Source organism: Streptomyces sp. NPDC050535 (assembly GCF_044457665.1).
Lineage (GTDB): Bacteria > Actinomycetota > Actinomycetes > Streptomycetales > Streptomycetaceae > Streptomyces.
In genome coordinates, this window is record NZ_JBITHE010000009.1 from 172207 (window position 1) to 229008 (window position 56802).

52 protein-coding genes and 1 tRNA gene (2 of these 53 cut by a window edge) are annotated in these 56802 nt (G+C 70.3%); 30 read left to right on the forward strand and 23 right to left on the reverse strand.

Annotated features, from left to right (window positions below; translation table 11 throughout):
* The 4 genes in view from ACIBLC_RS21620 to ACIBLC_RS21635 are tightly spaced (each overlapping or abutting the next) and all read right to left on the reverse strand, a layout consistent with a single transcriptional unit that may run on beyond the window.
* Positions 1-154 carry the 5' end (the start) of an NAD(P)H-dependent flavin oxidoreductase gene (locus ACIBLC_RS21620; RefSeq protein ID WP_399212692.1) on the reverse strand. It extends 905 nt beyond the left edge of the window, so 154 of the gene's 1059 nt are visible here — the first part of the coding sequence; it begins with the start codon at positions 152-154; the stop codon falls past the left edge of the window.
* The gene (locus ACIBLC_RS21625) at positions 154-906 is read right to left on the reverse strand and encodes a CoA-transferase subunit beta (RefSeq protein ID WP_399212694.1); all 753 of its coding nucleotides are present in this window, start codon (positions 904-906) and stop codon (positions 154-156) included. Before ACIBLC_RS21625 ends, ACIBLC_RS21620 begins: the two co-directional genes overlap by 1 nt.
* Positions 903-1769 carry a CoA transferase subunit A gene (locus ACIBLC_RS21630; RefSeq protein ID WP_399212695.1) on the reverse strand — a complete coding sequence of 289 codons (867 nt, stop codon included), beginning with the start codon at positions 1767-1769 and terminating at the stop codon, positions 903-905. Before ACIBLC_RS21630 ends, ACIBLC_RS21625 begins: the two co-directional genes overlap by 4 nt.
* Positions 1766-2518, reverse strand: coding sequence for an enoyl-CoA hydratase family protein (locus ACIBLC_RS21635; protein WP_399212696.1), 753 nt, complete (start codon positions 2516-2518; stop codon positions 1766-1768). The genes ACIBLC_RS21630 and ACIBLC_RS21635 overlap by 4 nt, the downstream gene beginning before the upstream one ends.
* Positions 2519-2620: 102 nt before the next feature.
* On the opposite strand from ACIBLC_RS21635, the gene ACIBLC_RS21640 reads away from it, so the two are divergent.
* On the forward strand, positions 2621-3361 hold the full coding sequence (locus tag ACIBLC_RS21640) for an SDR family oxidoreductase (protein WP_399212848.1): 741 nt from the start codon (positions 2621-2623) through the stop codon (positions 3359-3361).
* 1 nt (position 3362) lies between these two features.
* Positions 3363-4283: an SDR family oxidoreductase gene (locus tag ACIBLC_RS21645; RefSeq protein WP_399212697.1), complete on the forward strand. Its 921-nt coding sequence runs from the start codon at positions 3363-3365 to the stop codon at positions 4281-4283.
* Positions 4284-4387: 104 nt separating this feature from the next.
* On the opposite strand, the gene ACIBLC_RS21650 is transcribed toward ACIBLC_RS21645, so the two are convergent.
* Together ACIBLC_RS21650 and ACIBLC_RS21655 are read right to left on the reverse strand one after the other, a co-directional pair.
* Positions 4388-5134, reverse strand: a complete 747-nt coding sequence (locus tag ACIBLC_RS21650; RefSeq protein WP_399212698.1) for an ankyrin repeat domain-containing protein — start codon at positions 5132-5134, stop codon at positions 4388-4390.
* A 72-nt stretch (positions 5135-5206) separates the two neighbouring features.
* A complete protein-coding gene (locus tag ACIBLC_RS21655) occupies positions 5207-6103 on the reverse strand; it encodes a hypothetical protein (protein ID WP_399212699.1) in 897 nt (298 codons plus the stop codon).
* Between the two features lie 276 nt (positions 6104-6379).
* Between ACIBLC_RS21655 and ACIBLC_RS21660 the strand changes: the two genes are divergently transcribed.
* The 7 genes from ACIBLC_RS21660 to ACIBLC_RS21690 all read left to right on the forward strand — a co-directional run bounded on the left by ACIBLC_RS21660 (position 6380) and on the right by ACIBLC_RS21690 (position 14717).
* A complete protein-coding gene (locus ACIBLC_RS21660; protein ID WP_399212849.1) occupies positions 6380-7162 on the forward strand; it encodes a S1 family peptidase in 783 nt (260 codons plus the stop codon).
* A gap of 277 nt (positions 7163-7439) precedes the next feature.
* Entirely contained in the window at positions 7440-7892 is a 453-nt protein-coding gene (locus tag ACIBLC_RS21665) for a GNAT family N-acetyltransferase (protein WP_399212700.1), read from the forward strand.
* 100 nt (positions 7893-7992) lie between these two features.
* Positions 7993-8361 carry a chorismate mutase gene (locus ACIBLC_RS21670; protein WP_399212701.1) on the forward strand — a complete coding sequence of 123 codons (369 nt, stop codon included), beginning with the start codon at positions 7993-7995 and terminating at the stop codon, positions 8359-8361.
* 139 nt (positions 8362-8500) lie between these two features.
* Complete coding sequence (locus tag ACIBLC_RS21675; protein ID WP_399212702.1) at positions 8501-9031, forward strand: two-component system response regulator; 531 nt, start codon at positions 8501-8503, stop codon at positions 9029-9031.
* 93 nt (positions 9032-9124) lie between these two features.
* Positions 9125-11626, forward strand: coding sequence for an aminopeptidase N (gene pepN, locus ACIBLC_RS21680; RefSeq protein WP_399212703.1), 2502 nt, complete (start codon positions 9125-9127; stop codon positions 11624-11626).
* 305 nt (positions 11627-11931) lie between these two features.
* A complete protein-coding gene (locus ACIBLC_RS21685; RefSeq protein WP_399212704.1) occupies positions 11932-13287 on the forward strand; it encodes a pyridoxal phosphate-dependent decarboxylase family protein in 1356 nt (451 codons plus the stop codon).
* Positions 13284-14717 (forward strand): lysine N(6)-hydroxylase/L-ornithine N(5)-oxygenase family protein, encoded by a 1434-nt coding sequence (locus ACIBLC_RS21690; RefSeq protein WP_399212705.1) that lies wholly within the window; start codon positions 13284-13286, stop codon positions 14715-14717. The genes ACIBLC_RS21685 and ACIBLC_RS21690 overlap by 4 nt, the downstream gene beginning before the upstream one ends.
* 4 nt (positions 14718-14721) lie before the next feature.
* On the opposite strand, the gene ACIBLC_RS21695 is transcribed toward ACIBLC_RS21690, so the two are convergent.
* Positions 14722-16530: a bifunctional metallophosphatase/5'-nucleotidase gene (locus ACIBLC_RS21695; RefSeq protein ID WP_399212706.1), complete on the reverse strand. Its 1809-nt coding sequence runs from the start codon at positions 16528-16530 to the stop codon at positions 14722-14724.
* 137 nt (positions 16531-16667) lie between these two features.
* Between ACIBLC_RS21695 and ACIBLC_RS21700 the strand changes: the two genes are divergently transcribed.
* Both ACIBLC_RS21700 and pyk read left to right on the forward strand, forming a co-directional pair.
* On the forward strand, positions 16668-17381 hold the full coding sequence (locus ACIBLC_RS21700) for an SIMPL domain-containing protein (protein ID WP_399212707.1): 714 nt from the start codon (positions 16668-16670) through the stop codon (positions 17379-17381).
* 188 nt (positions 17382-17569) lie between these two features.
* Complete coding sequence (gene pyk / locus ACIBLC_RS21705) at positions 17570-19006, forward strand: pyruvate kinase (RefSeq protein ID WP_399212708.1); 1437 nt, start codon at positions 17570-17572, stop codon at positions 19004-19006.
* Positions 19007-19012: 6 nt separating this feature from the next.
* Here pyk and ACIBLC_RS21710 read toward each other — a convergent pair whose 3' ends face one another.
* Positions 19013-19786, reverse strand: coding sequence for a transcriptional regulator (locus ACIBLC_RS21710; protein ID WP_399212709.1), 774 nt, complete (start codon positions 19784-19786; stop codon positions 19013-19015).
* 106 nt (positions 19787-19892) lie between these two features.
* Positions 19893-19965 (reverse strand) — tRNA-Leu (locus tag ACIBLC_RS21715).
* 101 nt (positions 19966-20066) lie between these two features.
* On the opposite strand from ACIBLC_RS21715, the gene ACIBLC_RS21720 reads away from it, so the two are divergent.
* A complete protein-coding gene (locus ACIBLC_RS21720) occupies positions 20067-20723 on the forward strand; it encodes an ANTAR domain-containing response regulator (protein WP_399212711.1) in 657 nt (218 codons plus the stop codon).
* 80 nt (positions 20724-20803) lie between these two features.
* Here the strand turns inward: ACIBLC_RS21720 and ACIBLC_RS21725 are convergent, their stop codons facing one another.
* From ACIBLC_RS21725 to ACIBLC_RS21755, 7 genes are all read right to left on the reverse strand, one after another.
* Entirely contained in the window at positions 20804-21520 is a 717-nt protein-coding gene (locus tag ACIBLC_RS21725) for an ABC transporter ATP-binding protein (RefSeq protein WP_399212712.1), read from the reverse strand.
* The gene (locus ACIBLC_RS21730) at positions 21517-22425 is read right to left on the reverse strand and encodes an ABC transporter ATP-binding protein (RefSeq protein WP_399212713.1); all 909 of its coding nucleotides are present in this window, start codon (positions 22423-22425) and stop codon (positions 21517-21519) included. Before ACIBLC_RS21730 ends, ACIBLC_RS21725 begins: the two co-directional genes overlap by 4 nt.
* 5 nt (positions 22426-22430) lie before the next feature.
* Positions 22431-24257, reverse strand: a complete 1827-nt coding sequence (locus tag ACIBLC_RS21735) for a branched-chain amino acid ABC transporter permease (protein ID WP_399212714.1) — start codon at positions 24255-24257, stop codon at positions 22431-22433.
* A gap of 5 nt (positions 24258-24262) precedes the next feature.
* Positions 24263-25195 carry a branched-chain amino acid ABC transporter permease gene (locus ACIBLC_RS21740; RefSeq protein WP_365427808.1) on the reverse strand — a complete coding sequence of 311 codons (933 nt, stop codon included), beginning with the start codon at positions 25193-25195 and terminating at the stop codon, positions 24263-24265.
* Between the two features lie 118 nt (positions 25196-25313).
* Positions 25314-26546: a branched-chain amino acid ABC transporter substrate-binding protein gene (locus ACIBLC_RS21745; RefSeq protein ID WP_399212715.1), complete on the reverse strand. Its 1233-nt coding sequence runs from the start codon at positions 26544-26546 to the stop codon at positions 25314-25316.
* A gap of 276 nt (positions 26547-26822) precedes the next feature.
* Complete coding sequence (locus ACIBLC_RS21750) at positions 26823-27455, reverse strand: Tat pathway signal sequence domain protein (RefSeq protein ID WP_399212716.1); 633 nt, start codon at positions 27453-27455, stop codon at positions 26823-26825.
* Between the two features lie 231 nt (positions 27456-27686).
* Positions 27687-28103: a hypothetical protein gene (locus tag ACIBLC_RS21755; protein ID WP_399212717.1), complete on the reverse strand. Its 417-nt coding sequence runs from the start codon at positions 28101-28103 to the stop codon at positions 27687-27689.
* Between the two features lie 112 nt (positions 28104-28215).
* Here ACIBLC_RS21755 and ACIBLC_RS21760 point away from each other — a divergent pair, with 112 nt between their 5' ends.
* Positions 28216-28932 carry a ceramidase domain-containing protein gene (locus ACIBLC_RS21760; protein ID WP_399212718.1) on the forward strand — a complete coding sequence of 239 codons (717 nt, stop codon included), beginning with the start codon at positions 28216-28218 and terminating at the stop codon, positions 28930-28932.
* Between the two features lie 159 nt (positions 28933-29091).
* On the opposite strand, the gene ACIBLC_RS21765 is transcribed toward ACIBLC_RS21760, so the two are convergent.
* Both ACIBLC_RS21765 and ACIBLC_RS21770 read right to left on the reverse strand, forming a co-directional pair.
* Positions 29092-29553 (reverse strand): PaaI family thioesterase, encoded by a 462-nt coding sequence (locus ACIBLC_RS21765; RefSeq protein ID WP_399212719.1) that lies wholly within the window; start codon positions 29551-29553, stop codon positions 29092-29094.
* Positions 29554-29639: 86 nt separating this feature from the next.
* Positions 29640-31943: an FdhF/YdeP family oxidoreductase gene (locus tag ACIBLC_RS21770; protein WP_399212720.1), complete on the reverse strand. Its 2304-nt coding sequence runs from the start codon at positions 31941-31943 to the stop codon at positions 29640-29642.
* A 122-nt stretch (positions 31944-32065) separates the two neighbouring features.
* Between ACIBLC_RS21770 and polA the strand changes: the two genes are divergently transcribed.
* Together polA and ACIBLC_RS21780 are read left to right on the forward strand one after the other, a co-directional pair.
* On the forward strand, positions 32066-34792 hold the full coding sequence (polA, locus tag ACIBLC_RS21775) for a DNA polymerase I (RefSeq protein ID WP_399212721.1): 2727 nt from the start codon (positions 32066-32068) through the stop codon (positions 34790-34792).
* Positions 34793-34930: 138 nt separating this feature from the next.
* Positions 34931-35893, forward strand: a complete 963-nt coding sequence (locus tag ACIBLC_RS21780) for a serine hydrolase (RefSeq protein WP_399212722.1) — start codon at positions 34931-34933, stop codon at positions 35891-35893.
* Here the strand turns inward: ACIBLC_RS21780 and ACIBLC_RS21785 are convergent.
* Positions 35814-36668, reverse strand: coding sequence for a DUF4184 family protein (locus ACIBLC_RS21785; protein WP_399212723.1), 855 nt, complete (start codon positions 36666-36668; stop codon positions 35814-35816). The two genes, ACIBLC_RS21780 and ACIBLC_RS21785, sit on opposite strands and share 80 nt — an antisense overlap.
* 371 nt (positions 36669-37039) lie before the next feature.
* Here ACIBLC_RS21785 and ACIBLC_RS21790 point away from each other — a divergent pair, with 371 nt between their 5' ends.
* The 3 genes from ACIBLC_RS21790 (at position 37040) to ACIBLC_RS21800 (ending at position 40104) form a co-directional block, all read left to right on the forward strand.
* Positions 37040-38761, forward strand: a complete 1722-nt coding sequence (locus tag ACIBLC_RS21790) for a lytic transglycosylase domain-containing protein (protein WP_399212724.1) — start codon at positions 37040-37042, stop codon at positions 38759-38761.
* Positions 38762-38906: 145 nt separating this feature from the next.
* On the forward strand, positions 38907-39041 hold the full coding sequence (locus ACIBLC_RS21795; RefSeq protein WP_399212725.1) for an SPW_0924 family protein: 135 nt from the start codon (positions 38907-38909) through the stop codon (positions 39039-39041).
* A gap of 70 nt (positions 39042-39111) precedes the next feature.
* Entirely contained in the window at positions 39112-40104 is a 993-nt protein-coding gene (locus ACIBLC_RS21800; RefSeq protein ID WP_399212726.1) for a DUF3068 domain-containing protein, read from the forward strand.
* On the opposite strand, the gene hrpB is transcribed toward ACIBLC_RS21800, so the two are convergent.
* Together hrpB and ACIBLC_RS21810 are read right to left on the reverse strand one after the other, a co-directional pair.
* Entirely contained in the window at positions 40094-42610 is a 2517-nt protein-coding gene (hrpB, locus tag ACIBLC_RS21805; RefSeq protein ID WP_399212727.1) for an ATP-dependent helicase HrpB, read from the reverse strand. The genes ACIBLC_RS21800 and hrpB overlap by 11 nt on opposite strands.
* A 4-nt stretch (positions 42611-42614) precedes the next feature.
* On the reverse strand, positions 42615-43523 hold the full coding sequence (locus tag ACIBLC_RS21810; RefSeq protein ID WP_399212728.1) for a class I SAM-dependent methyltransferase: 909 nt from the start codon (positions 43521-43523) through the stop codon (positions 42615-42617).
* Positions 43524-43861: 338 nt separating this feature from the next.
* Here ACIBLC_RS21810 and rpsA point away from each other — a divergent pair, with 338 nt between their 5' ends.
* The 6 genes from rpsA (at position 43862) to ACIBLC_RS21840 (ending at position 49928) form a co-directional block, all read left to right on the forward strand.
* Complete coding sequence (rpsA, locus tag ACIBLC_RS21815) at positions 43862-45367, forward strand: 30S ribosomal protein S1 (RefSeq protein WP_399212729.1); 1506 nt, start codon at positions 43862-43864, stop codon at positions 45365-45367.
* A 294-nt stretch (positions 45368-45661) separates the two neighbouring features.
* Complete coding sequence (locus ACIBLC_RS21820; protein WP_399212850.1) at positions 45662-47188, forward strand: flavin monoamine oxidase family protein; 1527 nt, start codon at positions 45662-45664, stop codon at positions 47186-47188.
* A 129-nt stretch (positions 47189-47317) separates the two neighbouring features.
* On the forward strand, positions 47318-48256 hold the full coding sequence (locus ACIBLC_RS21825; protein ID WP_399212730.1) for a PAC2 family protein: 939 nt from the start codon (positions 47318-47320) through the stop codon (positions 48254-48256).
* A 138-nt stretch (positions 48257-48394) separates the two neighbouring features.
* Positions 48395-49000, forward strand: coding sequence for a dephospho-CoA kinase (gene coaE / locus ACIBLC_RS21830; protein WP_399212731.1), 606 nt, complete (start codon positions 48395-48397; stop codon positions 48998-49000).
* Positions 49001-49018: 18 nt separating this feature from the next.
* Positions 49019-49399 (forward strand): DUF3592 domain-containing protein, encoded by a 381-nt coding sequence (locus ACIBLC_RS21835; protein ID WP_399212851.1) that lies wholly within the window; start codon positions 49019-49021, stop codon positions 49397-49399.
* Positions 49400-49547: 148 nt separating this feature from the next.
* Entirely contained in the window at positions 49548-49928 is a 381-nt protein-coding gene (locus tag ACIBLC_RS21840; RefSeq protein WP_399212732.1) for a tetratricopeptide repeat protein, read from the forward strand.
* 50 nt (positions 49929-49978) lie between these two features.
* On the opposite strand, the gene ACIBLC_RS21845 is transcribed toward ACIBLC_RS21840, so the two are convergent.
* The gene (locus tag ACIBLC_RS21845) at positions 49979-50245 is read right to left on the reverse strand and encodes a DUF6343 family protein (protein WP_399212733.1); all 267 of its coding nucleotides are present in this window, start codon (positions 50243-50245) and stop codon (positions 49979-49981) included.
* Positions 50246-50331: 86 nt separating this feature from the next.
* Here ACIBLC_RS21845 and ACIBLC_RS21850 point away from each other — a divergent pair, with 86 nt between their 5' ends.
* The 3 genes from ACIBLC_RS21850 to ACIBLC_RS21860 all read left to right on the forward strand — a co-directional run bounded on the left by ACIBLC_RS21850 (position 50332) and on the right by ACIBLC_RS21860 (position 52870).
* Positions 50332-51318, forward strand: a complete 987-nt coding sequence (locus tag ACIBLC_RS21850) for an acyltransferase domain-containing protein (protein WP_399212735.1) — start codon at positions 50332-50334, stop codon at positions 51316-51318.
* Between the two features lie 202 nt (positions 51319-51520).
* Positions 51521-52210: a class I SAM-dependent methyltransferase gene (locus ACIBLC_RS21855; protein ID WP_399212737.1), complete on the forward strand. Its 690-nt coding sequence runs from the start codon at positions 51521-51523 to the stop codon at positions 52208-52210.
* Between the two features lie 198 nt (positions 52211-52408).
* The gene (locus ACIBLC_RS21860; RefSeq protein WP_399212738.1) at positions 52409-52870 is read left to right on the forward strand and encodes a DoxX family protein; all 462 of its coding nucleotides are present in this window, start codon (positions 52409-52411) and stop codon (positions 52868-52870) included.
* A gap of 202 nt (positions 52871-53072) precedes the next feature.
* Here the strand turns inward: ACIBLC_RS21860 and ACIBLC_RS21865 are convergent, their stop codons facing one another.
* Positions 53073-53585, reverse strand: coding sequence for an RNA-binding S4 domain-containing protein (locus ACIBLC_RS21865; protein ID WP_399212739.1), 513 nt, complete (start codon positions 53583-53585; stop codon positions 53073-53075).
* 163 nt (positions 53586-53748) lie between these two features.
* Between ACIBLC_RS21865 and ACIBLC_RS21870 the strand changes: the two genes are divergently transcribed.
* From ACIBLC_RS21870 to ACIBLC_RS21880, 3 genes are all read left to right on the forward strand, one after another.
* The gene (locus tag ACIBLC_RS21870) at positions 53749-55071 is read left to right on the forward strand and encodes a M20/M25/M40 family metallo-hydrolase (RefSeq protein ID WP_399212852.1); all 1323 of its coding nucleotides are present in this window, start codon (positions 53749-53751) and stop codon (positions 55069-55071) included.
* A complete protein-coding gene (locus tag ACIBLC_RS21875) occupies positions 55068-56597 on the forward strand; it encodes a YfcC family protein (protein ID WP_399212740.1) in 1530 nt (509 codons plus the stop codon). Before ACIBLC_RS21870 ends, ACIBLC_RS21875 begins: the two co-directional genes overlap by 4 nt.
* An 84-nt stretch (positions 56598-56681) precedes the next feature.
* A protein-coding gene (locus ACIBLC_RS21880) for a uracil-DNA glycosylase (RefSeq protein ID WP_399212853.1) crosses the window boundary here: on the forward strand, positions 56682-56802 show its beginning. Its footprint extends 653 nt past the window's final position; 121 of the gene's 774 nt are visible here — the first part of the coding sequence; it begins with the start codon at positions 56682-56684; its stop codon lies beyond the right edge, outside the window.

Here is a 56802-nt window from a genome sequence, read left to right on the forward strand (position 1 = left end):
GCAGTTGGTCGAGGGTCATCGTCGCGGAGGCCAGAATGCCCAGCGCGCCCGCGTTGGCCGTGGCGGACACCAGACGAGGGCCCGCCACCCAGCCCATCCCGGTCTGCACGACCGGGTGACGGACACCGACGAGCCGGGTGAGGGCGGTGTCCATCAGCGCCCCCCGGCCCTGGTTGCGCCGGGGACCTCGCGGTCCCGGGTGCCCTTCGGGTCGATGACCTCGCGGATCAACTCCAGCTCCGCCGGGGTCGGTTCACGGGTGTACGGCACCTCGTCGGGGATGTGCAGCCCGAAGCCCGTCGCCTCCCTGACCCGCTCCACGGTGACACCCGGGTGCAGGGAGGCCAGACGCATGGAGTGGTCGGGGGTGGCGAAGTCGAAGACGCCGAGGTCGGTCACCACACGCGGGATGCGGTGGAAGCGGGTGGCGCTCGGTCCCGCGGCGGCGGCACGGTCGTACCCCACTCCGCACACCATGTCGACCTTCTCGACGAACACCCGCGGGGAGTGCTTCGGGATCCAGTAACTCGTCGGGTTGTTCAGGGTGTTGACGGGGGCGCCGCGCACACCGAGCAGCTGGCGGCTGGGTCTGGCCCAGTCGCCGACGCACGAGATGTTCTGGTTGCCGAAGCGGTCGATCTGGCTCGCGCCCATCATCACGTGACGGCGCCCGCCGGTCACCATCGTCAGGTGCTGCCGGTAGGGCAGCCAGCCCTCCGGTGTCCCGTCGAGACCGACGAGCATCGCCTCCCCGTCGGTCAGCAGCAGATCGGGGGAGAAGGTGCGCCTGGCGAGGCGGGCGCCGATGGAGGGGATCAGGCCCATGGGGCTGGCGAGCACCTCGCCGTTGTCCCGCCAGGCCTCGGCACAGGCGATCACGCAGTACTCCGCCGGGGTCGCGCTCATCGGCGCTGCTCCTTCTGCCAGGCCTGGACGGCGCTCTGATAGGCGTGCTCGTCGCCGTGCAGGAACCGCTCGGCGAACTCGGCGTACGGCGTGGTCGCGTACAGCTTCTGGAAGGCCTCGTCGCGTCCGTGGTCGGGCGCGCAGGACGTGAAGTGCGCGCCGTTCGGCGCCTCCACGACGCCCGTCACGCTCGACCGTTTGAGCAGCAGGGTCTGCGGCGCGGCCTCCTTGGTGAGCTCCGCCGTGTCGACGATCCGCTCGCAGGAGACGTACGCCGCGTCGGCCGCCTCGCAGAACAGGTCGTCGAAGTACGGATCCGGGCCCAGATACTGCCCGTTGCCCAGCCGGTCCGCGCGGTTCATGTGGACCAGGGCCGCGTCCAGCCGCAGGGCGGGCATGGCGACGAACTCCTCCCTGACGCCGGAGACCTCGTCGGCGTACGGCGAAGTGACCGTCCGCAGACCGGGGTTGACCCGCATCACGTCCGAGCCCAGCCCCGCGCGCACCGGCAGGAAGGGCAGCCGGTTCACGGCGGCGCGCAGCCCCCACATGAACATCGCCTCGTCGACCTCCATCAGCTCGAAGGCCCCCCTCTCACGCGCCGCGCGGTAGTGCGGTTCGAGCGGGATCGAGTCGAGGGTCGCGAACGCCGTAACCAGCTTCCGTATCCGCCCGGCGGCGGCCAGCATGCCCACGTCCGGGCCGCCGTACGAGACGACGGTGAGATCGGTGATCTCGGACCGGAGCACCGCTCTCACCAGGGCCATCGGTTTGCGGCGCGACCCCCAGCCGCCGATGCCGAGGGTCATCCCGCTCTCCAGCCGGCCCACGGCTTCCTGGGCCGACATGGTCTTGTCGCTCACTGGGTGGCCTCCTTGCCGAAGGTGTCGCGGACGCGGTCGGCCACCCCGCTGAGGCCGGCCTCGTAGGTGAAGCCCTGCTCGAAGCGGTAGCTGCGGCGTACGTCGACGGGATCGATGCCGTTGATCGCGGCTTTGGCGAGGCGGAGGAGACGGCCGTCCTTCGCGGCGATCTCGCGGGCCAGCTCCAGGGCCGCGGCGGGCAGTTGGGCCCGCGGCACGACCTTCCACACCGAGCCGTGCGCGTGCAGCTCGGCGGCGGTCGCGGTGCGTGAGGTGTAGTAAAGGACGCGCATCAGGTGCTGCGGCACCAGGCGGGCCAGATGGGTGGCCGCGCCGAGCGCCCCGCGGTCCAGCTCGGGCAGCCCGAAGGTCGCGTCGTCGCTCGCCACGATCGCGTCAGCGTTGCCGACGAGGCCTATCCCGCCGCCCAGACAGAAGCCCTGGACCGCGGCGACCACCGGCACCTCGCACTCGTAGACCGCCGCGAAGGCCTCGAAGCAGCCTCTGTTCGCGCCGATGAGCACGTCATGGCCCGTGGTGTCCCGCTGTATCTCCTTGATGTCCACGCCCGCGTTGAAGCCGCGGCCCTCGGACGTCAGCACGACACAGCGGGTCCCGGGGTCGCGGCCCGCCGCGCGGACGGCATCGGCCAGGTCGAACCAGCCCCGCACCGGCAGCGCGTTCACCGGCGGGAAGTCGGCCGTGACGACGGAGATCCCCTTTTCCGGGTTCGAGACGGAGACACCCATGGGCACATCAGCTACCTTCGGCTATCTTTCCACCAAACGTTTGTTAGGTGAGATTTCGAAGCTAGCAGCGAATGCATCCCAGCGGGAGGCCCTGTGGACAACGTGGATCTCGGCGGCAGGACCGTCGTCGTCACGGGCGGTACCCGCGGGGTCGGGGCCGGGATCGCGCGGGCCTTCGCGCGGGCGGGCGCCGAGGTGCTGGTCTGCGCCCGCAGGCCGCCCGAAGTACCTCTGGAAGGGACCGAGTTCACCGCCGTGGACCTGCGGGACCCGGCCGCCGTCCGCGACTTCTTCGCCGCCCTGCCCCGGCTCGACGTGCTGGTCAACAACGTGGGCGGCGCGCCCTACCGGCCACTCGCGGAGGCGGACGCCGAACGCCACGCGCGCGTGATCGAGCTCAACCTCACCGTGCCGCTGACCGTCTCTCTCGCCGCGTACCGCCATCTCCAGCGGGCCAGGGGCTCCGTCGTGATGATCGGCAGTGTGAGCGGGGCGCGGCCGTCGCCCGGCACGGCGGCGTACGGCGCGGCCAAGGCGGGCCTGGAGAGCCTGGCCCGTTCGATGGCCGTCGAGTGGGCCCCCGACGTCCGAGTCAACACCCTCGTCGTCGGCATGGTCCGCACCGAGCGAGCACACCTGCACTACGGCGACGAGGACGCCGTGGCCGCCGTCGCCCGGACCGTGCCGCTGGGCCGCCTCGCCGAGCCGTACGACATCGGCCAGGCCGCCGTCTTCCTCGCCTCGGACTCCGCCGCGTACATCAGCGGGGCGAGTCTGCTGGTCCACGGCGGGGGCGAGCGGCCCGCCTTCCTCGATGCCGCGACCGCGAACAAGGAGAGCTGAGATGAGTGGACCGTTGCTGTGCGAGGGGCGCGTCGTCGTGGTCACGGGCGCGGGGCGCGGGCTCGGCCGGGCACACGCGCTCGCGTACGCCGCGGAAGGCGCCCAGGTCGTCGTCAACGACCTCGGCGTCGGTCTGGACGGCACCCCCGGCCCCGGCTCTCCCGCCGGGCAGGTCGTCGACGAGATCCGTTCGGCGGGCGGGGCGGCGGTGGCCCACGGAGGCGACGTCGCGATGACCGAGGGCGCCGCCTCCCTCGTACGCACCGCCCTGGAGACGTACGGGCGCCTCGACACGCTCGTCAACAACGCGGGGTTCCTGCGGGACCGGATGCTGGTCAACCTCGACGAGGACGACTGGGACGCCGTGATGCGGGTTCATCTGAAGGGGCACTTCCTGCCGCTGAAGCACGCGGCGGCGCACTGGCGGGCGGAGGCCAAAGCGGGGCGGCGGCCCCAGGCGCGGGTGGTGAACACCAGCAGTGGAGCCGGGCTGTTGGGGTCGGTCGGGCAGGGGAACTACAGCGCGGCCAAGGCCGGCATCGTCGGGCTGACGCTGGTCGCCGCCGCGGAACTCGGTCGGTACGGCGTCCAGGTCAACGCGGTCGCTCCCGCCGCGCGGACGCGGATGACCGAACGGGCGTTCGCGGAGGCGATGGCCGCGCCTGACGGGGGCGGGGTCTTCGACGCGATGGCGCCGGAGAACGTGTCGCCGTTGGTGGTGTGGCTGGGGTCCGCGGCCGGCTCCGGTGTCACCGGGCGGGTCTTCGAGGCCGAGGGTGGGCGGATCACCGTGATGGAGGGGTGGCGGGCGGGGCCCGGTGTGGACAAGGGGGCGCGGTGGACTCCGTCGGAAGCCGGGGATGCCGCGTTGAAGTTGTTGGCGGGGGCGGAGGTTCCTGGGGCGGTGTACGGGGTGGAGTGACCTGCGGGTTTCGCCCCCTCCGCCCCTTCCCGTCCCGTTCCTGGGGGCTGCGCCCCAGACCCCCCTTTCGCGCTGACGCGCTCGTCCTCAAACGCCGGACGGGCTCAAGAGCCCGCACCGCTCAGGACCGCTTCGAGCAGGCCGGCTATCTCCGCGTGCCCCGTCTGCTGGTCGTTGCCCGCCAGTGGGTTCCCTTCCGCGTCGACGATCCGGACCTCGACGATGTCGCCGCCGTCCTGCGGATAGCGGTGCGTGACGAAGGTGCGGTCGGGGCCGTACGCCTGCTCCAGGCCCGCGCGGAGTTCGGCCTCCACGTCGAGGGCCAGCCAACGGCGTGCCTCCGCGAGGGACTCGGACCGGGCTCGCGCTCCGTGTGCGAGGAGCGCGCGCACGCAACCGGGGGACCCCCGGCGGGTGGCCGCCACCAGCGGGGGCTCGCCGGTCGGGCCGGCACGGTCCGGGTCCGCGCCGCCCGCCAACAGGGCCTCCGTGACGGCGACATGGCCGCACCGCAACGCCCACGCCAGCGCCGTGAACCCGAATTCCTCCACCGTGTCGGGACCCGCCCCGGCCGCGAGCAGGGCCCGTACGACCTCCGTGTGGCCGCCGCAGGCCGCCCCGCACAGCGGAGCGTCGGAGCCCGAGCTGAGCCGGTCGGGCGCGGCGCCGGCCGCCAACAGCAGTCGTACGATGTCGGGTTGGTCGCTCACCGCCGCCAGGTACAGCGCCGTCTGGCCGTCCTCGTCCACGGACTCCGGATCCGCGCCGGAGCGCAGCAGCCGGACGACCGCGTCCTCGTCACTCTCGTACACAGCGGTGAAGAGAAGCGCCGTGGGGTCGTTCGTGCTCATCCCTCGACCCTCGCTCCCGAGGGCCGCGTAAGCAAAGGCTTTTGGGGTGTTCTGGCTCACCCCTCCCGTCACTCAGGTGTCGCACTCCAGTACCGTCCGGCAGAGCGCGCAGCGGGCCCGGACCCGGCCGCGCACCGGAACCCTGATCCGCTGGTGGCAGGTCGGGCACGGGAACGACACCCGCAGCGGGCCGCGGCCGTCGGGGGTGAAGGTGTAGGGGACGCCGGGCGGCGGGCCGGCGGCGGGGTGGTCCTGGGCGTAGCGGCGGTCCTTGGCGTAGCGGCGGCGGCCCGCCCAGCCGGCGGCGGTCAGCGGGGGCTGCTGCTCTTCGCGGCGGGCCCGCGCCATGCCCTTGGTGTACGCGGTGTACGCCTGCGGGCTGGTGAACCAGATCGAGGGGTCCTCGCCGAAGACCAGGGCGCGCTTCGCCAGGACGTATCCGAACTCCTCCGGCGTCAGATAGCCGAGCTTCTGCGAGGAGGCCGCGTCCTCGCGGTAGGCGTCGAGAAGGAGCCAGCCCGCGCCGAGGTAGGCCGCCGCGGTGTCCGTGAGGATCTCGGTGTCCCGGGTGCCGGGGAAGGCGAGGTCCAGGCGGTGCAGGTACACGTGCATGACCTCGTGGGCGAGGGCGGCACCGATGTCCCGGCGGTGGGTACGAAACCGGTCGTTGAGTTCGATGAAGTACTCGGGGCCCGCGGCGAGTTCGACGTTCGCCGCGTGCTCCATCTCGCGGAATCCGATGATCATCCGGGCGTCCGGCAGCCGGTAGTGCCGCACCATCTCGCGGGCCACGCGCTGGGCGCCCAGATGGAGGTCGTCGATGTCGCTGAAGGCCACGTCGGCGGGGATCACGCTGGTCGCGAAGGTGTGGATGGTGTCGTACGAGAGCCGTTTGTAGAGCGCGGTGATCGAGGCCCGCACCATGTCGAGGTGCGGGTAGCCGTGCTCGACGGGTCCGCCGTTGGCCACGTCCGCACCCCCTGAAGACGCCGGAGCCGACTTCCACTGTAGGCCGGGGTTCCGGCAGGCGGCGGAGTGCGGACGGGGGCGGGGGAGCGGAGGTGGCCGGAATGAGGCCCTTGCCGGGGTCGCGGAGCGCTCCCCATAATCCGCAGCAGCTTGGCAGGAACATGCCAGGCGTGTCGGGTCGGTCGGCGCTACCGGTGTCGCGGCCCAGTGCTGTGCGTGACGCGCGGCTCCCCGCCGCGCGTTCAACCCCCCACGAAGGGAAGCACGTTGAAGTTTCTGAAGAAGTTCACCGGCGTCAAGAGAACGCTCGCCATCGGCGCAGTCCTCCTCGCGGCCGTCTCCCTCCAGCCGCTGTCCAGCGCGCAGGCCGCGCCCGCGCCCGTCGTCGGCGGAACCCGGGCCGCGCAGGGTGAGTTCCCGTTCATGGTCCGGCTCTCCATGGGCTGTGGCGGCGCGCTCTACACCCAGCAGATCGTGCTCACCGCCGCGCACTGCGTGAACGGCACCGGCGCCAACACCAGCATCACCGCCACCGCCGGCGTCGTCGACCTCCAGTCCACCACCGGCCGGGTCCAGGTCAAATCCACCTACGTCTACCGCGCCCCCGGCTACAACGGCAACGGCAAGGACTGGGCGCTCATCAAGCTGGCCTCGCCCATCACCACCCAGTCCACCCTGAAGATCGCCACCACCACGCAGTACAACACCGGCACCTTCACCATCGCGGGCTGGGGCTCGGCCAGCGAGGGCGGCGCCCAGCAGCGCTACCTGCTGAAGGCGACCGTGCCCTTCGTCAGTGACGCCACCTGTCGCTCGTACAGCGGCTACAGCGGTCTGGTCGCCAGTGACGAGATCTGCGCCGGCTACACGGCGGGCGGCGTCGACACCTGCCAGGGCGACTCCGGCGGCCCGATGTTCCGCCGGGACAGCGCGAACGCCTGGATCCAGGTCGGCATCGTCAGCTGGGGCATCGGCTGCGCGCGGGCCAACGCTCCCGGTGTCTACTCCGAGGTCTCGACGTTCGCATCGGCCATAGCGAGCGCCGCGGCGACGCTCTGATCTCCGGCCCGTCTCCGGCGGTCCCCGGCTGATCCAATCCCCGGCCGGTCTCCGGCTCTTTGACGCCGTACGCGGGTTGGTGGGCGTCCGTGACCTGTTCTGGTGTCGCGGGCGCCCTGGCGTGTGCGTGCGTGCCTTCGGCCGGCAAGGGTGTGGCCGGTCGGGTGCGGCCCGCTGTATGTGTCCCGCTGTGCGTGGTTTGCCGTGTGTGGTCCGCCGTGCGCGCCGCGGGAAAAGGGTTCGGTTCCGGTCGGCGGGCGCTGACATACTCCACGCCATGAGCACCGGACAACAACCCCCTGTCTCCGCGTCGTTGCAGGTCGGCGGCAAGGACGACGCGTTGGAGCAGCGCCTCGACGACGAGCTGACCGCGTTCAACGCCCGGGCCACCGGCGCCGGGGATCCGGTCCCGTTCTCCGTCCGGGTGACCGACTCCGGGGACGAACTCGTCGGCGGCCTCACCGCCTGGGTCTGGGGCAGCCTCTGCGCGATCGACATGCTGTGGGTACGTGAGGACCAGCGGCACGCGGGCTGGGGCGGCAAGCTGCTGCGGGCCGCCGAGGAGGAGGGCGCCCGGCGGGGCTGCACCGAGGCGATCGTCTCGTCCTTCACCTTCCAGGCCCCCGGCTTCTACCAGAGGCGGGGGTATCGCGAGTCGGGCCGCACGGAGGGGATTCCGGGCGGTCATCAGGACGTGCACTTCCACAAGGCGCTGACGGCCCCGCGCTGAGGTGGACCGGCGACGCGCGGCCGGCGACCTGCCCGGGCCGTACGGGGAGCGTCGCGGGCCGATGACAGCGGAGTCCGCACGCCCCTTACGCTTGGACCCCATGACCACCAGCAACACCGATGAGACGGCGGGCGGCGCGGGCGGCCGGACCGACCCGGCCGTCCGCGCCGAACTGGCCCGGCTGCGCGACAGCATCGACAACATCGACGCCGCCGTCGTCCACATGCTCGCCGAGCGCTTCAAGTGCACCCAGCAGGTCGGCCACCTCAAGGCCGCCTACCAACTGCCGCCCGCCGACCCGGCCCGCGAGGCCCAGCAGATCGCCCGGCTGCGCCGCCTCGCCGAGAACGCCAAGCTGGATCCGGCCTTCGCCGAAAAATTGCTCAATTTCATCATCGCCGAGGTCATCCGCCACCACGAGCGCATCGCGGACGGCGCCGAGGGCCCCGCGGCCGCCACGGGGGAGTGACACCGGGCGGTCCGACCGTGCATCCTGCGCTGAGCACTCCGCACCGCGTTCGTGTCGAGCACTCCTTGTCAACCACGGATACACGCTGTGTGTCCGGACGGGCATAAGCTGGTATGTCCAAACGAGGGGACGTCGGGCCATGCCTTCGGATGCCAGGATCCTCATCGTCGACGACCACGAGGACACGCTGTACGCCCTGGAGAACGCCCTGGCCCCGCTGGGCTACCTGCTGTCCCGGGCGACCAGCGGCGACAGGGCCCTCAAGGAAGTCCTGCGCGGCCAGGTCGGACTGCTCGTCCTGGACGTACGGATGCCCGGCGTCAGCGGACTCGACGTCGTGCGCTACATGCGGCGCCTGGAACAGACCCAGCACATCCCCGTCCTCCTGGTCACCGGCTTCGGTTCCGACGCCGAACTGACCTCCGCCGCCTTCGGCCTCGGCGTCGCCGACCTCGTCATGAAACCCATCGACCCCTGGACGCTGCGCACCAAGGTCCGCTACCTGTACGACACCCACCAGCGCTACCAAAGCCTGGAACGCGAGGTGCGTGAACTGCGCGCCCTGGTCAGGGAACACCCCCCGGACGTCACGCCCGCGCGCCAGGACACCCGCGTCCCCGTCCAGCGCGACGCCCACCACGGGAAGCTGAAGCGGGACAGAACCCCGTAAGCGCGACCAGGGACGGAAACAGCGACGGAACCCCACAAGGACAAAAGGGGTACGACGGACCGCCTCTGTGCGCTGCCGGGCCGATCAGGCAGCATGTCCCCCATGTCCGTACTGACGCGCGACGAAGCGCAGACCCGTGCCAGGCTCCTCGACGTCCACCACTACGGGATCGCACTCGACCTGACCGGCGGGGACGACACCTTCGACTCCCGAACCGTCATCCGGTTCACCGCCCGTGCCGACGCGGACACCTTCGTCGAGCTGAAGCCCGCCGAGCTGCGCTCCGTCACCCTGGACGGGCAGCCCCTCGCCCCCGAGACCCTCGACGAGAACCGGCTGCCGCTCAAGGGCCTGACCGCCGGCGAGCACGAGCTGCGCGTCGACGCCGCGATGCGCTACTCCCGTACCGGCGAGGGCATGCACCGCTTCACCGACCCCACCGACGGCGAGACCTACCTCTACACCCAGCTCTTCATGGAAGACGTCCAGCGCGTCTTCGCCGCCTTCGACCAGCCCGACCTGAAGGCCGTCTTCGAGCTGTCCGTCACCGCCCCCGAGGGCTGGACCGTCCTCGCCAACGGCGTCACCGAACACCTCGGCGAAGGACGCTGGGAAGCCGCCGCGACCCCGCTGATCTCCACCTACCTGGTCGCCGTCGCCGCGGGCCCCTGGCACTCCGTACGCACCGAGCATCGCGGCCTCCCCTTCGGCATCCACTGCCGCCGCTCGCTGGCCCCCTCCCTGGACGCCGACGCCGACGAGATCCTCGACATCACCCGTGCCTGCTTCGACCGCTACCACGAGAAGTTCGACGAGCCCTACCCCTTCGACTCCTACGACCAGGCGTTCGTCCCCGAGTTCAACGCCGGAGCCATGGAGAACCCCGGACTCGTCACCTTCCGCGACGAGTTCATCTACCGCTCCGCCGTCACCGACACCGAGCGCCAGACCCGCGCCATGGTCATCGCCCACGAGATGGCCCACATGTGGTTCGGCGACCTCGTCACGCTGCGCTGGTGGGACGACATCTGGCTGAACGAGTCCTTCGCCGAGTACATGGGCTACCAGACCCTCACCGAGGCGACCCGGTTCACCGACACCTGGACCGAGTTCGGCGTCACCCGCAAACCCTGGGGCTACGACGCGGACCAGCGCCCCTCCACCCACCCCGTCGCCCCCGACCCGGAGGCCGTCCCCGACACCGCCTCCGCCATGCTCAACTTCGACGGCATCTCCTACGCCAAGGGCGCCTCGGCCCTGCGCCAACTCGTCGCCTGGCTGGGCGAGAAGGACTTCCTCGCCGGCATCAACACCCACTTCGCCCGCCACAAGTTCGGCAACGCCACCCTCGCCGACTTCATCGACTCCCTCGCCGGAGCGACCGAACGGGACGTACACGCCTGGGCCGACGCCTGGCTGCGCACCACCGGCGTCGACACCCTCACCACCACCGTCACGGAGAACAGCCCCGGCTGGACGCTCGCCGTCGACCGCGCCGGCAGCCGCCCGCACCGCGTCGAGGTCGGCCTCTACGACCGTGAACCCACCGACGGCCGCGCCCTCGTCGCGCGGGAACGCGTCCACCTCGAACTGCCCATGGGCGACGCGGCCCAGAGCTTCCCCGGCCACCGACCCGCCCTGATCGTCCCCAACGAGGCGGATCTGACCTACGCCAAGATCCGCCTCGACGAGGCCTCCCTGGAGACCGTCCTGCGCGGCCTCTCCGCGATTCCCGACGGCCTCACCCGCGCGGTCATCTGGAACACCCTGCGCGACATGGCCCGCGACGGTGAACTCGCCCCGGCCGACTACCTGGAGACCGCCGCCGCCCACCTGCCCGAGGAGACCGACCTCGCCCTCGTCCAGGGCGTGCTGTCCTTCGCCTCCGCCCAGCTCGCCGACCGCTGTGTCCGCCCCGAGGACCGGCCCGCCGCGCTCGCCACCCTCGGCTCCCTGTGCCGGGACCTGATCCGCCGCACCGAGGACGGGTCCCACCCCGGTCTGCGCCTCACCGCCGTACGCCACTTCATCGACGTCGCCGCCCATCCCGACACCATCAGCGCCTGGTTCTCCGAGGGCACCGTGCCCGGCGGGCCCGAGCTCGACCCCGAGCTGCGCTGGCGCATCCTGTCCCGGCTGGCCGTTCTCGGCGCGATCGACGACGCCGTCATCGACGCCGAACTCGTGCAGGACCCCAGTGCCACCGGGCAGGAGGGCGCCGCCCGTTGCCGTGCGGCGCTGCCCGATCCGCAGGCCAAGAGGGCGGCGTGGGAGTCGATGTTCGCCACCGACGATCTCTCCAACTACCTCTTCACCGCCACCGCCCAGGGGTTCTGGCAGCCCGAACAGGGCGATCTCGTACGAGAGTACGTCGAGCGGTACTGGCCCGACGCCGTCGCGCTCGCCGCCCGTCGTGGGCCTGCCATCGCCGAGGCCGCCGGGCGCTGGGCCTTCCCCGTGTACGCCGTCACGCCGGACACCCTCGCTCTCGGCGAGGCCTGTCTCCGTGACGCCGACCCGATCCCGGCGCTGCGTCGCAAGCTCGCCGATCAACTGGACGATCTGGCGCGGGCGTTGAGGGTTCGGGAGGGGTAGCCGGATTTCTCGCCCCCTCCGCCCCTTCCCGTCCCGTCTCTGGGGGCTGCGCCCCCAGCCCCCCTGTTGCGCTTCGCGCTCGTCCTCGAACGCCGGACGGGCTGGAATGGGCGGAGCTCAGGAATAAGGGACGGGTCGGGGCGGAGGGGGCGAAATGCCCTCCTAGCACCTCAGCCGCTCCGACACATTTCCTCCGTACGGCAGTACCCCCTTTTGGGTCGGATCGTTGGGCTTCGCGGGCGCTGCGAGCCGAATCGCGTGCAGGCTTGGAGTCCATCCTGCCGCGCCCAACGGAGGACACCCCTATGAGCACGCCGCCCCTCGCCTCAGGTCCAGAAGGCCCCGGTGCGCTGCGGCCGTTGCTCGACACCGTGCTCGGCGCGCTGCGCGAGGGCGCCGAGGCCAGGGGCGGCCCGCTGCCGGCCGGGGGACCGGAGGAGGTGGCGCGGCGGGTGCGGGACGCGGTCGGCGACGTACTGCCGCGGCAGGGAAGCGAAGACGCCCTGCACATCCTTGTGCGGGCACTGGCCGAAGGCGCCGCGGACCCCGCGCATCCCCTGTGCGTCGCCCACCTGCACTGTCCGCCCCTCGCCGTAGCCGTCGCCGCGGACCTCGCCGCCTCGGCTCTCAACCCCTCCCTGGACTCCTGGGACCAGGCCCCGGCCGCCTCCGAGCTGGAGGCGCTGGTGACACGGGCGCTGGCACGGGAAGCCGGCGCGGCGGACGCCCTCGTCACCACCGGCGGCACCGAGTCCAACCAGCTCGCCCTCCTGCTGGCCCGAGAGGCACACGGCGGCGTACGACTCGTCCACGGGGCCAACGCCCACCACTCTCTGCCCCGCGCCGCCTGGCTGCTGGGCCTGCCCGACCCCGTCGTCGTCCCCGCGCCCGCCGGCACCATGGACCCCGTAGCGCTCTGCGAGGCCCTCACCGAGCTGCACGGCCCCCTGCTCGTCGCCGCCACCGCCGGCACCACCGACGCCGGGCTCATCGACCCGCTGCCCGAGATCGCCGACCTGTGCGCCACCCACGGCGCCCGCCTCCACATCGACGCCGCCTACGGCGGAGGCCTCCTCCTCAGCGACCGCCACCGCGGGAAACTCGACGGACTCGACCGCGCCGACACCGTCACCCTCGACCTGCACAAGCTCGGCTGGCAGCCCGTCGCCGCGGGCCTCCTCACCGTCCGCGACGAGCACGACCTCACCGCACTGGCACACCGCGCCGACTACCTCAACGCCGACGACGACACCGAAGCGGGCCTCCCCGACCTCCTCGGCCGCTCCCCGCGCACCACCCGGCGGCCCGACATCCTCAAGATCGCCGTCACCCTCAAGACACTGGGGCGCGACGGGATCGGCGCGCTCGTCGACCAGGTATGCGCCCACGCCGACGAGTTCGCCGAGCTCATAGCCGCCCACCCCCGCTTCGAGCTCTACGACCGGCCGGTCATCAGCACCGTCCTGTTCCGGCCCGCCGAAGCCACCGACGACGCCATCGCCGCCGTACGCCGCACCCTCCTGCACGAAGGGCGTGCCGTCCTCGGACGCGCCACCCTCGACGGCCGGCGCTGGCTCAAAGCCACCCTCCTCAACCCCCACACCCGGCCCGGCGACCTGGCCGAACTCCTGAAACTGGTGGAAGGACACACACCCCGATGAGCGCGACGCCCAACCCCCCACGCCCAGCCGCCGAAGCACCCCGCGACCTGGTGGGCATCGGCATCGGCCCCTTCAACCTCTCCCTCGCCGCCCTCGCCCAGCCCCTCACCGAACTCGACACCGTCTTCTACGAACAGCGCCCCGGCTTCGACTGGCACCCCGGCCTCCTCATCGACGGCACCACCCTCCAAGTCCCCTTCCTCGCCGACCTGGTGACCCTCGCCGATCCCGCGAGCCCCTGGTCGTTCCTCAACTACCTCAAGGCCCGCGACCGCCTCTTCCCGTTCTACTTCGCCGAGCGCTTCCACATCCAGCGCGCCGAATACGACGCCTACTGCCGCTGGGTCGCCGAGGGCCTCCCCGGACTCCACTTCGGCCACCAGGTCGACGCCGTCCGCTGGAACCCCGAACGCGCCCTGTTCGAGGTCGACTTCACCCAGCTCGACACCGACGGAGAAGCCGAATCCCTCGGCCGCGCCTACACCCGCAACATCGTCCTCGGCGTCGGCACCGCCCCCCACATCCCCGAGCCCCTCAAACCCCTCGTCGCGGCCCCCGGCGTGCCCGTCATCCACGCCGCCGACTACCTCGAACACCGCGAGCGGTTCCTCACCGCCGAACACATCACCGTCATCGGCGCCGGACAGTCGGGCGCGGAAGTCTTCCTGGACCTGCTGCGCAACCGGCCCGTCGGACGCGAGAAGATCCACTGGCTCGCCCGCTCCGAAGCCTTCGCACCCATGGAGTACTCCAAGCTCGGCCTGGAGCACTTCACCCCCGACCACACCCGCTACTTCCACGCCCTCACCGAACCCGTGCGCGACCGGCTCGTCGCCGCCCAATGGCGGCTCCACAAAGGCATCGACGCCGGCACCATCGCCGCCATCCACGACGAGCTCTACCGCCGCAGCCTGGACGGCGGCTGGCCCGACGCCGTCCTCACCCCCGGTGTCACCGTCCGCACCGCCGGACGCGTCGCCACCACCAAGGTCGAACTCCACCTGGAACACGTCCAGCAGGGCGCCCGCTCCCGCCTCACCACCGACGCCGTCGTCCTCGCCACCGGCTACCGCGAACGCCCCCTGGGCCGCATCCTCGCCGGCCTCGACCCCTACCTCCGCCGCGACAGCTCCGGACGCCCGCGCGTCGACGACCGGTTCCGCCTGGTCCTCGACCCCTCCGTCACCGGACACGTACACGTCCAGAACGCCGAACTCCACACCCACGGCGTCGGCGCCCCCGACCTCGGCCTCGCCGCCTGGCGCAGCGCCACCATCCTCAACTCCCTGACGGGCAAGGACCCCTACCCGCTCCCCGCGCGAACGGCCTTCACCACCTTCGGACTCGAACAACAGGCCCAGATCCCGTCCGCCCGCCAGGAACGCGTCCTGACCCCCCTGACGGACGGGATCCGCAACAGCCGAGCCTGATCCGTCAGAAGACGGGCGTGCCGTCGCGCGTCAGCTTCCAGTCCACCGACGCGAACTCCGCCGGATCCAGCGCGCCCTTCGCCGTCACCCACTCCGCGATCCGCGTCCGGATCTCCGTCGACTCCGCCCACAGCTCCGTCGCGGACGCCACATGCGGGAACGCGCCACCACCATTGGCCCGGTAGTTGTTCACCGCCAGCACGAACTGCTGCGCGTCATCCAGCGCCGCCCCGTTGTACGTCAGGTTCTTGATCCGCGAACCCTCCGCCTGCGCGATGTCGATGTCGTACCGCAGACCCGACACGTAGTCGTAGTTGTAGTCCGGGCGGTTGTTCGCGTTCGTCAGCTTCTCCGTGTCGATCACCGCGCCCGCCGCCGTCCGCACGAAGTAGTTCGCCGAGTACTCCAGGTACGCCCGCACCTGAGCACCCGTCAGCAGCTTCGCCACCAGCGTGTTGTCGTACACGTACAGGCTCGACAGATCCCGGATCGTCACGTTCCCGGCCGGGATCTCCGATGTGCGCGAGAAGGGCGAAGCCTGCGCGATCACCGGCAGCGACGCGTACGCCGTCCCCACCAGCGCCGCCTTGACCACGTCCTCCTGCACCTTGGTGATCAGGTCGATGATCGGAGCGTCCTTGTACCGCGCCTCGACCGTCGTCAGCGTCTCCGTGGCCGTGCCCACCACCTGGTTGACATACGCCACCACCACATCGTGCTCGTCCTTCAACAGCCGGGTGATCCGCGGATCGTCGGCGACCGAGTTCGAGTTACGGACCGACGCCGCCACCGACTCGACCGTCCACTTCCCCTTCTCGAAAACCAGCTCGAAGTCGAAGAGGGACAGCCGCTCCGCGTAGGCCAGCGGCTCCGAAAGGACCACCGTCCTGCCGGTCGCCGTGTTGGTGACCTTCAACTCCGGGATCTCCACATGCGCGTGCCCGACCAGAATCGCGTCGATACCCGGCACCTGCTGAGCCACCAGCGCCGCCGAGTTCTCCACGTACGGCAACTGGTCACCGTACGACGACGTACCCGACGAACCGGAGTGCGCCGACACCACGACGACGTCCGCGCCCATCGACCGCAGCTTCGGCACCCACTTCGCCGCCTGCTCCTCCAGACCCGGGAACACCAACTTGCCCTGCACATACGCCTTGTCCCAGATCGCGATACCCGGGTTCGTCAGACCGAGCACCGCCACCTTCACCGGCGGCGCACCCCGCACCTGGAACTTCTTGATGAAGTACGGCGGGAAAGCCGGCTTCAGCGTCTTCGCGTCCAGCGCGTTCGCACCCAGCAGCGGGAAACGGCACTGCTCCTCGAACTTCCGCAGCGTCTCGATGCCGTAGTTGAACTCGTGGTTGCCGAGAGCCACCGCGTCGTAGCCGATGGCATTCATCGCCTGCGCCATCGGGTGGACCGGACCGCCCTTCGCGGTGATCGGATCGACCTTCGCGTAGTAGTACGTCAGCGGAGTGCCCTGAATCGTGTCACCCGCGTCCAGAAGCAGCGTGTTCGAGCGGCCCCTCTCCTTGCGGATCGCGTTCACCAGCGTCGAAATCCGCGCCAGGCCCTGCGCGTTGCCCGCCGTGTCCTGGTACTCCGCGTTCTTGAAGTAGTCCCAGTTGAAGACATGACCGTGCAGATCCGTCGTGCCCATCACCGTCAGCGAATACCGCTTCTTCATGGGCCTTCCGCCCTTCTTCGACTCGGCGGCCTCGGCCGCCGGAGCCGCCACCGCCCCGGCGAGCGCGACCCCCGCCCCCGTCACGGCGGACTTCTTCAGGAACTTACGGCGGTTCAGCGACATCTCAGAGACTCCTCAGGAAACAGTCAACAACGCGCGTAGATTCTGGCCCACGAGCCACTGCCGCAACAGGTCCAGGACGTTTCGATCTGGTGACCTGTAGACGCCACAACACGCCTCCTGGTGACAGAGTGGGGCGTATGGCACCCACCGCAGAGGAACCCCAACCCGCCCTCCCCTACGGCACCCCCGACTCGCCCCGCATCGCCGTCCGGGGGGAAGCCCACCTCGAGGTCGACCCCGAGATCGCCCGCATCGGCATCACCGTCAGCGCCCGCGGCACCGACCGCCGCGACGCACTCGCCGACCTCACCCGCCGCAACACCACCGCACTCGACCTCGTAAAGACCTACGGCGACGCCGTCGAACGCGTCGAGACCGGCGCCTTCTCCATCAGCCCCGAACTCACCAAACACGGCCGCGGCGAACGCGTCCGCGCCTACCACGGCCGCGTCCACATCACCGCCGAACTCACCGACTTCACGGCACTCGGCGAACTGACCACCCGCCTCGCGGACCTCGACCTCACCCGCGTCGACGGCCCCTGGTGGGCGCTGCGCCCCACCTCGCCCTCCCACCGCCAGGCCCGCCAGCAAGCCGTCCGCGAAGCCGTCCAACGCGCCCGCGAATACGCCGAAGCCCTCGGCACCACCCTTTCCGCCCTCGTCGAACTTGCCGACATCGGCGCCGAGAACGCCCAGCAGTACTCCCAGGCCCCGGGTCGCGCCATGCGCTCCATGGCCTACGCGGAGGCCGCCGCCGACGAAACCGCCGCCCTCGACCTCGAACCCCAGCGCCAGCACGTCTACGCCCAGGTGAACGCCCGGTTCACCATGGCACCGCCGCGGCTCTAGTTCCCCTCCGGTTCCCCGGGAAAGACTTATTCGGAATTGTGCCCGAGGGAGCACGGAAAGCGACCCCCGCGCTCATCGGAGCACCCCCGCGCACAATTCAACGCTTGGCAATAACCCTTCACGCAAAGGTTGTTGAGTAGTCATGCGGCGCCAATTACCTACCCGCCGGTAAGGCCTACGCTCGAAACATGCGCCGAGTAAAAATCGTCTGTACATTGGGCCCAGCCACCGACTCGTACGACCAGATCAAAGCACTGGTCGACGCCGGAATGGACGTAGCCCGCTTCAACCTCAGCCACGGCACCTACGCCGACCACGAGGAGCGCTACCACCACGTGCGCAAGGCCTCCGACGAGTCCGGCCGCAGCGTTGGCATCCTCGCCGACCTTCAAGGCCCGAAGATCCGGCTCGGCCGCTTCGCCGAAGGCCCCGTACTCCTTGAACGCGGAGACACCTTCACCATCACCGTCGAAGAAGGCGTCCAGGGCGACCGCCAGACCTGCGGAACGACCTACGAGGGACTCGCCGCCGACGTCACCACCGGCGAACGCATCCTCGTCGACGACGGCAAGGTCTGCCTCGAAGTCACCTCCGTCGACGGCCCCCGCGTCCACACCACCGTCATCGAAGGCGGCATGGTCTCCGACAACAAGGGCCTCAACCTCCCCGGCGTCGCCGTCTCCGTCCCCGCGCTCTCCGACAAGGACGAAGCAGACCTGCGCTGGGCCCTGCGCACCGGCTGCGACGTCATCGCGCTGTCCTTCGTACGCAGCGGACGCGACATCGAGGACGTCCACCGCATCATGGACGAGGAGGGCCGCCGCCTCCCCGTCATCGCCAAGGTCGAGAAGCCCCAGGCCGTCGACAACATCGACGACATCGTCGCCGCCTTCGACGGCATCATGGTCGCCCGCGGCGACCTCGGCGTCGAAATGCCCCTGGAGCAGGTGCCGATCGTCCAGAAGCGCGCGGTCAAGCTCGCCAAGCGCAACGCCAAGCCGGTCATCGTCGCCACCCAGATGCTCGACTCGATGATCGAGAACTCCCGGCCCACCCGCGCGGAGGCCTCCGACGTCGCCAACGCGGTCATCGACGGCACGGACGCCGTGATGCTCTCCGGCGAGACGAGCGTCGGCAAGTACCCGATCGAGACGGTCCGCACCATGAGCCGCATCGTGGAAGCCGCCGAGGAGGACATCCTCGAGAAGGGGCTCCCGCCGCTCACCGACCGCAACAAGCCCCGCACCCAGGGCGGCGCCGTGGCCCGTGCCGCCGCCGAGATGGGCGACTTCCTCGGCGCCAAGTTCCTCGTCGCCTTCACCCAGTCCGGCGACACCGTCCGCCGCCTGTCGCGCTACCGGTCGCCGATTCCGCTGCTCGCCTTCACCCCGGCGCCGGAGACCCGCTCCCAGCTCAACCTCACCTGGGGCGTGGAGACCTTCCTCGGGCCGCACGTCGACTCCACCGACGCCATGGTCGACCAGGTCGACGAGCTCCTCCTCAAGTACGGCCGCTGCGAGAAGGGCGACATCGTCGTCATCACCGCCGGCTCCCCGCCCGGAGTCTCCGGCTCGACCAACCTCGTACGCGTCCACCACATCGGCGAGGACGACAGCCCCAAGTAGGGGGCGTCAGTACTTGGGACCTACGTGGGTGTCCATGAGGGTGGTCGAGGCCCTGCGGGCGATGGAGATGTTGAAGGGGTCGCTTCCGCGGGCGAGGGTCGTCCACCCGACGCCCACCTTGTCGAGGGTGTCGCTGAAGAGCTTCCGGATGTCGTCGGACTTGTTGGTGAAGAAGTACCGGGGGTACTCGTAGCGCTTGCGCTCACCGCCGACGAGGCGGGTCGTCCAGTTGGTAACGCGGCAGCCGTCGGAGTGGATGAGCCCCCGGATGAACTCCCAGGGGTGGGCATCGACGATTTCCTGCTGCCAGGGTTCGAGGAAGATTCGGCGGTCGTGCTTCTTGCCGGGGCCGTGCTGGGGGAAGAGGCAGGGCCAGTGCCGGCTGTAGCCAACGACTGAGACGTAGCCCACGGCCTGAACTCGGTTCGACTTCCTGCTGGGGTTGATGGTCTCGATGGCGGCAGCGCAGGCCTCGATGAGGCCCGGCCAGGTGTTGGCGCACGCGATGCGCAGCACGTAGCCCGCTCGCATGCCGCTGATGCAGCCGTCGCCAAGGTAGAGCCCCAGGAGGTAGCTGTAGGCCGCCTTGTCGACGGGCGGCTCAGCCCTTGGACCGCATCTCGCGCACGGCCTACGCCGCATCCGCGGCAACGGGTCGATTCGTGACTGCCAGGAACGGATCGCTGCTCGGGAGACCCCGGTCTCCTTGCTCACCGAGTTCATGCTGCGCCCCTGGGCGACCATGGTCAGCGCCCGCTTACGTGTGCCCATGTCGTACATGCGGCCACCCTGAGCGACTGATCGTCACGGTGTGCAGCGAAAAGCGGATGTTCACGAGAACGGGAACATCCGCTTTCCGGTAGTGACCTTGGAATGTAAGGAAAAGTGCCCCGAGTCGGATTCGAACCGACGCTGTATGGGTTTTGAATCCATCGTCTCTACCGCTGGACTACCGGGGCTTCCTCTAAAACAAAGGCTGGCGGTCACCCGCCGTGTCCTTACTTTACCGCAGCTAGGTAGGCTCTTGTCAGCAGTACCCCGCCCCGAACGAGGAGCCCCCGTGACCGCCCCCGAGTCGCCACAGCCCGTAGACGCGCCCGACGACGACAAGTCGCACGTGCCTCCGCTGACGACCCGCGTCGTCATCGCCGAGGACGAGGCGCTGATTCGTCTCGACCTCAAGGAGATGCTGGAGGAAGAGGGTTACAGCGTCGTGGGTGAGGCCGGTGACGGTGAGCACGCCGTCGAGCTGGCCCGGGAGCACAAGCCGGACCTCGTGATCCTCGACGTGAAGATGCCCAAGCTCGACGGGATCTCCGCCGCCGAGAAGATCGCCGAAGAGGGCATTGCCCCCGTGCTGATGCTGACCGCGTTCTCCCAGCGCGACCTGGTCGAGCGGGCCCGCGACGCCGGCGCGATGGCGTACCTGGTGAAGCCGTTCAGCAAGAGTGACGTGGTGCCGGCCATCGAGATGGCGGTGTCGCGGTTCACCGAGCTGAAGCAGCTGGAGCAGGAGGTCGCGGACCTCAGCCAGCGCCTGGAGACCCGGAAGCTGGTCGACCGCGCGAAGTCGGTTCTGCAGACGCAGTACGGACTGACCGAGCCGGCCGCGTTCCGGTGGATCCAGAAGACGTCGATGGACCGCCGGATGTCGATGCAGCAGGTCGCCGAGGCGGTCATCCAGGACGCCGAGGAGAAGAAGTCCGCGAAGGGCTGAGCCCGCCGGATGTGCGTACGAGAAGGCCCGCGGCCCCTGTCCGACAGGGGCCGCGGGCCTTCTCGTACGCACCGGAGGAGCTAGTCCTCGCCCAGGTACGCCTTCCGGACGGACTCGTCGTGCAGGAGGTCCTGACCGGCGCCGGTCAGAACGATGCTGCCGACCTCCATGACGTGGCCGTGGTCGGCGAGGGAGAGCGCCGCCTGGGCGTTCTGCTCGACGAGGAGGATCGTCGTGCCCTGGGACTTGAGCTCGACGATGGTGGACATGATCTTCTGCATCATGATCGGCGAGAGGCCCATGGAGGGTTCGTCGAGCATGAGCAGTTTGGGCTGGGACATGAGCGCACGGCCCATGGCGAGCATCTGCTGCTCACCGCCGGAGAGGGTTCCCGCGGCCTGCTTCCTGCGTTCCCCGAGGATGGGGAAGAGGTCGTAGGCGCGCTGGATGTCCTTCTCGATGGCCGGCTTGTCGTCGCGGAGGAAGGCACCGAGGCGCAGGTTGTCCTCGATGGTCATGCGGGGAAAGATGTGCCGGCCCTCGGGGGAGTGGGCGAGTCCCAGCGCGACGATCTGGTGTGCGGGGGTCTTCTTCAGGGACTTGCCGTTGAACTTGATCTGGCCGCCGGCGGGCTTGAGGAGGCCGGACAGGGTGCGCAGGGTGGTGGTCTTGCCGGCGCCGTTGGTGCCGATGAGGGTGACCACCTCGCCGGCCTCGACCTTGAAGGAGATGCCCTTGACGGCCTCGATCTTGCCGTAGGCGACCCGGAGGTCCTCGACTTCGAGCAGTGCGGTCATCGGTCGGTCTCCTTGCCGGGCGCGTCCTTCGTGGTGCCGGCGTTCGCCTCGGCGGCTTCGACTTCGGCGACCTCTTCGTCGCCCGGGGCGTCCTCGAAGGGTTCGCCGAGGTAGGCGGCGATGACGCGTTCGTCGCCCTGGACGGTCGCGCTGTCGCCCTCGACGAGCTTCTCGCCCTGCACGAGTACGGCGACGCGGTCGCACAGGTTGAAGATGAACCGCATGTCGTGCTCGATGACGAGTACGGCGATGCCCATGTCGCGGATGGCGAAGACGAGTTCCTCGGTGGCCCGGGTCTCCTGCGGGTTCATGCCGGCGGTGGGCTCGTCGAGGAGCAGCAGGCCGGGCTCGCTGGCCAGGGCTCGCGCGATCTCGAGCTTGCGCTGCTCGCCGTAGGGGAGGTTCCTGGCGAGGTGGTCGCGCTTGGCGGCGAGGCCGATGAACTCGAGGAGTTCCATGGCGCGTTCCTCGGACGCCTTCTCGGCCTTCTTGAAGCCGGGTCCGCGCAGGAGTGCGGACCAGAGGCCTTCCTTGGTGCGGGTGTGCCGGCCGACGAGGACGTTTTCCAGGACCGTCATGTTGGCGAAGAGACGGATGTTCTGGAAGGTGCGGGCGACGCCTGCCGCGGTGACCTTGAAGGACTTGGGCGGCAGGACGGTGCCCTTGTAGCGGACCTCTCCCTCGGTGGGGATGTAGAGGCCGGTGAGGCAGTTGAAGAAGGTCGTCTTGCCGGCGCCGTTGGGGCCGATCAGTCCGACGATCTCGCCGCTGTTGACGGTGAGGTCGACGTTGCGTACGGCGGTGAGGCCGCCGAAGCGCATCGTGACGCCGCGGGCGTCGAGTACGACTTCGCCGGGTGCGTTGGCGCCGGAGGAGGCTGCCGGTGTGGTGGTCTCGGTAGTCATGGTGGTCAGGCCCCTGCCTTGCTGAGGACTGTGGGTGCTTCCGCGTCTTCGTGGAATTCGAGCTGGCGGCGCCGGTTCGGGATGAGGCCTTCCGGGCGGAAGCGCATCAGCAGGACGAGCGCGAGACCGAAGGCGAGGAGCTGGTAGTCGTCGAGGAACTGGAGCTTGGCCGGGATGAGGTAGAGCAGTGCGGCGCCGATGAGCGGTCCGCTGATGGTGCCCATGCCGCCGAGGACGACTGCCGCGAGCAGGAACGCCGAGTTGGGGGGGACGACGTTGGCGAAGGTGTACTGCTCGGGGGTCACGGTGTAGGTGACGTGTGCCTGGACGGTACCGGCGAGGCCGGCGAGCGCGGCGCCGAGGGCGAAGGCGATGAGCTTGACCTTGAAGCCGTTGATGCCCATGGCGAGCGCGGCGGTCTCGTCCTCGCGGATGGCGACCCAGGCGCGGCCGATGCGGGAGTCGCTGCTGCGTCGGAAGACGACGACCACGACCAGGGTGATGAGGAGCATCAGCAGGAAGTAGTTGGCGAATCGCGCGATGGTGAATCCGCCGAAGCTGTGTTCGGCGCCGAAGTCGAAGCCGAGGATGTTGAGGTTCGGGATCGACGCGATGCCGTTGGAGCCGTTGGTGATGTCGGGGCCCGAGGTGCCGTCCATGTTGAGGACGCCGATGCGGAAGATCTCACCGAAGCCGAGGGTCACGATGGCGAGGTAGTCGCCGCGGAGCCGCAGGGTGGGGGCGCCGATCAGGACACCGAAGACCATGGCGACGGCCGCGCCGAGCAGGGCGGAGGCCCAGAACGGGAGCTGGACGTCGAACGGGGAGGACGGGGAGCCGGAGACCATGGCCGCGGTGTAGGCGCCGACGCCGAGGAAGGCGACGTATCCGAGGTCGAGGAGGCCGGCGAGGCCGACGACGATGTTCAGGCCGAGGGCGACGGTGGCGAAGATGAGGATGTAGACGCCGATGGTCGCGTACTGGTCGTCGGACTGGGTGAAGGGGAAGGCCGCGGCGGCGAGGAACGCGCCGAGCATCGTCACGTTGCGGTGCTCCGCGGTGATGGCGGAGAGCCTGCTGACGAGGCCGGCCTTGGCGGCGGCGGCGAAGCCGAAGCCCGTGATGATGAGGAAGCCGACGAAGAGTTCGTCGTACTGGGTGCCGATGCCGTACGTGAAGACGATCAGGCCCAGGGCGAGCGCCGCGACGATGATCAGGATCTCGGCGTACGCGGGCAGCTTGCGGGCCGGCGCGGGGGTGCCGGAGGCGAAGGCGGCCTTGATGACGCTGACGCTGTTGCGTACGTCGAGGGCAAGCCGCTCGCGGGGGGTGTCCTCGGGGTCGGCGATGTCCGGCTCCGGCCGCTGGAACGGCAGGGCGAGGGCGCCGAGGAGGGCGCCGAGGGTGGCGATGGCGGCGATGTAGCCGCCGGGTTCGAGGTTGACGACGCCGCCGAGCTGGACGGTGATCGCGATGACCGTGAACCAGGCGGTGGCGAAGGCGCCGAGCGCGGAGAGCTTGATGGCGCTGTCGGCGCTCGCGGGTACCAGCCAGCCCAGGCCCTTGATGCCGTAGGAGGCGAGGCCGAAGAGGGTGGTGAGGACGCCGCCGATGAGGACGAGGACCTGGAGGCCGCCCGGGTAGCCGTAGACGGTGAGGTCACCGGGGAACTCGGAGGTCCAGGTCCAGGCGAGGAAGGCGGAGACGACGGTGAGGACGCCGCCGCCGGTGGCGAGGGCGCGGCCGATGGCCGGGGGGATGGCGACGAGGCCCGTGGGCTTTCCCTGGGTGGGGGTGCCGGGCGTCTCGGGAGCGGTGGTCTGTGTGGTCATCGGTGTCACGCCCTGTCCGCCACGCGCTCACCGAGCAGGCCCTGTGGCCTGAACAGGAGCACGAGGATGAGAAGTACGAAAGCCCAGACGTTGGCCCAGGACTGGCCGCCGAGCTGCGACATGCCGGGGACGTCGGCGATGTAGGCGGTGGCCATGGTTTCGGCGAGGCCGAGGACGAGTCCGCCGATCATGGCGCCGTAGATGTTGCCGATGCCGCCGAGGACGGCGGCCGTGAAGGCCTTGAGGCCGAGGAGGAAGCCCATACGGAAGTCGATCTGGCCGTACTTGAATCCGTAGGCCACGCCCCCGATGGCGGCGAAGGCGGCGCCGAGGGCGAAGGCGACCACGATGATGCGGTCGGTGTTGATGCCCATGAGCTTGGCGGTGTCAGGGTCCTGGGCGGTGGCCTGCATGCCGCGTCCGGTGCGGGTCTTCATCACGAAGTAGGCGAGGATCGCCATGCTGATGGGGGCGGCGACGAAGAGGAACACGTCGCCAGTCTGGATGGTGACGCTGCCGATCTCGAAGGGTCCGCCGGGGATGCTCGGGAAGGTGATGGCGGACTTGGCGTTCGGGTACCAGGCCCAGACCGCCTGCTGGAGGGCGAGCGAGAGACCGATGGCGGTGATGAGGGGGGCGAGGCGTGGCGCGGTGCGCAGCGGGCGGTAGGCGAACCGTTCCGCTCCTACGGCGACCGTGGTGGAGACCACGATGGCGCCGATGAGCATGAGGGGCAGCGCGAGCCACATGGTGGTGCCGTCGGGCAGGATGTACAGGTAGACCGTGAGGGCGCCGAAGGCCCCGGTCATGAAGATCTCGCCGTGGGCGAAGTTGATGAGCTGGACGATGCCGTAGACCATTGTGTAGCCGATGGCGACGAGCCCGTACATGGATCCCAGTAGCAGGCCGTTGACCAGCTGCTGCGGCAGTTCGTTCACCGCATGTCCTCCGAGACGTTCGGATGTCGGATTGTTCGACGGGTGGGGCCGGATGCGAGTCCGCGCGGGGCGCCTGTGGTGCGGCGCCCCGCGCGGCTCGTCGGTGTGCGGGTGGGGATCAGCCTGTGTAGGTACCGGACTTCACGGGCTTCCAGGCACCGTTCTCGACCGCGTACACGGTGAGCTGCTTGTTGGTCGCGTCACCGAACTCGTCGAAGGAGACCTTGCCGGTCACACCGTCGAAGGAGACGTTCTGCATGGCCGCGGTGACCTTGGCGCGGGCGTCGTCCGGGAGCTTGCCGTCGTTGTCCTCGACGACCTTCTTCACGGCCTCGATGATCGCCCATGCCGAGTCGTAGGAGTAGCCGCCGTAAGCCTCGTAGGCGTCCTTGTAGCCGGCTTCCTTGTAGTTGGCGACGAACTCCTTGGCGGAGGGCAGTTCCTCGACCGGGGCGCCGACGGAGGTGGCGAGGTCGCCGGTCGCGGTGGCGCCGGCCAGCTTGATGAAGTCGGCGCTGTAGATGCCGTCACCGCCGACCACGGGGATCTTGGCGCCGGCGGCCTTGATCTGCTTGCTGAGCGGGCCGGCCTGCGGGTACTCGCCGCCGTAGTAGACGACGTCCGCGCCGGAGCTCTTCACCTGGGTGGCGATCGCGGAGAAGTCCTTGGTGTCCGGGTCGATGTGCTGCGTGCCGGCCACCGTGCCGCCGAGCTTCTTGAACTCCTCCGTGAAGGTGGCGGCCAGACCGGCGCCGTAGGTCTTCTTGTCGTCGATGACGAAGACCTTCTTCTTCTTGGAGTCGTTGTAGACGTACTGCGCGGCGAACGGGCCCTGGATGGCGTCCGTGGTCGCGGTGCGGAAGTACGACTTGTACGGGCGGGCCTTGGTGCCGCCGTTCCACTCCGTGCCCTGGGTGAGCGCCGGGTTGGTGTTGGCGGGGGAGACCTCGACGAGCTTGGCGTCGTCGAAGACCTTCTGCATGGACTCGGCGACGGAGGAGTTCAGCGGGCCGACCACGCCGAGGACCGCCTTGTCGGCGACGAGCTTGGTGGCGTTCTGCTGGCCCGAGGCGGGCTGCGCCTGGTCGTCGAGGGCCTCGATCTTGAAGGTGACGCCGTCGACGAGCTTCTGCTCGTTGGCCTGCTTGGCGGCGAGGTCGACCGAGTTCTTGATGCCGAGACCCAGAGCGGACAGGTCGCCGGTCAGCGGGGCGTCGACGCCGATGGTGACGGTGGTGCCACCGTCACCGGAGCTCGAGTCGCCGTCGTCGTCGCGCGAGCCGCAGGCGGTAAGGGTCAGTGCCCCCGCCGCCAGCGCGGCGGTGATGGCGATGAACGAACGTTGGCGCACGGTCAGTCCTTTCCCTGGCGCGGCCCTCCCCCATGGAAGCGGCCGAGTCGAGCGCTGAGCCGAAATAGTTTCGAATCCTTGGCGCGGTGACTGGGCGTGACTCTAAGCGGGTGATGGGAAAAACGAGGAGGGTCTGGGGAAGGCTGTGACTCTCTTGTTATGACACGAGGTAATGCAGAGCGGTACTGAGTGGGTGGAACAGCGGAATTCAGGCCGATTCGCCCTGTCCGCATGCTGAGAACGCGCAGGACTCGGAGGGGTGTGTTCAGGAGTGTTCTAGGGCTTTGGTGATGACCCGGAATTGTTGCCGCAGGCTACCTGGAGGGCTTCCGAGAGGTCTTGGGCGTATCGCTCGCCCAGGATGAAGCTGTGCACTTGTATTGCGCTTGCATTACGCAGCGTTACATCCAGGAAAGGGAGTCCGGCGTTCCGGGGCACTTTCGCGCATTCGCCCACGTGCATGGTGATCGTGATCCGGCGGGGAGATCCCGCTCTCGTGCGGAACGGAGGGCGCGGCACGGAGGTGAGGGAGAGGCCGGCGGAGGGCTGTCCGATCCGCGTCACGGTGACCGGGGGACCGGAACTCACGGTGAACTCGACCGCGAAGGTGAAGGCCCCCGGCGGCTCGTCCCGGGGCGGGTCCGCCCTGCCCGCGTAGCGGACATCGGTCACCTGGGAAGGGAACGGAAGGGCGGGCGGCGGTGGCTGCCGGGGCCGGGTGACGTAGAGAGAGCCGCCTGCGACGAGGACGGCGCCGGACAGCGCGCCGGCCAGTACGGCACGGCGGTGCCGGACGTACAGCCCGGTCAGCGGCCCGCGCGGGGCCTCGGCGGGCAGCGGGGTGCCCGGTTCCGGGGCGTCCCGCGCGCGGGTGCCCTCGCCCGGCTCGACGGGACCGATGCCGCTCACTGCCACCCGCCTTCGGCCGGGGAGACGTGCGCTGCCGCGGCGGGCCCTTGCGCGAGGGCGCCGCTCACCGCTGCGGCGGCCCTTCGTGCGGGCGCGCCGTTCACCGCGACGCGTCTTCGCTCGGGCGCGCCGTCCACCGCGACGCGTCTTCGCTCGGGTAAGCCGGTCGCTGCGACGCGCGATCGCCCGGTGGCGCCGTTCACCGCCACAGGCCTTCGCTCCGGGTGCCGTTCACTGCCATGGACCTCCGCTGGGGGTGCCGTCGCGATAGCGCTCCGCGCACAGGTCGCGCGATCCGCGATCAATCAACTGCTCGGCCGCTTCGGGGCCTTGGCGCTTCCTTTCGGCCCGGGCGGCGTCCACGACCTTCATCAGGATCTCGTACTGCCCGTTGGACAGGCCCATCGACTGGTAGTCGCCGTAGGTGTCCTGGCCCAGTGCCTCTCGCGACCAGTGTGAGACGAGACGCGCGCACAGATCCTCAGGAGGCGTGGACGCCGACGGCGCGGCGGAGCCGGGGCGCGCGGAACTCCCCGCGCCCTCGGCGCCGGACTCCCCGCAGCCGGTGAGCGGGCCACCGGTCAGGAGCGTCAGACCGATTCCGAACCCGAGCGCCGTCCGCGGCCAAGGTGCTCCAGCCGTTCGCATAGGTTGACGCTAAGCCGCCGGGTGCCCGGGATCAACGGATGAGGACATCAACGGTCGAGGACATCGTCGGTCTGGGGCGTCAACGGACGAGGACGGGACGGGGCGCGGGACTGTGAACTGGAGCGAGCACCTCGACGAGTACTGCGAGCGGGGTTCGGCGGCCTTCTGGGCCGAGCCCGTCAACGCGGTGAGCAACCTCGCCTTCCTCGTGGCGGCGTTCGGGCTCTGGCGCGTCCTGCGGCCCTGCCCGCGGGTGCCCACGAGCATCGCGCTGCTGGCCCCGGGCATGGCGCTCATCGGCATCGGCAGCTTCGCCTTCCACACGCTGGCGACGCGGTGGTCCCAGGTGCTCGACGTTCTGCCCATCACCGTGTTCGTGCTCTTCTGCCTCGCGTGCTTCCTGCGCTGGTTCCACGGTCTCGGGTGGCGCAGATGTGCCCTGGGCGTGGCCGCCTTCGTGGCCTTCACCGCCGTGTTCGGCGCGCTGGCCGGCGACCTCGTCCCGAACCGCTCCGGCATGTACGTGCCGGTGCTGCTGCTGTTGGCCGGGCTCGCGGTGACCCTGCGCGGGTCGGGGGAGGCGGGCCGGGCCGCCCAGTGGCGGGAGTTCGCGGTGGCGGCCGTCGTCTTCGCGGTCGCGCTGGCCGCCCGCACGGTGGACGAGGGGATCTGCGGCGCGTTCCCGCTGGGCACGCACTTCCTGTGGCACACCCTCGACGGCGTACTGGTCTTCCTGGTGTCCCGCGCCCTGGTCCGCCGCTGGCGGTACCTGGCGGACCAGGGTCCTGCGACGGCCGTGGGGGAGCGCCCGGCACCGGTGAGCGGCTGAGCCTCCGCCGCTCGGTAGGGGGGGCGGAACTCCGGCAGGAGGTCGGTGGGACGGGCGGAACCCCGGCAGGTCGGCCCGCCGGAGTGATCCGTGTCCTCGGCCCGCCGGTCCCTGGCGTGCCGAGGAAGCCCGAGTGCCTCATCGCCGAGCTGCAGGCGGTCAGCCGGTGGGCGCGTCCTTGAGCATGCAGGTCAGCCGGGCGGTGCAGACGCGCTTGTCCGCCTCGTCCGTGATGACGATCTCGTACGTCGCCGATGACCTGCCCCGGTGCACGGGCGTGGCCACGCCCGTGACCAGCCCGGAGCGCACCCCGCGGTGGTGCGTGCAGTTCAGGTCGACGCCCACGGCGATCTTGGAGCTGCCGCCGTGCAGCATGGCCCCGACGGAGCCGATGGTCTCCGCGAGGACGGCGGAGGCGCCCCCGTGCAGGAGGCCGTACGGCTGCGTGTTGCCCTCCACCGGCATCGTGCCGACCACGCGCTCGGCGGAGGCCTCGATGATCTGCACGCCCATCCGACTGCCGAGGTGGCCCGCCGAGAAGAGCGCGGACAGGTCGACGCCCAGCGCGGCGTACTCGTCGATGACCTCTTGCGGGAACTTCACGGTGTGCTGCTCGCCCATGGGGCCCGACTCCGTCCGTCGTGGATCACTGTGGAGTGGTGGGCCGGTCCGGGCGGACCGATCTCACCGGTTCACTGAGCGAACGCTCAGTCGGTCGCCGATTGTTCCAGACGTACGACCACGGATTTGCTGGCGGGGGTGTTGCTGGTGTCGGCGGTCGCGTCCAGCGGGACCAGGACGTTGGTCTCCGGGTAGTAGGCGGCCGCGCAGCCCCGGGCGGTGGGGTAGTGCACGACACGGAATCCGGGGGCGCGGCGCTCGACGCCGTCCGTCCACTCGCCGACCAGGTCGACGTAACTGCCGTCCGCGAGGTCGAGCCGCCGCGCGTCGTCGGGGTTGACGAGCACGACCCGGCGGCCGTTCTTGATGCCCCGGTAGCGGTCGTCCAGGCCGTAGATCGTGGTGTTGTACTGGTCGTGCGAGCGAAGGGTCTGCAGGAGCAGCCGTCCCTCGGGGAGCTTCGGGTACTCGACGGTCGCGGCCGTGAAGTTGGCCTTGCCGGTGGCCGTCGGGAAGCGGCGTTCGTCGCGCGGGGCGTGCGGGAGCGCGAAGCCCGCGGGGTTCGCCACCCGGGCGTTGAAGTCCTCGAAGCCGGGGATCACGCGGGCTATTCGGTCGCGGACGGTCGCGTAGTCCTTCTCGAACTCCTCCCAGGGCGTGCGGGATTCATGGCCGAGGACGCGACGCGCGAGCCGGGCGACGATGGCAGGCTCGGACAACAGGTGCTCGCTCGCGGGCTCCAGCCGGCCACGCGACGCGTGCACCATGCCCATGGAGTCCTCGACGGTCACGAACTGTTCGCCGCTGCCCTGGAGGTCACGCTCGGTGCGGCCGAGGGTCGGCAGGATCAGGGCACGCGCGCCGGTGACCACGTGCGAGCGGTTCAGTTTCGTCGACACGTGCACGGTGAGGCGGGCGCGGCGCATGGCCGCCTCGGTCACCTCCGTGTCGGGGGACGCCGACACGAAGTTGCCGCCCATCGCGAAGAAGACCTTCGCGTCGCCGTCACGCAGCGCGCGTATGGCCCGTACGACGTCGTAGCCGTGCTCGCGCGGGGGCGTGAACCCGAACTCCCGCTCCAGGGCGTCCAGGAAGGCCGGGGAGGGCCGCTCGAAGATGCCCATCGTGCGGTCGCCCTGCACGTTCGAGTGGCCGCGGACCGGGCACACGCCCGCGCCGGGGCGGCCGATGTTGCCGCGCAGCAGCAGGAAGTTGACGACCTCCCGGATCGTCGGCACGGCGTGCTTGTGCTGGGTGAGGCCCATGGCCCAGCACACGATGGTTCGCTCGGAGGCGAGGACGAGGCGGAGCGCCTCGTCGATCCTCTCCCGGGTGAGGCCGGTCGCGGTGAGCGTCTCCTCCCAGTCGGCGGCGCGGGCGGCCTCGGCGAACTCCTCGTAGCCGTGGGTGTGTTCGCGGACGAAGTCCTCGTCGACCGCGCCCGAGCCCGCGCCGGAGGCGCTGTCGGACTCTTCGAGGATCAGCTTGTTCAGGAGGCGGAAGAGTGCCTGGTCGCCGCCGAGGCGGATCTGGAGGAACAGGTCGGTGAGGGCGGCGCCCTTGAGCATGCCCTGGGCGGTCTGCGGGTTCTTGAAGCGCTCGAGTCCCGCCTCGGGCAGCGGGTTGACGGTGATGATTTTCGCGCCGTTGGCCTTGGCCTTCTCCAGCGCGGACAGCATGCGGGGGTGGTTCGTGCCCGGGTTCTGTCCGGCGACGATGATCAGGTCCGCCTGGTACAGGTCGTCGAGCAGGACGCTGCCCTTGCCGACGCCGATGGTCTCGTTGAGCGCTGAACCGGACGATTCGTGGCACATGTTGGAGCAGTCCGGCAGGTTGTTCGTGCCCAGCTCGCGGGCGAACAACTGGTAGAGGAAGGCCGCTTCGTTGCTCGTGCGTCCGGAGGTGTAGAAGAGGGCTTCGTCGGGGGAGCCGAGCGCGGCGAGCTCCTCGGCGACGATGTCGAAGGCGCGCTCCCAGGTGACCGGTTCGTAGCGGTCGGCGCCCTCCGCCAGGTACATGGGGTGGGTGAGGCGTCCTTGCTGGCCCAGCCAGTAGCCGCTGCGGGTGGCGAGGTCGGCCACGGTGTGCGCGGTGAAGAAGTCCGGGGTGACGCGGCGCAGGGTGGCCTCCTCGGCCACCGCCTTCGCGCCGTTCTCACAGAACTCCGCCGCGTGCCGGTGCTCGGGCTCGGGCCAGGCGCAGCCCGGGCAGTCGAAGCCGTCCTTCTGGTTGACCCGGAGGAGGGTGAGCGCGGTGCGGCGCACGCCCATCTGCTGCTGGGCGGCGCGCAGGGTGTGCCCGATGGCGGGCAGTCCGGCCGCGGCGTGCTTCGGCTCCGCGACCTGCGGCGCGTCCTGAACCGGATCGCTCGTGGGCGGCTTGCTGGCCATCGCGGGGATCCCTTCGCATGCAGGTGTGATGTACGTCTCCGATCTTCGCACGCGTGTCCGACAACGACCCTGCCGGGCCGTGCGGGCTCTCACTGTCAGTGCCACGTGGCAGGATCGGGGTCGTGGCAGAAACAGCAGCGAAGAAGACCGACAAGACCTCCGGCGAGACGCGTCCGCGGCTGATGCTCATGGACGGGCACTCGCTGGCGTACCGCGCGTTCTTCGCGCTGCCCGCGGAGAACTTCACGACGGCGACGGGCCAGCCGACGAACGCGATCTACGGCTTCGCCTCGATGCTGGCGAACACGCTGCGCGACGAGTCGCCCACGCACTTCGCGGTGGCGTTCGACGTCTCCCGCAAGACCTGGCGCTCCGAGGAGTTCACCGAGTACAAGGCGAACAGGTCGAAGACCCCGGACGAGTTCAAGGGGCAGGTCGAGCTGATCGGTGAGCTGCTCGACGCGATGCACGCGGAGCGGTTCGCGGTCGACGGCTTCGAGGCGGACGACGTCATCGCGACGCTCGCCACCCAGGCCGAGGCCGCGGGCTTCGATGTGCTCATCGTCACCGGTGACCGCGACTCCTTCCAGCTCGTGTCCGAGCACACGACGGTGCTGTATCCGACGAAGGGTGTCTCGGAGCTGACCCGCTTCACTCCGGAGAAGGTCTTCGAGAAGTACGGTCTGACGCCGGCGCAGTACCCCGACTTCGCGGCGCTGCGCGGCGACCCGTCCGACAACCTGCCGGGCATCCCCGGTGTCGGCGAGAAGACCGCGGCGAAGTGGATCAACCAGTTCGGTTCGTTCGCGGAGCTGGTCGAGCGCGTCGACGAGGTCAAGGGCAAGGCCGGGCAGAACCTCCGCGACCACCTGGAGGCGGTGAAGCTCAACCGCCGTCTCACGGAGATGGTGAAGGACGTGGAGCTGCCCAGGACGGTCACCGAGCTGGAGCGCGCCGCGTACGACCGCAAGGCGGTGGCGATGGTCCTGGACACCCTGGAGATCCGCAACCCGTCACTGCGTGAGCGGCTCCTCGCCGTCGACCCGGGGGCGGAGGAGACCGAGGACGCCCAGCCGGTCACCGAGGGCGTCGAGCTGGACGGCAAGGTGCTGGGCGCGGGCGAGCTGAAGCCGTGGCTCGCCGAGCACGGTACGAAGGTCCTGGGGCTGGCCACGGTCGACACCTGGGCGCTCGGCGTGGGCTCGGTGACCGAGGTCGCGCTCGCCACCGCCGACGGCGCCGCCGCGTGGTTCGACCCGACGGGGCTGGACGAGGCGGACGACAACTCGTTCGAGAAGTGGCTCGCCGACCCCGGCAGGCCCAAGGTCCTGCACAACGCCAAGGGCGCGATGCGGGTCTTCGCCGAGCACGGCTGGACCATCGAGGGCGTGTCCATGGACACCGCGCTCGCCGCGTACCTGGTCAAGCCGGGGCGCCGTTCCTTCGCCCTGGACGCGCTGTCCCTGGAGTACCTGGGCCGGGAGCTGGGGCCCACCGCGGCGGCCGACGGGCAGCTCGCCTTCGGCACCGACGACCAGGCCGAGGCCGACGCGCTGATGGTGCAGGCCCGCACGATCCTCGACCTGGGCGAGGCGTTCGGCGAGAAGCTGGCGGAGGCCGGCGCCGAAGATCTGCTGCGGGACATCGAGCTGCCGACGTCCGCGTTGCTGGCCCGCCTGGAGCGGCACGGCATCGCGGCCGACCGGGCGCACCTGGAGGCCATGGAGCAGATGTTCGCGGGTGCCGTGCAGCAGGCGGTGAAGGAGGCCCACGCCTCCGTGGGGCACGAGTTCAACCTCGGCTCGCCCAAGCAGCTCCAGGAGGTCTTCTTCGGCGAGCTCGACCTGCCCAAGACGAAGAAGACGAAGACGGGTTACACGACGGACGCGGACGCGCTGGCCTGGCTGGCCACGCAGACCGACCACGACCTGCCGGTGATCATGCTCCGGCACCGTGAGCAGGCGAGGCTCCGGTCGACGGTCGAGGGCCTGATCAAGACGATCGCGGTGGACGGCCGTATCCACACCACCTTCAACCAGACGGTGGCGGCGACGGGCCGTCTGTCGTCCACGGACCCGAACCTGCAGAACATCCCGGTCCGCACCGACGAGGGCCGGGCGATCCGCCGCGGTTTCGTGGTCGGCGAGGGCTTCGAGTCGCTGATGACGGCGGACTACAGCCAGATCGAACTGCGCGTGATGGCCCATCTCTCCGAGGACGAGGGCCTGTTGGAGGCCTTCACGTCCGGCGAGGACCTGCACACCACGGTGGCCTCGCAGGTGTTCTCCGTGGAGGGGGCCGGGGTCGACGCGGAGATGCGCCGCAAGATCAAGGCGATGTCGTACGGCCTGGCGTACGGCCTGTCGGCGTTCGGCCTCTCCCAGCAGCTCAACATCGACGCGGGCGAGGCGCGCGGGCTGATGGACACGTACTTCGAGCGTTTCGGCGGCGTACGGGACTATCTGCGCCGCGTGGTCGACGAAGCCCGCGCCACGGGCTACACGGAGACGCTGTTCGGCCGCCGCAGGCACCTGCCCGACCTCAACAGCGACAACCGTCAGCGGCGCGAGACGGCCGAGCGGATGGCGCTCAACGCGCCCATCCAGGGCACGGCCGCCGACATCGTCAAGATCGCCATGCTCAACGTGGACCGTGCGCTGACCGAGGCGGGCCTCAACTCCCGCATGCTTCTCCAGGTCCACGACGAAATCGTGCTGGAGATCGCCCCCGGCGAGCGCGCGAGGACCGAGGAGCTGGTCCGCCGGGAAATGGCGTCCGCCGTACAGCTCAGGGCTCCCCTCGACGTCTCCATCGGCTCCGGGGACGACTGGGAATCGGCGGCGCACTAGTTTTTCCGGGCCCGGGGGCCCTTAGCCCGCCCGGAGGGTTCGCCTCCCCGGCAGGGGTAAGGGGCCCCGGGCGAGCGCCGTCACCCGCGTGGCCCACGCAAAGACGCCCGTGCCGGGGGTGCCCGCAAGGATGCGAGCATGGGTATACGCATGCTCGATCGACGTACGGTCATCGCCACGGCCGTCGTCTCGGCGCTGCTGGCGCCGATACCCGCGGTCGCCGCGCACGCGAGCGCCGCTCAGGTTCCCGCTGCCTGCCGCTCCGTCCGCGACCCCGACCTCGCCGCCCGGATGTCCCGCGACATCCGGGCGGCGCTGTCGTCACGCGAGGGCACCGTCTCCGTGGCGGTGCGCGACGACAAAACCGGCCTGACCTGCGGACTCGCCAGCGCGCGCCAGTACGACTCGGCGAGTGTCGCCAAGCTCGTGATCATGGAGGGCGCCCTTCGCCGGGCGGAGGAGCTGGGGCGCGGGCTCACCAGGTGGGAGCGGACCAACGTACGGCCAATGATCATCAAGTCCGACAACGAGTCCGCCGTGCGCCTGTGGACCGACATCGGCCGCGTCCGGCTGAGCCGGTTCCTGACCCGTGCCGGGACGACGGGCACCGCCCTCGGCCCGAAGGGCTACTGGGGTCTGACCCGCACCACGGCCGCCGACCAGATGCGGCTGCTGGCGGTGCTCACCGACACCCGCTCCTTCCTGAAGACCCGCGACTACGGTCTGAGGCTGCTCAGCCAGGTCCGCCGCGACCAGCGCTGGGGGGTGCCCGCGGGTATGCCGAGAGGTCTGCGGGCACACGTCAAGAACGGCTGGCTGCCGCGCGCCACGCACGGCTGGCGGGTGCACAGTGTCGGCGCGTTCACCGGCCGCGACCGGATGTACCGCATCGTCGTCCTGTCGCACGACAACCCGACGATGGCGTACGGGGTCCGCACCATCGAGCGCATCGCGCAGGCGGTGCACCGCGGCCTGGGCCAGCGGCACGGTCCGGTGCGCAGCCTCACCCCGGAGAGCGAGATCAGCGAGGAGCCGGACGGCTCGGCTCCGAGCGAACCGCTGCCGGGCTGGGACGAGCCGGAGCCGGACGCCACATCCTGACCCCGACCGCGTACAGCGCGAGGCCCGGCAGGAGCCCGGCGCCCGCGCCGAAGCACAGCGTCGGGATCCACTCCCAGGGCTTCGCGTCGGCGCCCCGGTAGGACAGCCAGTGCGAGGCGCGCTGCACCGCGCCCGCGAGCGTGCACCCCCCGACGACGGCACCCGCCGTCCAACGGTCGGAACGGGACAGCGCGGGCACCCCCACGGGCTCGCCCGACGGAGTCCGCCGCACCGCGACGACCACGAAGAGCACGAGGACGACGGCCGCCACCGCCGAACTGCCGTACTGCGCGTACCAGTACACCGGTGAACCGGCCATATCCCGGCCCAGGAAGGGCAGCAGCTCCACACCCCACCGGTCGTGATGCGTGAACGCGTCCCACACGACATGCGTCAGCGCGCCGAGCGCCGCCGAGACGTACCAGCACGCCGCCGTCGAAGGACGCGGACGCTCGCGTGCGGCTCCGCACCGCAGCAGCCCCGCCACCCGCCCCTGCCGGGCCCGCGGCAGCAGCGCCACCAGCGGCTCGCGCAGTACCAGCCAGGCGCCCACGAGCGCCCAGGCGACGAGTACGTCGAAGGTGAGGACGCCGGTGAAGGAGTGGGTGAAGGCGCCGAACTCCATCGCTCCGGGCACCACACTCGCCACGTAGTAGGTCAGATCGGGAGCGAACGAACCAGCCACCAGAACCGCCGGCACCAGCCGGTCGCGACCGCTTCCGTCACCGCGCACGGCGGGCAGTACGGCGGCCGCGTGGCTGAGAGTGAAGGGCAAGTCGACCCCTTGTGGCTTACGTTGGCCGGGTGTGCCGGTCGCGGCGATCGCCCGCGTCCGGTGGACGCCCAGTATGAGGGACGGATGAGAACCGTCCGGCTGAGCACCCGGTCGGCTACCTACCGCACAAGCGGACATGGCCAACTGGTGAAAATCGGGCACGAACGGGTGCCCGCGCAACAGGAGTTGTCGTAGGGTCACCTGGGTCGTCGTGGCGGGGAACGCGGTCGAACGCCAGAAGAAGAACCGAAGAAAAACGCCGAAGAGAACACGAAGAAGACGCGGAAGAAAAGCACCAGAAGCGCGCACGCGGGAACAAAACGTACGGCACTAGGGCGCGTAAGCGGTCGTCCACGGGAGGGACTCACTCAATGGTGGCGCATTTCGGCACGAGGCTGCGCAAGGGGGCGATGACCACGGCTGTGGCCGCGGTCGCGGTCGCGGCTCTGTCCGCCTCCCAGGCCCCTGGAGCGACCACCGACGACCAGGGCAGACAGACCACCGGCGCCGACGCAGAGTCCACGCCCGATGCCGGCGGCGACGACAGCGCGACCGGCAACTCGCCCTACTACACGGACCTTCCGCCGCTGAACACCCCCAGCCCCTCGCCGACCATCGGCACCCCGGTCTCCGTCGGCGAAGCCGAGGCCGGGATACCCGCGACCGTCCTTGACGCCTACAAGCAGGCCGCGGCCTCGCTGACCGCGTCCAAGGCCGGTTGCAACCTGCCCTGGGAACTCCTCGCCGCCATCGGCAAGGTCGAGTCGGGCCAGGCCCGAGGCGGCAACGTCGACGCCCAGGGCGACACGCTCACACCGATCCTCGGCCCGGTCCTGAACGGCGAGGGCTTCGCGAACATCGGTGACACCGACGGCGGCGCGTACGACGGCGACAGCACCTACGACCGCGCGGTCGGCCCGATGCAGTTCATCCCCTCCACCTGGGAGTGGGCGGGCCGCGACGGCAACGGCGACGGCAAGAAGAACCCGAACAACATCTACGACGCGGCGCTCGCCGCGGGCGGCTACCTGTGCCGGTTCGGCTGGGACCTGTCCGACGAGGCCGACCTGCACACCGCGATCCTCAGCTACAACAACTCCACGGAGTACCTCAACACGGTCCTGTCGTGGCTGGAGTACTACCGCGAGGGCACCCACGAGGTGCCGGACGGCACCGGCACGCTGCCCTCGAACCGCAGCGACGGCTCCGACGGCGTCACCACCTCGCCGAGCGTGACGCCCAGCACGCCGAACACCCCGTCGCCGAGCACGCCGAGCACGCCGAAGCCCACCCCGCCGAAGGGCGACGGTTCCGCGAGCCCCGTCCCGACGCTGCCCGCCACGCCCATCCCCAGCCCTACCCCCACCCCCACGCAGACGGTGGACCACCTGGAGGACGCGGGCACCGGGACGCTCACCGCGACGGCCGGTGACTCCTTCGGCGAGCGGGTCGCGGTGCGGACCGAGACCTCGGCGGGCAAGGCGGTCGCGAAGGTCCGGGTACGGTTCACGATCGTCGGCGCCGCCACGGACGCCACCTTCACCGGCGGCGAGACCGTCGCCACGGTCGTCACCGACAGCAAGGGCACGGCCACCGCGCCCGCGCTCGTCGCGGGCGAGAAGACCGGCTCCTTCACCGTGCGCACCAGCGTCGTGGGCCGCACGCTGACCGGCCTCGACTTCACCGCGAGCGTCACCGCCCGTCAGGCCGACGCCCTCGCGCGCACCACCACGACCGCGCTGACCTGCGTGCCGGGCGGCGAGTTCGCGGACCCGGTCGAGGTGAAGGCCACCTACAACGGTGCCGTGGCCGGCAAGGTCGCCGCCACCGCCACGCTCATCACCTCGGCGGACGACGCGACCGTGAACGACAAGGGCCCGTACTTCAAGGACGCGGCCGGCAACCAGGTACGCACCCTCGCGGACCTCACCACGGACGCCGACGGCCTGCTGAAGCTCCCGCAGCTGTACGCGGACGACACCACCGGCACGTTCCAGCTCCGCGTCACCACCACCGGCGGCGCGACGCTGACCATCGAACTGACGGTGGCCGCGCCGGCCACCCCGGAGCCGACGGCCACGGCCACCCCGTAGTCGCCACCCGCACGGTCAGGGCGCCCCTCCGCTTCCCGCGGAGGGGCGCCCTTGTTGTGTGTGCGACGTGTTCTCATCTCGCCCCGCCGTTGCTACGGTGCCGGACCTGACGACGTATCAGCTCCTGGCCCCCGGGGAGGCCCGCATGCGTGCCCTCATCGCCGCCGCCACCGGTCTCGCCGCGGCGCTCGTCCTGGTGCTCACCATGACGGCCATGGGCTCACCGGCCGGCGAGACCTCGCCGAAGCCGCTGCTCACCACCGTGCCCACACACCCGTAACGCACCGGTTCCACGCCACCGGCAACGCACCGGCCCCACGCACCCGGCCAGGCACAGGGAGGACGCCACCATGCGCCGCAAGGTCAGCCTGATCCTGCTCGCCCTCGCCGTGTTCTTCGCGGCGCTGTCCCCCCTGCTGCGCTGGTACGCCTTCCCGCGCGTGGCCAAGGTCCCCGCCGACCAGTACCAGGACATGGTCCTGGAGGCGAAGGACGCCACCCTCCTCGACTACGGCACCATGACCGCGAAGAAGGTCCCCAAGGTCACCGTCGTACAGACCCTCAAGGGCAACGTCGAGGCCTCCGAGAAGATCGAGAGGACCGCGGGCCGTGACGTCGTCGTCTGGGACTCGCTCTCCTACGTCCAGGGCCCCGACGGCGAGATGGTCTCCAAGCTCCCCGAGCGGTACATCTTCGACGCGCACACCCAGGAGCCCGTCCACGCCACCGGCGAGTCGGTCGACGGCGAGCCCGTCACCCGCGAGGGCATCGAGTTCAAGTGGCCCTTCCTGACGGAGAAAAGGGACTACGAGTACTTCGACGCGCAGACCCGCACCTCGGCCCCCATCCACTACGAGGGCACCCGGGACTTCCGGGGCGTAGACGTTTACTACTTCGAGCAGACCATCCCCTGGACCAAGGTCGAGTTCCCGAAGATCCTGCCCGTGGAAGGCGTCACCCCGGACTCGATCGCCAAGTCGGGCACCACCCGCTGGTACACCACGGTGCGCAGGTTCTGGGTGGAGCCGGTCACCGGAGCGCCCGTCTACGGCGAGGAGATCCACCGGGAGGAGCTGCGCGGCGGCACCCTCCTCGGGGACCGCGACAAGGTGACCGCCTTCTCCGGGCACGTGAAGATGCGCGAGGACTACATCGATTACACGGTCGACCTGGTCAAGTCGAACCGCACCGTGGTCCTGCTGATGACCACGTACCTCCCCTGGGGCTTCCTGATCCTGGGCGCGGGACTCCTGACGCTCTCCCTCTACCTGGAGGCCCGCAGCCGCCGCCCCCGTGACCCCGCGCGCGCGGACGCGGTGGAACCGGATCCGGTCAGCGCCTGAGCCGTGCGTTCGTGTACCGCGTCGGCTCGGCGGTCGCCGGGTCCTCGGGCCACGGATGCTTCGGATAGCGCCCGCGCAGCTCGGCCCGTACGGCCTTGTAGCCGTCCCGCCAGAACGAGGCCAGGTCGGCGGTCACCGCGGCGGGCCGCCCCGCGGGCGACAGCAGATGCACGAGCACGGGCACCCCGGCGACGGCGGGGGAGGCGTGCAGGCCGAACATCTCCTGCAACTTGACGGCGAGTACGGGCTGTTCGGGGTCGGTGTAGTCGATCCGGATCCTGGATCCGCTGGGTACCGCGATCCGCTCGGGGGCGAGCTCGTCCAGACGGGCCGCTTCCCCGGTCGCCCAGGGCAGCAGGAGGTTGAGCGCCTGACCGGCGTCGACGCGCGCCAGGTCGGCCCGCCGCCGGGCGCGGCTCAGCTCCGGCTCCAGCCACTCGTCCACGCGCGCGTGCAGCGCTTCGTCGGAGACATCGGGCCACGGGGCGCCCAGGTGCAGCCGCAGGAACGCGAGCCGCCGCCGCAGCACTTCGGCGTCCGGTGACCAGCGCAGCAGGCCGAGCCCGTCCTCCCGCAGCCCTTCGAGCAGCGCGTCCCGTACGAGCCCGGCGTCCGCCTTCTTGAGCGGCCGCACCGCCAGCTCCACGGCCCCGAGCCGCTCGACCCGCCGCGCGACGACGTCGCCGTCGGCCCAGTGGACCTCCTCGCCCGCGGAGCGCAGGGGCGCCGCGGCCCGCAGCGCGGTCTCCTCGTCGATGACGGCGGCGAGCCGCACGCGCGCGTGCCCGGCGCCGACGGGGCGGTCCGCGACAGCCACCGCGAGCCAGGGCGCCCCGCGCAGCCCCGAACCGTCCCCCACCTCGGCCCGGGTCCCCGACACCATGAGGTACGAGCCGCCCTGGGCCCGCGCGACCCGTTCGGGGAACGCCAGGGCGGCGACGAGCCCGGCCACCCTGTCGTCCCCCGCGTCGGAGGATGTGCGACGGGCGGGCGGACCGGACAGGGACGTGGACGACGTGCGCAGCCGGCGTGACTCCGTGCGCCAGCGGGCCGCGTAGGAGTCGCCCCCGCGCCGGGCCGTCCGCCAGGCCGCCGCCAGATCGTCGCCGTACTCCCGTGGCGGTTCCTCGCTCAGGAGGGCGACCACCTCGGCCGCCCGGTCCGCGCCGACCTCGGGCGCCGCGTCCAGCAGGGCCCTGGCGAGCCGCGGGTGCAGGCCGAGCCGGGACATCCGTACCCCTCGCTCCGTCGCCCGCCCCGCGGGGTCGACGGCCCCCACGGCCGACAGGACCGAGTGCGCCGCGGCCATCGCCCCGGCCGGCGGCGGGTCGAGGAGCGCGAGTCCACTCGCGTCCGGATCGCCCCAGCAGGCCGCCTGGAGGGCGAAAGCCGTCAGGTCGGCCACCTTGATCTCCGGCGCGGGGAAGCGGGGCAGACGCGCGTCCTCCGCCTCGGACCAGCAGCGGTACACCCGTCCCGGCGCCTCACGTCCGGCCCGCCCCGCTCGCTGCCGACCGGCCGCCTGCGAGGCCCGCACGGTCGCCAGCGCGCTCAGCCCGCGCGCGTGGTCAACCCGTGGCTCCCGCGCGAGCCCCGAGTCGACGACCACGCGCACCCCGGGAACTGTCAGCGACGACTCGGCGACGGAGGTGGCCAGGACCACCCGGCGCCCCGCCCCGCCCGACAGGACCGCGTCCTGCACGGCGGCCGGCGCCCGGCCGTGCACCTGGAGCACCTCGACACCGCCGAGATGCCCCAACTGCCCGGCGACGCGCGCGATCTCGCCGACCCCGGGCAGGAAGCACAGGACGTCCCCCTCGTGCTCGGCCAGCGCCCGGCGCACCGTCGACGCCACGTGGGTGAGCAGGACCGGGTCCACCCGCATCCCATGGGGCGGCCGCACCGGGCGTGCGGGCGGCGCCCACACCACCTCGACCGGATACGAGATCCCCTGGGCCTCGATCACCGGCGCGCCGCCCAGCAGCCGCGCCCACCCCTCGGCGTCGGTGGTCGCGGACGCGGCCACGAGCCGCAGCTCGGGGCGCAGCGCGGCCCGTACGTCGACCAGGAAGGCGGCCACCGTGTCGGCGTCCAGATGCCGTTCGTGGCACTCGTCGAGCACGACCACGTCGACGCCCGCCAACTCCTGGTCCCGCTGGAGCCGTTGCAGCAGCACACCGGTCGTGACGACCTCCACGCGCGCGCGTGGACCCACCACACGCTCGCCGCGCACGGTGAAGCCGACGCTCTCGCCGACCTTCTCCCCGAGCAGCCACGCCATCCGCCGCGCGGCCGCACGCGCGGCGATGCGGCGCGGCTCGGCGACGACGACCCGGCGTGCCGGGCCCGCGTCCAGCAGCCCGGCGAGTGCCAGCGGCACGAGAGTCGTCTTGCCGGTGCCGGGCGGCGCGACGAGGACCGCCGTGCCGTGCGCCTCCAGGGAGGCGCTCAGGCCGGGCAGCGCCCCGCGTACGGGCAGCGGGTCCAGGGCGTCGTATCGGATCACCCGCTCAGTCTCTCCCCCAGCCTCCGGCCGGGGGTGCCCCCATCTCGCTTCGCTCGCACACGAAGATCGCCGTGCCCGGGATCAGGTTCCCGCGCAACGGCGACCAGCCGCCCCACTCCTGGGTGTTCCACGCGGGCCACTCCGGTTCGACGATGTCGAGGAGACGGAAGCCGCCGGCCACGACGTCGCGGACCCGGTCGCCGACGGTCCTGTGGTGTTCGACGTACACCGCGCCGCCGTCCTCGTCCTGCTCCACGTACGGAGTGCGGTCGAAGTATGAGGAGGCGACCGACAGGCCCTCGGGGCCCGGTTCGTCGGGGAAGGCCCACCGGACCGGGTGCGTCACGGAGAAGACGAAACGGCCGCCGGGGCGCAGCACCCGACGCACCTCGCGCAGCACGCGGACCGGCTCGGCGACGAACGGCAGCGCGCCGTACGCCGAGCACGCGAGGTCGAAGGATCCGTCGGCGAACGGCAGGGCGCTCGCGTCGGCCTCCACCAGGGGAACGGTCCCGCCGATGCGCAGCGCGTGCTGGAGCTGGCGGTGGGAGAGGTCCAGGGCCACCGGACGCGCGCCCTGGCCGGCCAGCCAGCGCGAGCACTGGGCCGCGCCCGCGCCGATCTCCAGGATGTCCTTGTCCTTGAGGTCCTCGGGCGGGCCGAGGAGTTCGGCCTCCACCTCGTCGAGGCCCTCGGGGCACCACACGAAGCGGTCGTCCCCGAGGAAGGTGCCGTGCTCGGTCTGGTAGTCGTCCGCGTTCCGGTCCCACCAGCCGCGGTTGGCACGGGAACTCTCCGTGCCGTCCGCGTCGCGCCGGGTGGCTTCGGGTTCGAACGGTTCGGGCTCTTGGATGATCGGCTCCCTCGTATTAGTCTGCGGTCTCTTCCGCCCGGCCGGTCCCGGGAACGTCACGGCAGGGGCCGAGTACGGCCCGCGTGGCCTCGTGAGACTGGTCGTGTGCCGGGTATGCGGCGATCCGCCCCGGGTGTGCGCCTTCGCGCATTGACCCTGTCCGGCTGCCCCCGTATGCTACAAGTTGCGCTGCGGGCCTGCGCGCCTCAGACGTAGCAGGTCGCGCTCGCATCTGTATGTATGTCCCCTCGGTTGTCGAGGCGCCACCGGCGGTGTTTGGTCACAAGCACCCTCCGGATTCGGCGCTTCCTTGGCTGTCCGGCCGTCTGCAGAGCGAAACGGGCTCCCGGCGTAAGCAGTACCTACGACTCACTGTCCGTACCGGAGCCCTTTCCCACATGACGAGCAGCACCGAGACCACCGCCACCACTCCGCAGGTTGCGGTCAACGACATCGGTGACGAGGAAGCATTCCTCGCAGCGATCGACGCGACGATCAAGTACTTCAACGATGGCGACATCGTGGATGGCGTCATCGTCAAGGTTGACCGGGACGAGGTTCTCCTCGACATCGGTTACAAGACCGAAGGCGTGATCCCGAGCCGCGAGCTCTCGATCAAGCACGACGTCGACCCGAACGAGGTTGTCGCCGTCGGCGACGAGATCGAGGCCCTGGTCCTCCAGAAGGAGGACAAGGAAGGCCGCCTCATCCTGTCCAAGAAGCGCGCTCAGTACGAGCGGGCCTGGGGCACGATCGAGAAGATCAAGGAAGAAGACGGCATCGTCACCGGTACCGTCATCGAGGTCGTCAAGGGTGGTCTCATCCTCGACATCGGCCTCCGTGGCTTCCTGCCGGCCTCCCTCGTCGAGATGCGCCGCGTCCGCGACCTCCAGCCGTACGTGGGCAAGGAGCTCGAGGCCAAGATCATCGAGCTGGACAAGAACCGCAACAACGTGGTCCTGTCCCGCCGTGCCTGGCTCGAGCAGACCCAGTCCGAGGTCCGCCAGACGTTCCTCACGACCCTGCAGAAGGGTCAGGTCCGCTCCGGCGTCGTCTCCTCGATCGTCAACTTCGGTGCGTTCGTGGACCTGGGTGGCGTCGACGGTCTGGTCCACGTCTCCGAGCTCTCCTGGAAGCACATCGACCACCCCTCCGAGGTTGTCGAGGTCGGCCAGGAAGTCACCGTCGAGGTTCTCGACGTCGACATGGACCGCGAGCGTGTCTCCCTGTCGCTCAAGGCGACGCAGGAAGACCCGTGGCAGCAGTTCGCCCGCACGCACCAGATCGGTCAGGTCGTCCCGGGTAAGGTCACGAAGCTCGTTCCGTTCGGTGCGTTCGTCCGCGTGGACGAGGGCATCGAGGGTCTGGTCCACATCTCCGAGCTGGCCGAGCGCCACGTGGAGATCCCGGAGCAGGTCGTCCAGGTCAACGACGAGATCTTCGTCAAGGTCATCGACATCGACCTCGAGCGCCGCCGCATCAGCCTCTCGCTGAAGCAGGCCAACGAGGCCTTCGGTGCCGACCCGGCCTCGGTCGACTTCGACCCGACGCTGTACGGCATGGCCGCGTCGTACGACGACCAGGGCAACTACATCTACCCCGAGGGCTTCGACCCCGAGACCAACGACTGGCTCGAGGGCTTCGAATCCCAGCGTGAGGTGTGGGAGACCCAGTACGCCGAGGCGCAGCAGCGCTTCGAGCAGCACCAGGCGCAGGTCATCAAGTCCCGCGAGGCGGACGCGCAGGCCGAGGCCGAGGGCGTTGCCGCCCCCGCCGCCGGTCCTGCCGCGGGTGCCTCGAGTGGTGGTTCGTACTCCTCGGAGTCCGACGACACCTCCGGCGCCCTGGCGTCGGACGAGGCGCTGGCCGCCCTCCGCGAGAAGCTGGCCGGAGGCCAGAGCTGATCGCTTGATTCGGCTTCAGCCGAATACCGCGGGCCCGCACCCTTCTGGGTGCGGGCCCGCGGTGCGTTGTGCCCTGCGCCTTCCGGCCTGTGCCGGGGTTCGCCGCGCCGCTGAGCTCACGGAAACGTGGCGGATACACCAGCAACGGACCTGCCGTAACGGGGTGTTGGGAGGCTTCCTCGGTCGCTCAAGATCGAAAGAGGAGGCGGAGTCATGGCAGAACTTCTCGGCGGGCCGGGCGCGAGCCGGCGTTCCTTCCTGCGCAACGTGGGTCTCACCGGTGGCGCGGGCGCGATGTTCGCGACCATGGGAGCCCTCGGCCTCGCGCCCACCGCGCAGGCCGCTCAGCGTGAACAGCCTTTCCGTGCCCCGAATCCGAGCGACTTCACCCTCACCGGGCGCGGCGCCGCCAAGGTCGTCATCGTCGGCGGCGGCATCGCCGGACTCGCGGCCGCCTACGAACTCGGCAAAGCCGGCTACGACTGTACGGTCCTGGAGGCCAGGGACCGTACCGGCGGCCGTAACTTCACGGTCCGCGGCGGCGACTCGACCACCGACCTCTACGGCAACACCCAGAAGGCCCGCTTCAGCGAGGGCCAGTACATGAACGCCGGCCCCGCCCGGCTCCCGCAGTGGATGGTCACCCTCGACTACTGCCGCGAACTCGGTGTCCCCGTAGAGGTGTTCACCAACACGAACGCGGACGCGTACATCTACAACGAGTCGGCGGGCATGACCAGGCCGACGCGGTACCGGACCGCGAAGGCCGACGTCTACGGCTATGTCTCCGAACTGCTCGCCAAGGCCACCGACAAGGGCGCCCTCGACAAGGAGCTGACCGCCACCGACCAGGAGAAGCTCGTCGAGTTCCTCAAGGACTTCGGGGAGTTGGGCGACACACTCGCCTACGAGGGCGGCGAACGCCGCGGCTACACCACGGTCCCGGCCGCCGCCGGAACCCCGGGCGTGCTCCTCGGCGATGTCCCCTCCGCCTCCGAGGTCTTCGCCAGCGGGGTGGGCCGCTACTTCTCCTTCGAGTTCGGCTTCGACCAGGCGATGCTGATGTTCCAGCCGGTGGGCGGCATGGACCGGATACCGCGCGCGCTCACGAAGGCGATCGGGGCCCACCGCATACGTACAGGGGCGGCCGTTTCCAGAATCACCGACAAGGGGAGTGGCGTTAAGGTCACTTACACCCAGGGTGGCCGCACCGGATCCCTCGACGCCGACTACTGCATCGGCGCCCTGCCGCCCAACATCCTCGCCAAGATCCCGCACAACCTCGGCACGGGGGTGCAGACGGCCCTTCAGGCGATCACTCCCTCGTCGGCGGGCAAGATCGGGCTTGAGTACCGTTCCCGCTGGTGGGAGCTTGATCACAGGATCTACGGCGGCATCACGGAGACCGACCTGGACGTCTCGCACATCTGGCATCCGTCGTACGGTTTCCACGGCGAGCGCGGCGTGATGATCGGCTACTACAACTACGGCGGCGACGCGGACTCGTACGCGAAGCTCACCCCCAAGGGGCGCGAGGAGCGCGCGGTGGCGGTGGGCGTGAAGATCTACGGCGAGAAGTACCGCACCGAACTCGCCTCCTCCTTCTCGCACCACTGGCGCCAGACACCCCACCTGGAGGCCGCCTGGCACAGCACTCCCGGCGGTCCCGACCATGCCCGCTACAAACCCCTCACCCAGCCCACCGGACGTGTCCTGTTCGCGGGCGACTGGCTCAGCTACACCGATGCCTGGCAGCACGGCGCCTTCACGTCCGCCCGGAACGCGGTCACCGCGCTGCACGCGCGCGTCCTGTCCGCCTAGGCGCTCGGTTCCGCCGTCCGCGGGCGGAGGCTGAAAAGTCGGTAAGAGGTCCTCGTGCGGGGCGCGGGCGGGGAATGCCCGTGCTCCGCACCATGTTGTGCAGTACGAACACGAGGAGGAGCGGTCACAGTGCTTGATCCGCAGGGTTTGTACGCATGGGAGCCGAAGGGCTTGGCTGTTGTCGACATGGCGCTCGCCCAGGAGTCGGCAGGACTGGTCATGCTCTACCACTTCGACGGATACATCGACGCGGGCGAGACCGGCGACCAGATCGTCGACCGGCTGCTCGACTCGCTGCCCCACCAGGTCGTGGCCCGTTTCGACCACGACCGGCTCGTCGACTACCGGGCCCGGCGTCCGCTGCTGACGTTCAAGCGCGACCGCTGGACCGACTACGAGGAGCCGACCCTCGACGTACGGCTCGTACAGGACGCCACCGGCGCGCCCTTCCTGCTCCTCTCCGGCCCCGAGCCGGACGTCGAGTGGGAGCGCTTCGCCGCCGCCGTCCAGCAGATCGTGGAGCGGCTCGGCGTGCGCCTTTCCGTGAACTTCCACGGCATCCCGATGGGCGTCCCGCACACGCGCCCCGTGGGCCTCACCCCGCACGGCAACCGCACCGACCTGGTGCCGGGCCACCGCAGCCCCTTCGATGAGGCGCAGGTGCCCGGAAGCGCCGAGGCGCTGGTCGAGTACCGCCTCATGGAGGCCGGCCACGACGTCCTCGGGGTCGCCGCGCACGTGCCGCACTACATCGCCCGGTCCGCCTATCCCGACGCCGCGCTGACCGTCCTGGAGTCGATCACCGCCGCGACCGGCCTGGTGCTCCCCGCGATCGCGCACTCCCTGCGCACCGAGGCGCACCGCACGCAGACCGAGATCGACCGGCAGATCCAGGAGGGCGACGAGGAGCTCGTCGCTCTCGTCCAGGGCCTTGAGCACCAGTTCGACGCCGCTGCGGGCGCCGAGTCGCGGGGCAACATGCTCGCCGAGCCGGTGGACATCCCGTCCGCGGACGAGATCGGGCAGGAGTTCGAGCGGTTCCTGGCGGAGCGGGAGGGCGAGGGCTGACCTCGCCCGGGGGTCCGGTCCCATTCGGGGCCGAGCACATGGAGGCGGACGCCGTGCGGGGGTTGCACGCCGTGCGGGGCCGACCTCGTGCGGGGGCTCACAGCCCCGCTGTCAGAGGCAGGCCCTAAGCTTCTCGGCATGCTGAAGGTGGGCCTGACCGGTGGAATCGGCGCCGGCAAGAGCGAGGTGTCGCGGCTGCTCGTCGAGCACGGCGCGGTGCTGATCGACGCGGACAGGATCGCGCGCGAGGTCGTCGCGCCCGGAACTCCCGGGCTCGCGGCGGTCGTCGACGCCTTCGGCGAGGACGTGCTCGCTCCGGACGGCAGCCTGGACCGCCCCAAACTCGGCTCGATCGTCTTCGCCGACCCGGAGAAGCTCGCCCTCCTCAACTCGATCGTGCACCCCTTGGTGGGCGTCCGCTCACGGGAGCTGGAAACCGCCGCCTCCGAGGACGCCGTCGTCGTGCACGACGTGCCGCTGCTCGCCGAGAACGGCCTCGCGACGCTGTACGACCTCGTGATCGTCGTCGACGCCCCACCCGAGACCCAGCTCGACCGGCTCATACGGCTGCGCGGCATGACCGAGCAGGACGCCCGCGCGCGCATGGCCGCCCAGGCCACCCGTGAAAAGCGCCTGGAGATCGCGGACGTCGTCATCGACAACGACGTACCTCTCGAGGAGCTGGAGCGGCGCGTCCGGGACGTATGGGCAGACCTCGTGGAGCGAGCGTCCGGTACGAACTGAGAGACAGGTGGGGGACTGATCGTACTCGCCGCTCCGACGGCCCTGGGGGGTCTGGTGGCGCTGCTTGCCGGGGCGTACGGCCTACGGCAGACCCGGCGCATCAGCGCGGCGGGGCACGTCACCCAGGCGCTGGTGAAACCTCCGCAACCGGGTCTGGACCGACCGTCGCTCCAGTTCGAGACCGCGGACGGACGAGTCGTGGAGGCCGGATCCCCGGTGCCGCGCAGCCGACGCCGGCCACTGCCCGAAGGCGAGTACATACTTCTCGCGTACGACGCCGACGACCCGCGTCAGACGGTACTGCTCGGGAACGAACGCTCCGGAGCGGACTGGGTCTTCGTCGCGGCAGGCGGCGCGCTGATCCTGCTGGGTCTGGTGTTCGGGCTGCTCGCTCTGTGACGGTCGGCGACCGAAGCGGCATGACGACCATGGGATCGGGACACCTGCCGATGGGATCGCGATGAGGACATGGGATCGGGACGACGACCATGGAATAGGGTCTGGCGATCCGCGCGTTGAAACGGTGCAGTGAGGGAAGGAGTCAGCCGTGCCCGAGACCAGCGGTTCCACCGGACGTACTCCGGAGACGCATGTCATCGACTTCCGTGCCGCCGAGCAATTGCTCGCCGCCCGTGATCCGCGGGGCGCGGTGAAGTTGCTCGACTCGGTCATCGACGCGCACCCGGAGAACACGGCCGCGCGGCTGCTGCGCGCGCGTGCCTTCTTCGCCGCCGCGCAACTGCGCCCCGCCGAGCTGGAGTTCACGATCGTCCTGGAGCGCGAGCCGGACAACGCGTTCGCGCACTTCGCGATCGCCCGCACCTACGAGCGTCAGCTCCGCCCCGAGCAGGCGAAACGGCACTTCAGGCTGGCGGCGGCGCTCGACCCGAATCCCCGGTATCTGGAAGCGGCACGCTTCGACTCGTAGATGGGCCGCTGGTCATGGGCCATGGGTCGTCATGAGCCGCGGGTCGCGGGTCATGGGTCACTGTGATCCGGTGGGCTGTACGGCGGGACGTCGCGGCCCGGCTGATAGCGCGGGCCCTGACGGATGTGTCGTAGGACGATGACCATGTCCACGGTGACGATCAGCCACAGCGCACCGCAGGCGGCCGCCCATCCGGGGCGTCCTGCCAGGGCGAACCCGGCGGTCCCCGCGGACGCCCAGATCAGGCCCCAGGCGCTCAGCCAGAAACGCATCCGCAGAGCACTGCGCGCTGTCGTCGGTTCACTGCCTGTACGCATCCCGATCACCACTCCTATCGGAAAAACGTACTCTTCGTGGTGCATGTTCACCATGGGACAGCGGTCCGAGGACGGGGGAGGGCGACGTGCTGCTGGAAGCGCTGCGAGCGGACGCGAGACTGGCCGACTGGCTGAGGGACCTGGAGAGCGAGGACGTTCCCCAGGTGGAGGTGCTGCTGCCGGACGCCGAGGAACTGCCGGACGTCCTGCTCGACCTCGCTGTGGCCCATGAACACATCAACGAACTCGTCGCGCTGCGTGCCCGGTTGGTGACGGACGCGGACGCGATGGCGCTCCTCACGCTGTGCGTCAGCCGCTTCGTGCGGAACTTGGGGGAGGTCGGCAGGGCTTGGGCGCCGCCGCAGTTCCCGGCGTCGGCGGGTGCGCTGGGGCGTTGTTTCCACCTTTTCGTCTTTGTCGCGGCGTTCCCGTTCGTGCGCGAGTACCACCGCTCCCGCGGTGTCCCGGACGACGTGTCCCGGCGTACTCTCGCCGACCTCGGACGGCAGGTGGCCGTGCACCACAGAAGGCTCGGTACGCCAGGGCTGCTCTTTCCGGAGTGGATCGCCCTGCACTTCCACGGTGAGCTGTTCCAGCTGGGCCGGCTCCAGTTCGAGCGGGCGCGACTGGGGCAGCGGATGGGGCAGGCCCTCGCGTCGGCGGGTTCGGACGCCGGGCCGGGCGACCCCTGTCTGAGCCTGCACATCAGCGACTTCCGCGGCCCCTTGTCGCCCGTCGCCTGTGACCGTTCGCTCGCCCTGGCGCGGGAGTTCTTCGCGCTGCACTATCCCGACGAGCGCTACGACGTCGCCGTCTGCCACTCGTGGCTGCTCGATCAGCAGCTCAGGCGATATCTGCCGGCGTACTCCAACATCGTCCGCTTCCAGGACCGGTTCGAGGTGGCCTACGAGGAGACCACCCCGGACGACGGGATGCCCGTCGGGTTCGTCTTCGGTGATCCCGAGCTGCCGGTGGCGGAACTGCCGCGCCGCAACAGTGTCGAGCGGGCGGTGGGGGACCATCTGCGGGCGGGTGGGCATTGGTATGGGGGGCATGGCTGGTTCGCCTTGTGACCTGGGCCTTTCGGCTGCGCCTTCGACCGTTTGGTTACGGCCTCGACGGTTTGGTTGCGACATGGACCGTTTGCTTGCGTTCCGGGGCGTGCGGGTTGTGATTCGGGCCGTTGATGATCCGGACTGGTGTGCGTCGAACGGTTCACTCGAACGAGTGGTGGTGGGTGGGAACGGGCCGACGGAGGCCGCCCGTTGGACGGGTATGAGTGTGGAGATGCGTGATGGTTATGAGGGAACCGGACCTGGTTCGATCACTCCGGACGGCTGCGCGGTCGAGCTCTACACGCGGCTGACCGTCGGGGACGAGCCGGACATCATCAGCGCGGCCGTGCCGGCGGGCGCGCGAATTCTGGAGCTGGGCAGCGGGGTGGGCCGGATGACCCACGCGCTCCTGGAGCGCGGGTTCACCGTCACGGCTGTGGACGAGTCGGCCGAGATGCTGGAGCGGGTCCGCGGGACACGCACGATATGCGGCCCGATAGAGCGCCTCGATCTGGGTGAGACGTTCGACGTGGTGCTGCTCGCGTCGTTCCTCGTGCACAGCGGGGACGTCGAGGTGCGGCGCGGGCTGCTGAAGGCCTGCGCCCGCCATGTCGCCGAAGGCGGCTGCGTGTTGATCCAGCGCGAGCCGGCCGACTCCCACACGAACGTGCCCCGCGAGCGGGTCGACCCCACCGGCTTCACCACACGGATCGTGTCCGCGGAGCCGGTCGGCGACGGGGTGGACTCGATCCACGTGGAATACCTGTTCCCGGACGCCACCTGGACGCAGACGTTCCTGTCCCGACCGCTGACGAAGCAGCAGTTCGAGGGGGCGCTGGCGGAGGCGGGGCTGAGGGTGGACCGGTATCTGACTGAGGACGAGGTGTGGGTGAGGGTGGTGAAGGGCTGAGCGCGAGGGGTTGGCTATGGCGGGAGCGGGAGTAGATGAGGGAGCAAGGGCGGGAGTGTAGGGGCAGGGGCAGGGGCTGAGGCAGGAACAGGGGGGCGGCGGGGCGTATCAAACCCCTTCTCACGCCGATGAGTTCCGGACGGCCGCTCGGTCTATCTCTGTGAAAGCAACAGCGACCGCTTCACACAGGAGACCCCGATGTCCGAGACCGCGATCCCCGCCCCTTCCGGCACCTCCGTCACCCGCACCCCGTCCGCCGCCGCCGGAACGCCTCGCAGTCGCGGCGCCCGGATCTCCCTCGGCGCCCTCCAGGTCACGCTCGGTCTCTTCTACGCCTTCGCGAGCGCGCTGCCCAAGCTGATCGCGCACCCGTCGGCGGCCGAGGGCTTCGACAAGCTCGGGTGGGGCAGCACGGGGATGTACATCATCGGCGCCCTCGAACTCGCCGGAGGCATAGCGCTGTTGATCCCGCTGCTGTCCTCGGTCGCGGCGGTGTCGCTCAGCGCGCTGATGGTCGGTGCCTTCATCGTGAACGTCACCGTCCTGCACGGGCCGTACGTGGCGACACCTCTCATCCTGATCCTGCCGCTCGCGCTGATCGCCTGGGCACGCAGGAGTCACACCACGGAGCTGCTCCGCCTGGTGCGACGACGGGCGTGACCGTCGGCCGGCCGTCGACCGTCAGCCGCCGTACGAGGCCGAGGATGCCCCGCTCGTCGTGGGGCGCCCTCGGCCTCGTACGGCGGCCCACGCTGCTCGGCCCACGCTGCTCGGCCCACGCTGCTCGGCCCACGCTGCTCGGCCCACGCTGCTCGGCGACCGGCGACCGGCGACCGGCGACCGGTGCAAGCGCGCCCGCGAATCAGGGGCCGTCGGGACCGGGCGGGGGGACGGAGAGGCCGCGGAGGCGTTCCAGCTCGCGGCGGTCGCGCTTGGTGGGGCGACCGGCACCGCGGTCACGGATGCCCGCGGGGGCGACGGCCTCGCGCGGCGGGGGCGGCGGGCTGTTGTCGACGAAGCACTCGGCGGCGACGGGCGGGCCGACCCGTTTGCGGATCACGCGCTTCACGATGACGACCCGCTCCCGGCCCGCGTGCCGCAGGCGCACCTCGTCGCCGACGCGCACGGCGTAGGCGGGCTTGACGCGCTCGCCGTTCACCCGGACGTGCCCGCCGCGGGCGGCGGTGGCACCCATGGAGCGGGTCTTGACGAGACGTACGGACCAGATCCAGCTGTCGACCCGTACGGTTTCACCACCGCCAGGACCGGCAGCCTTGGCCGCGGCTACGGCATCGGCCGAGCCGTCGGCGCCCTCCGAGCCGCCGGTTTCCCTGTCTCCGGTGCCCTTGTCGTCGTCCGCACCCTCAGAAGCCATGACCCGACTTTAGTCCCCCGAGCCGGACGGGCCGGGAGGATTTTCCGTCACACGGCTCACCCCGGATGCGGCTGCTCAGGGCGGCCCGGAGGCTGTTGCCTGATGCCGTCCAGGGAACAGCGAGGGGCTCCACGTGGAAACAGCAGCGAAGGTCGACACCTTGATGGACGGCCTCCGCGCCGACCTGGTGCGGCTGGCCGAGATCCCCTCCGTGGCCTTCCCCGGTTTCCCGGCCGAGCCGGTCCAGGAGGCCCACGATCTCCTCGTACGACTGCTGCGCGAGGCCGGCGTCGAGCGGATCGACCGTATCGACCTTCCCGGCACCGCCCCCGTGATCTTCGGTGAGATCCCGCCGCCCACTCCGGACGCACCGACCGTCCTCCTCTACTCGCACTACGACGTGCAGCCGCCCGGCGACGAGAAGCTGTGGCTGTCGCCGCCCTTCGAGCCGACGCCCGTCGAGGGCGGCCTCAGGGCGCGCGGGATCGCCGACGACAAGGCGAACGTGATCGCGCACCTGGGGATGCTGCGGGCGTACGAGGGTCGGCCGCCGGTCGGGGTCAAGATCGTTTTCGAGGGGCAGGAGGAGTACGGCAGTCCCTTCGACGACTATCCGCCGAGCGATCCCGATCGGTTCGCCTGCGACGCCATGGTCATCGCGGACCTGGGGAATCTGCGGCCCGGCACGCCCACGCTGACCACCGGGCTGCGCGGCGCCTCCGAGGTGATCGTCGAGGTCCGCACCCTCGAAGAGCCGCGCCACAGCGGGGAGTTCGGCGGCGCGGCACCGGATGCGCTGCTCGTCCTGCTGAAGGCCCTGGCCACGCTGCACGACGTGCACGGTGACGTGGCCGTGGCGGGGCTCAGGCGGGAGGAGTGGACGGGGACGACGTACACGGAGGAGGAGTTCCGTGGCCTCGCCGGTGTCCAGGAGGGGCTTCCGCTGATCGGGAGCGGGAGTCTCGGCGAGCGGTTGTGGAGCGGGCCCGCGATCACCGTGATCGGGCTGGACGCGCCGAGTGTCGAGCACGCGGCGTCGGCCGTCGTCCCCTACGCGCGTGCCAAGCTCAACCTCCGCTTCCATCCTCGGCAGGACGCCAAGGAGGCACGGGCGAAGCTCGTCGATCACCTGCGCTCGCTGCGGCCCTTCGGCATTCCGCTCACCGTCACGCCGGGGGACACCGGCCCCGGTTACGAGGCCTCGACCGGCGGTCCCGCCTACCGCGCGGCGCTCACCGCGTTGCGCGAGGCATGGGGCGAGGAGGCGTCGTACGTGGCCACGGGTGGTTCGATCCCGCTGGTCAACGGGCTGGCCCAGGCCGCTCCGAACGCCGAGGTGCTGCTCTTCGGCGCGCAGGACAGCATGTGCAACCTGCACGCACCCAACGAGCGCGTGCTCCTGTCGGAGCTGCGCAACACGGTCGTGGCGATGTGCGCGTTCGTACGGGAGTACGCGGCCGACTTCCGGGCCGAGGGGGCGTCTTGACCACCAGCACGACCGAAGAGCAGCAGCACGAAGAGCCGCCGCACAAGCGGAAGTTCACCTTTCCCAGCGCGCTGACCGTGCTCGCCGTGGTCACGATCGCGGTCTGGGCGCTGGCGTTCCTCATCCCGGCCGGACAGTACGACCGCAACGAGTCCGGCGCGCCCGTCCAGGGGACCTACCACCGGGTCGACTCCGGCCAGAGTTTCGTCGACCGGCTCAACGACCTTTTCCTCTCACCCGTCAACGGCCTCTACGGCATCCAGGACGAGAAGAGCGGCCAGGTCGGGCCCGACCTGGCCGGTGAACTGTACGGCAGCGCGGGCGTCTTCCTCTTCGTGCTGGCCATCGGGGCCTTCATCACCGTCGTCTTCGCCACCGGCGCGCTCGACCGGGGCATCGGCCGGCTGGCGCACCGGCTGCGGGACCGCGGGGCGTTGCTCATCGCGGGTGTGATGGTGGTGTTCTCCGTGCTCGGCACGGTCGAGGGCTTCGCCGAGGAGACGCTCGGCTTCTACGGCCTGATCGTGCCCTTGATGCTGGCGCTCGGGTACGACCGGATGGTGGCCGTCGGCACGATCATCCTCGGCGCCGGGATCGGGGTGCTGTGCTCGACGGTGAACCCGTTCGCCACAGGCGTGGCCTCGTCCGCCGCCGACATCTCGCTCGGTGACGGCATCGTGCTGCGGTTCGTGATGTGGGTGGTGCTGACGGCGGTGACGGTCGCGTACGTCATCCGGTACGCGCGGCGCGTGCGGCGGAATCCGGAGCGGTCGCTCACCGGGTTCCTGCCCGGCGACCGTGAGCACGCGAGTGAGGCCGCGGGCGAGGTGCCCGAACTGACCGGCCTGCACAAGGCGGTGATCATCGCGACGGCGCTGGTCTTCGCCTTCATGATCTTCTCGGTCGTGCCCTGGGCGAGCGCGCTCACCGGCGACGCGGACGCGACACCGTACGGCTTCGAACTCGGTTGGTCCTTCCCGCAGTTGGCGGCGTTGTTCCTGTGCGCGGCTGTGCTGGTCGGGCTGGTGGCGCGGATGGGCGAGCAGAAGCTGAGCGCCACGATCATCCAGGGCGCGGCGGACTTCATCTCCCCGGCGCTGGTGATCGTGCTGGCCCGCGGAGTCACCGTGATCATGAACAACTCGAAGATCACCGACACCGTGCTGCACTCCATCGAGGGCATCGTGAAGGGCACGTCGTCCAGCGTCTTCGCGATCATCGTCTTCCTCGTGAACCTGCCGCTGGCCTTCCTCATCCCCTCCACCTCCGGCCACGCGACCCTCGCGATGCCGATCCTGGCGCCGCTCGCCGACTTCGCCGGAGTCTCCCGCGCGGTCGTCGTCACGGCCTGGCAGTCCGCCAGCGGCTGGATGAACCTCTGGGTGCCCACCACCGCCGTCACCATCGGAGGCGTCGCCCTCGCGAAGGTCGGCTACGACAAGTACCTCCGCTTCGTCTGGCCGCTCCTCGCCATCCTCTTCCTCCTGATCTGCGGGTTCGTGGCGGCGGGGGCGGCGATGACATAGCCGTCCCCGCCGTTCGGAAGGTGTCCCGGCCGTACGGAGGCCGTCATGGCCATCCGGGAGCCGTCCCGGCCGTACGGTGGAGGCATGGACAGCGGCGGCCTGGCGGAACTGGACGGGCGGATCACCGGGTGCCGGGCCTGTCCGCGCCTGGTCGAGTGGCGTGAGGAAGTGGCCCGCACCAAGCGCGCCGCCTTCGCCGACCAGA

What these genes read in the sequence shown, in the direction of transcription:
- ACIBLC_RS21800 (WP_399212726.1), top strand. Translation starts at nt 39,112, where the DNA reads ATGCGCCGCAAGGTCAGCCTGATCCTGCTCGCCCTCGCCGTGTTCTTC.
- ACIBLC_RS21795 (WP_399212725.1), top strand. Translation starts at nt 38,907, where the DNA reads ATGCGTGCCCTCATCGCCGCCGCCACCGGTCTCGCCGCGGCGCTCGTC.
- pepN (WP_399212703.1), top strand. Translation starts at nt 9,125, where the DNA reads ATGTCCCCCATGTCCGTACTGACGCGCGACGAAGCGCAGACCCGTGCC.
- ACIBLC_RS21695 (WP_399212706.1), bottom strand. Translation starts at nt 16,530, where the DNA reads ATGTCGCTGAACCGCCGTAAGTTCCTGAAGAAGTCCGCCGTGACGGGG.
- ACIBLC_RS21780 (WP_399212722.1), top strand. Translation starts at nt 34,931, where the DNA reads ATGGGTATACGCATGCTCGATCGACGTACGGTCATCGCCACGGCCGTC.
- ACIBLC_RS21675 (WP_399212702.1), top strand. Translation starts at nt 8,501, where the DNA reads ATGCCTTCGGATGCCAGGATCCTCATCGTCGACGACCACGAGGACACG.
- ACIBLC_RS21670 (WP_399212701.1), top strand. Translation starts at nt 7,993, where the DNA reads ATGACCACCAGCAACACCGATGAGACGGCGGGCGGCGCGGGCGGCCGG.
- ACIBLC_RS21755 (WP_399212717.1), bottom strand. Translation starts at nt 28,103, where the DNA reads ATGCGAACGGCTGGAGCACCTTGGCCGCGGACGGCGCTCGGGTTCGGA.
- ACIBLC_RS21685 (WP_399212704.1), top strand. Translation starts at nt 11,932, where the DNA reads ATGAGCACGCCGCCCCTCGCCTCAGGTCCAGAAGGCCCCGGTGCGCTG.
- ACIBLC_RS21700 (WP_399212707.1), top strand. Translation starts at nt 16,668, where the DNA reads ATGGCACCCACCGCAGAGGAACCCCAACCCGCCCTCCCCTACGGCACC.
- ACIBLC_RS21820 (WP_399212850.1), top strand. Translation starts at nt 45,662, where the DNA reads ATGTTCGCGACCATGGGAGCCCTCGGCCTCGCGCCCACCGCGCAGGCC.
- ACIBLC_RS21860 (WP_399212738.1), top strand. Translation starts at nt 52,409, where the DNA reads ATGTCCGAGACCGCGATCCCCGCCCCTTCCGGCACCTCCGTCACCCGC.
- ACIBLC_RS21730 (WP_399212713.1), bottom strand. Translation starts at nt 22,425, where the DNA reads ATGACTACCGAGACCACCACACCGGCAGCCTCCTCCGGCGCCAACGCA.
- ACIBLC_RS21710 (WP_399212709.1), bottom strand. Translation starts at nt 19,786, where the DNA reads ATGTACGACATGGGCACACGTAAGCGGGCGCTGACCATGGTCGCCCAG.
- ACIBLC_RS21625 (WP_399212694.1), bottom strand. Translation starts at nt 906, where the DNA reads ATGAGCGCGACCCCGGCGGAGTACTGCGTGATCGCCTGTGCCGAGGCC.
- ACIBLC_RS21725 (WP_399212712.1), bottom strand. Translation starts at nt 21,520, where the DNA reads ATGACCGCACTGCTCGAAGTCGAGGACCTCCGGGTCGCCTACGGCAAG.
- ACIBLC_RS21790 (WP_399212724.1), top strand. Translation starts at nt 37,040, where the DNA reads ATGGTGGCGCATTTCGGCACGAGGCTGCGCAAGGGGGCGATGACCACG.
- coaE (WP_399212731.1), top strand. Translation starts at nt 48,395, where the DNA reads ATGCTGAAGGTGGGCCTGACCGGTGGAATCGGCGCCGGCAAGAGCGAG.
- ACIBLC_RS21770 (WP_399212720.1), bottom strand. Translation starts at nt 31,943, where the DNA reads ATGGCCAGCAAGCCGCCCACGAGCGATCCGGTTCAGGACGCGCCGCAG.
- ACIBLC_RS21690 (WP_399212705.1), top strand. Translation starts at nt 13,284, where the DNA reads ATGAGCGCGACGCCCAACCCCCCACGCCCAGCCGCCGAAGCACCCCGC.
- ACIBLC_RS21635 (WP_399212696.1), bottom strand. Translation starts at nt 2,518, where the DNA reads ATGGGTGTCTCCGTCTCGAACCCGGAAAAGGGGATCTCCGTCGTCACG.
- ACIBLC_RS21665 (WP_399212700.1), top strand. Translation starts at nt 7,440, where the DNA reads ATGAGCACCGGACAACAACCCCCTGTCTCCGCGTCGTTGCAGGTCGGC.
- ACIBLC_RS21845 (WP_399212733.1), bottom strand. Translation starts at nt 50,245, where the DNA reads ATGCGTACAGGCAGTGAACCGACGACAGCGCGCAGTGCTCTGCGGATG.
- ACIBLC_RS21865 (WP_399212739.1), bottom strand. Translation starts at nt 53,585, where the DNA reads ATGGCTTCTGAGGGTGCGGACGACGACAAGGGCACCGGAGACAGGGAA.
- ACIBLC_RS21870 (WP_399212852.1), top strand. Translation starts at nt 53,749, where the DNA reads ATGGACGGCCTCCGCGCCGACCTGGTGCGGCTGGCCGAGATCCCCTCC.
- rpsA (WP_399212729.1), top strand. Translation starts at nt 43,862, where the DNA reads ATGACGAGCAGCACCGAGACCACCGCCACCACTCCGCAGGTTGCGGTC.
- ACIBLC_RS21855 (WP_399212737.1), top strand. Translation starts at nt 51,521, where the DNA reads ATGAGTGTGGAGATGCGTGATGGTTATGAGGGAACCGGACCTGGTTCG.
- pyk (WP_399212708.1), top strand. Translation starts at nt 17,570, where the DNA reads ATGCGCCGAGTAAAAATCGTCTGTACATTGGGCCCAGCCACCGACTCG.
- ACIBLC_RS21645 (WP_399212697.1), top strand. Translation starts at nt 3,363, where the DNA reads ATGAGTGGACCGTTGCTGTGCGAGGGGCGCGTCGTCGTGGTCACGGGC.
- ACIBLC_RS21765 (WP_399212719.1), bottom strand. Translation starts at nt 29,553, where the DNA reads ATGGGCGAGCAGCACACCGTGAAGTTCCCGCAAGAGGTCATCGACGAG.
- ACIBLC_RS21735 (WP_399212714.1), bottom strand. Translation starts at nt 24,257, where the DNA reads ATGACCACACAGACCACCGCTCCCGAGACGCCCGGCACCCCCACCCAG.
- ACIBLC_RS21650 (WP_399212698.1), bottom strand. Translation starts at nt 5,134, where the DNA reads ATGAGCACGAACGACCCCACGGCGCTTCTCTTCACCGCTGTGTACGAG.